52 protein-coding genes, 4 tRNA genes and 2 pseudogenes (2 of these 58 running past the window's edge) are annotated in these 56072 nt (G+C 64.3%); 31 read left to right on the top strand and 27 right to left on the bottom strand.

Features of this window, described 5'->3' with window-relative positions; all coding sequences use genetic code 11:
• Window positions 1-944, bottom strand: partial view of a peptide chain release factor 1 gene (prfA, locus tag ACSQ76_RS09725; protein ID WP_306130278.1) — the 5' portion only. Its footprint begins 106 nt before the window's first position; 944 of the gene's 1050 nt are visible here — the first part of the coding sequence; it begins with the start codon at window positions 942-944; its stop codon lies beyond the left edge, outside the window.
• Window positions 945-1006: 62 nt separating this feature from the next.
• On the opposite strand from prfA, the gene ACSQ76_RS09720 reads away from it, so the two are divergent.
• Window positions 1007-1228, top strand: coding sequence for a hypothetical protein (locus tag ACSQ76_RS09720; RefSeq protein WP_306130277.1), 222 nt, complete (start codon window positions 1007-1009; stop codon window positions 1226-1228).
• Here the strand turns inward: ACSQ76_RS09720 and ACSQ76_RS09715 are convergent.
• The 3 genes from ACSQ76_RS09715 to ACSQ76_RS09705 are packed head-to-tail and all read right to left on the bottom strand — an operon-like array spanning window position 1223 to window position 3794.
• Window positions 1223-1630, bottom strand: coding sequence for a DUF1499 domain-containing protein (locus ACSQ76_RS09715; protein ID WP_437156420.1), 408 nt, complete (start codon window positions 1628-1630; stop codon window positions 1223-1225). The genes ACSQ76_RS09720 and ACSQ76_RS09715 overlap by 6 nt on opposite strands.
• A 14-nt stretch (window positions 1631-1644) precedes the next feature.
• Window positions 1645-2607: an agmatinase gene (gene speB / locus ACSQ76_RS09710; protein WP_437156419.1), complete on the bottom strand. Its 963-nt coding sequence runs from the start codon at window positions 2605-2607 to the stop codon at window positions 1645-1647.
• 17 nt (window positions 2608-2624) lie between these two features.
• Window positions 2625-3794 carry a M20 aminoacylase family protein gene (locus ACSQ76_RS09705; RefSeq protein WP_437156418.1) on the bottom strand — a complete coding sequence of 390 codons (1170 nt, stop codon included), beginning with the start codon at window positions 3792-3794 and terminating at the stop codon, window positions 2625-2627.
• Window positions 3795-3858: 64 nt separating this feature from the next.
• Here ACSQ76_RS09705 and mazG point away from each other — a divergent pair, with 64 nt between their 5' ends.
• Window positions 3859-4671 (top strand): nucleoside triphosphate pyrophosphohydrolase, encoded by an 813-nt coding sequence (gene mazG, locus ACSQ76_RS09700; protein ID WP_437156417.1) that lies wholly within the window; start codon window positions 3859-3861, stop codon window positions 4669-4671.
• Window positions 4672-4673: 2 nt separating this feature from the next.
• Here the strand turns inward: mazG and ACSQ76_RS09695 are convergent, their stop codons facing one another.
• The 4 genes from ACSQ76_RS09695 to ACSQ76_RS09680 form a co-directional block, all read right to left on the bottom strand.
• Complete coding sequence (locus ACSQ76_RS09695) at window positions 4674-5513, bottom strand: DUF2189 domain-containing protein (protein ID WP_437156416.1); 840 nt, start codon at window positions 5511-5513, stop codon at window positions 4674-4676.
• A 71-nt stretch (window positions 5514-5584) separates the two neighbouring features.
• On the bottom strand, window positions 5585-6190 hold the full coding sequence (locus ACSQ76_RS09690; RefSeq protein WP_437156415.1) for an amidase family protein: 606 nt from the start codon (window positions 6188-6190) through the stop codon (window positions 5585-5587).
• Window positions 6172-6948 (bottom strand): amidase family protein, encoded by a 777-nt coding sequence (locus ACSQ76_RS09685; RefSeq protein WP_437156414.1) that lies wholly within the window; start codon window positions 6946-6948, stop codon window positions 6172-6174. Before ACSQ76_RS09685 ends, ACSQ76_RS09690 begins: the two co-directional genes overlap by 19 nt.
• Before the next feature lie 37 nt (window positions 6949-6985).
• Window positions 6986-7840, bottom strand: a complete 855-nt coding sequence (locus tag ACSQ76_RS09680; RefSeq protein ID WP_437156413.1) for a hypothetical protein — start codon at window positions 7838-7840, stop codon at window positions 6986-6988.
• A gap of 75 nt (window positions 7841-7915) precedes the next feature.
• On the opposite strand from ACSQ76_RS09680, the gene ACSQ76_RS09675 reads away from it, so the two are divergent.
• On the top strand, window positions 7916-8251 hold the full coding sequence (locus tag ACSQ76_RS09675) for a DUF3140 domain-containing protein (protein WP_437156412.1): 336 nt from the start codon (window positions 7916-7918) through the stop codon (window positions 8249-8251).
• Between the two features lie 23 nt (window positions 8252-8274).
• On the opposite strand, the gene prfB is transcribed toward ACSQ76_RS09675, so the two are convergent.
• The 3 genes from prfB to ACSQ76_RS09660 all read right to left on the bottom strand — a co-directional run bounded on the left by prfB (window position 8275) and on the right by ACSQ76_RS09660 (window position 13309).
• Window positions 8275-9399 carry a peptide chain release factor 2 gene (prfB, locus tag ACSQ76_RS09670; protein WP_437156411.1) on the bottom strand — a complete coding sequence of 375 codons (1125 nt, stop codon included), beginning with the start codon at window positions 9397-9399 and terminating at the stop codon, window positions 8275-8277.
• Window positions 9400-9486: 87 nt separating this feature from the next.
• Window positions 9487-12009 carry a penicillin-binding protein 1A gene (locus tag ACSQ76_RS09665; RefSeq protein WP_437156410.1) on the bottom strand — a complete coding sequence of 841 codons (2523 nt, stop codon included), beginning with the start codon at window positions 12007-12009 and terminating at the stop codon, window positions 9487-9489.
• A gap of 88 nt (window positions 12010-12097) precedes the next feature.
• Window positions 12098-13309 (bottom strand): N-acetylmuramoyl-L-alanine amidase, encoded by a 1212-nt coding sequence (locus ACSQ76_RS09660; RefSeq protein WP_437156409.1) that lies wholly within the window; start codon window positions 13307-13309, stop codon window positions 12098-12100.
• A gap of 214 nt (window positions 13310-13523) precedes the next feature.
• Between ACSQ76_RS09660 and ACSQ76_RS09655 the strand changes: the two genes are divergently transcribed.
• On the top strand, window positions 13524-14276 hold the full coding sequence (locus ACSQ76_RS09655; protein WP_437156408.1) for a DsbA family protein: 753 nt from the start codon (window positions 13524-13526) through the stop codon (window positions 14274-14276).
• Window positions 14277-14314: 38 nt separating this feature from the next.
• On the opposite strand, the pseudogene ispG reads toward ACSQ76_RS09655, so the two are convergent.
• The 3 genes and pseudogenes from ispG to hemA all read right to left on the bottom strand — a co-directional run bounded on the left by ispG (window position 14315) and on the right by hemA (window position 18184).
• Window positions 14315-15447: pseudogene (gene ispG, locus ACSQ76_RS09650) on the bottom strand (flavodoxin-dependent (E)-4-hydroxy-3-methylbut-2-enyl-diphosphate synthase).
• 97 nt (window positions 15448-15544) lie between these two features.
• Window positions 15545-16822: a helix-turn-helix domain-containing protein gene (locus tag ACSQ76_RS09645; RefSeq protein WP_437156407.1), complete on the bottom strand. Its 1278-nt coding sequence runs from the start codon at window positions 16820-16822 to the stop codon at window positions 15545-15547.
• Between the two features lie 138 nt (window positions 16823-16960).
• Window positions 16961-18184, bottom strand: coding sequence for a 5-aminolevulinate synthase (gene hemA / locus ACSQ76_RS09640; RefSeq protein WP_437156406.1), 1224 nt, complete (start codon window positions 18182-18184; stop codon window positions 16961-16963).
• Window positions 18185-18429: 245 nt separating this feature from the next.
• Between hemA and ACSQ76_RS09635 the strand changes: the two genes are divergently transcribed.
• The gene (locus tag ACSQ76_RS09635) at window positions 18430-19818 is read left to right on the top strand and encodes a dipeptidase (protein ID WP_437156405.1); all 1389 of its coding nucleotides are present in this window, start codon (window positions 18430-18432) and stop codon (window positions 19816-19818) included.
• 3 nt (window positions 19819-19821) lie between these two features.
• On the top strand, window positions 19822-20688 hold the full coding sequence (locus tag ACSQ76_RS09630) for an alpha/beta fold hydrolase (protein ID WP_437156404.1): 867 nt from the start codon (window positions 19822-19824) through the stop codon (window positions 20686-20688).
• Between the two features lie 13 nt (window positions 20689-20701).
• Here ACSQ76_RS09630 and ACSQ76_RS09625 read toward each other — a convergent pair.
• Together ACSQ76_RS09625 and ACSQ76_RS09620 are read right to left on the bottom strand one after the other, a co-directional pair.
• Window positions 20702-20778 (bottom strand) — tRNA-Asp (locus ACSQ76_RS09625).
• Window positions 20779-20804: 26 nt separating this feature from the next.
• Window positions 20805-20881: transfer RNA gene (locus tag ACSQ76_RS09620), tRNA-Asp, on the bottom strand.
• A 301-nt stretch (window positions 20882-21182) separates the two neighbouring features.
• On the opposite strand from ACSQ76_RS09620, the gene ACSQ76_RS09615 reads away from it, so the two are divergent.
• Window positions 21183-21911 (top strand): hypothetical protein, encoded by a 729-nt coding sequence (locus ACSQ76_RS09615; protein ID WP_306130899.1) that lies wholly within the window; start codon window positions 21183-21185, stop codon window positions 21909-21911.
• Here the strand turns inward: ACSQ76_RS09615 and ACSQ76_RS09610 are convergent.
• Together ACSQ76_RS09610 and ACSQ76_RS09605 are read right to left on the bottom strand one after the other, a co-directional pair.
• A complete protein-coding gene (locus ACSQ76_RS09610; protein WP_437156403.1) occupies window positions 21894-22580 on the bottom strand; it encodes a hypothetical protein in 687 nt (228 codons plus the stop codon). The two genes, ACSQ76_RS09615 and ACSQ76_RS09610, sit on opposite strands and share 18 nt — an antisense overlap.
• 164 nt (window positions 22581-22744) lie before the next feature.
• Window positions 22745-22820 (bottom strand) — tRNA-Val (locus ACSQ76_RS09605).
• 216 nt (window positions 22821-23036) lie between these two features.
• Between ACSQ76_RS09605 and ACSQ76_RS09600 the strand changes: the two genes are divergently transcribed.
• On the top strand, window positions 23037-23393 hold the full coding sequence (locus tag ACSQ76_RS09600; protein ID WP_437156402.1) for a hypothetical protein: 357 nt from the start codon (window positions 23037-23039) through the stop codon (window positions 23391-23393).
• Between the two features lie 23 nt (window positions 23394-23416).
• On the opposite strand, the gene ACSQ76_RS09595 is transcribed toward ACSQ76_RS09600, so the two are convergent.
• Window positions 23417-23491: transfer RNA gene (locus ACSQ76_RS09595), tRNA-Val, on the bottom strand.
• A gap of 110 nt (window positions 23492-23601) precedes the next feature.
• Complete coding sequence (locus ACSQ76_RS09590; protein ID WP_437156401.1) at window positions 23602-23967, bottom strand: HU family DNA-binding protein; 366 nt, start codon at window positions 23965-23967, stop codon at window positions 23602-23604.
• A gap of 126 nt (window positions 23968-24093) precedes the next feature.
• On the opposite strand from ACSQ76_RS09590, the gene ACSQ76_RS09585 reads away from it, so the two are divergent.
• The gene (locus ACSQ76_RS09585; RefSeq protein WP_437156400.1) at window positions 24094-24294 is read left to right on the top strand and encodes a hypothetical protein; all 201 of its coding nucleotides are present in this window, start codon (window positions 24094-24096) and stop codon (window positions 24292-24294) included.
• Between the two features lie 166 nt (window positions 24295-24460).
• On the opposite strand, the gene lon is transcribed toward ACSQ76_RS09585, so the two are convergent.
• Both lon and tgt read right to left on the bottom strand, forming a co-directional pair.
• On the bottom strand, window positions 24461-26872 hold the full coding sequence (lon, locus tag ACSQ76_RS09580; protein WP_306130894.1) for an endopeptidase La: 2412 nt from the start codon (window positions 26870-26872) through the stop codon (window positions 24461-24463).
• 649 nt (window positions 26873-27521) lie between these two features.
• Window positions 27522-28652, bottom strand: coding sequence for a tRNA guanosine(34) transglycosylase Tgt (gene tgt, locus ACSQ76_RS09575; RefSeq protein WP_437156399.1), 1131 nt, complete (start codon window positions 28650-28652; stop codon window positions 27522-27524).
• Between the two features lie 150 nt (window positions 28653-28802).
• On the opposite strand from tgt, the gene ACSQ76_RS09570 reads away from it, so the two are divergent.
• From ACSQ76_RS09570 to tpiA, 9 genes are all read left to right on the top strand, one after another.
• Window positions 28803-30479, top strand: coding sequence for a mechanosensitive ion channel family protein (locus tag ACSQ76_RS09570; protein WP_437156398.1), 1677 nt, complete (start codon window positions 28803-28805; stop codon window positions 30477-30479).
• Window positions 30480-30565: 86 nt separating this feature from the next.
• A complete protein-coding gene (locus tag ACSQ76_RS09565) occupies window positions 30566-31456 on the top strand; it encodes an SPFH domain-containing protein (protein ID WP_437156397.1) in 891 nt (296 codons plus the stop codon).
• Complete coding sequence (locus ACSQ76_RS09560) at window positions 31453-31725, top strand: NfeD family protein (RefSeq protein WP_437156396.1); 273 nt, start codon at window positions 31453-31455, stop codon at window positions 31723-31725. The genes ACSQ76_RS09565 and ACSQ76_RS09560 overlap by 4 nt, the downstream gene beginning before the upstream one ends.
• 140 nt (window positions 31726-31865) lie before the next feature.
• The gene (gene rimK / locus ACSQ76_RS09555) at window positions 31866-33272 is read left to right on the top strand and encodes a 30S ribosomal protein S6--L-glutamate ligase (protein WP_437156395.1); all 1407 of its coding nucleotides are present in this window, start codon (window positions 31866-31868) and stop codon (window positions 33270-33272) included.
• Between the two features lie 212 nt (window positions 33273-33484).
• Window positions 33485-33847 carry an SUF system Fe-S cluster assembly protein gene (locus tag ACSQ76_RS09550; protein WP_057794000.1) on the top strand — a complete coding sequence of 121 codons (363 nt, stop codon included), beginning with the start codon at window positions 33485-33487 and terminating at the stop codon, window positions 33845-33847.
• A 71-nt stretch (window positions 33848-33918) separates the two neighbouring features.
• A complete protein-coding gene (locus ACSQ76_RS09545) occupies window positions 33919-34539 on the top strand; it encodes a MarR family transcriptional regulator (RefSeq protein WP_437156394.1) in 621 nt (206 codons plus the stop codon).
• Window positions 34540-34595: 56 nt separating this feature from the next.
• Window positions 34596-35366: a DUF3307 domain-containing protein gene (locus tag ACSQ76_RS09540; RefSeq protein WP_437156393.1), complete on the top strand. Its 771-nt coding sequence runs from the start codon at window positions 34596-34598 to the stop codon at window positions 35364-35366.
• 28 nt (window positions 35367-35394) lie between these two features.
• Window positions 35395-35745, top strand: coding sequence for a HesB/IscA family protein (locus ACSQ76_RS09535; protein ID WP_437156392.1), 351 nt, complete (start codon window positions 35395-35397; stop codon window positions 35743-35745).
• A 59-nt stretch (window positions 35746-35804) separates the two neighbouring features.
• Window positions 35805-36557 carry a triose-phosphate isomerase gene (gene tpiA, locus ACSQ76_RS09530; RefSeq protein WP_437156391.1) on the top strand — a complete coding sequence of 251 codons (753 nt, stop codon included), beginning with the start codon at window positions 35805-35807 and terminating at the stop codon, window positions 36555-36557.
• On the opposite strand, the gene ACSQ76_RS09525 is transcribed toward tpiA, so the two are convergent.
• A complete protein-coding gene (locus tag ACSQ76_RS09525) occupies window positions 36554-37021 on the bottom strand; it encodes an Lrp/AsnC family transcriptional regulator (protein ID WP_306130884.1) in 468 nt (155 codons plus the stop codon). The genes tpiA and ACSQ76_RS09525 overlap by 4 nt on opposite strands.
• 145 nt (window positions 37022-37166) lie before the next feature.
• On the opposite strand from ACSQ76_RS09525, the gene cysG reads away from it, so the two are divergent.
• The 6 genes from cysG to ACSQ76_RS09495 all read left to right on the top strand — a co-directional run bounded on the left by cysG (window position 37167) and on the right by ACSQ76_RS09495 (window position 42608).
• Entirely contained in the window at window positions 37167-38561 is a 1395-nt protein-coding gene (gene cysG, locus ACSQ76_RS09520; protein WP_437156390.1) for a siroheme synthase CysG, read from the top strand.
• Entirely contained in the window at window positions 38561-38863 is a 303-nt protein-coding gene (locus ACSQ76_RS09515; RefSeq protein ID WP_306130882.1) for a DUF2849 domain-containing protein, read from the top strand. The genes cysG and ACSQ76_RS09515 overlap by 1 nt, the downstream gene beginning before the upstream one ends.
• Window positions 38863-40530, top strand: a complete 1668-nt coding sequence (locus ACSQ76_RS09510; protein WP_437156389.1) for a nitrite/sulfite reductase — start codon at window positions 38863-38865, stop codon at window positions 40528-40530. The genes ACSQ76_RS09515 and ACSQ76_RS09510 overlap by 1 nt, the downstream gene beginning before the upstream one ends.
• Entirely contained in the window at window positions 40517-41263 is a 747-nt protein-coding gene (locus ACSQ76_RS09505; protein WP_306130880.1) for a phosphoadenylyl-sulfate reductase, read from the top strand. The genes ACSQ76_RS09510 and ACSQ76_RS09505 overlap by 14 nt, the downstream gene beginning before the upstream one ends.
• The gene (locus tag ACSQ76_RS09500; RefSeq protein ID WP_437156388.1) at window positions 41260-41691 is read left to right on the top strand and encodes a DUF934 domain-containing protein; all 432 of its coding nucleotides are present in this window, start codon (window positions 41260-41262) and stop codon (window positions 41689-41691) included. Before ACSQ76_RS09505 ends, ACSQ76_RS09500 begins: the two co-directional genes overlap by 4 nt.
• A 71-nt stretch (window positions 41692-41762) precedes the next feature.
• Complete coding sequence (locus tag ACSQ76_RS09495; RefSeq protein ID WP_306130878.1) at window positions 41763-42608, top strand: ferredoxin--NADP reductase; 846 nt, start codon at window positions 41763-41765, stop codon at window positions 42606-42608.
• A gap of 78 nt (window positions 42609-42686) precedes the next feature.
• Here ACSQ76_RS09495 and ACSQ76_RS09490 read toward each other — a convergent pair whose 3' ends face one another.
• Window positions 42687-43541: a translation initiation factor 3 gene (locus tag ACSQ76_RS09490; RefSeq protein ID WP_437156387.1), complete on the bottom strand. Its 855-nt coding sequence runs from the start codon at window positions 43539-43541 to the stop codon at window positions 42687-42689.
• 128 nt (window positions 43542-43669) lie between these two features.
• Between ACSQ76_RS09490 and infC the strand changes: the two genes are divergently transcribed.
• The 5 genes from infC to ACSQ76_RS09465 all read left to right on the top strand — a co-directional run bounded on the left by infC (window position 43670) and on the right by ACSQ76_RS09465 (window position 48529).
• Window positions 43670-44290, top strand: a complete 621-nt coding sequence (gene infC, locus ACSQ76_RS09485) for a translation initiation factor IF-3 (protein WP_437156386.1) — start codon at window positions 43670-43672, stop codon at window positions 44288-44290.
• Between the two features lie 202 nt (window positions 44291-44492).
• Window positions 44493-46199, top strand: coding sequence for a peptide ABC transporter substrate-binding protein (locus ACSQ76_RS09480; protein ID WP_437156385.1), 1707 nt, complete (start codon window positions 44493-44495; stop codon window positions 46197-46199).
• 42 nt (window positions 46200-46241) lie between these two features.
• Entirely contained in the window at window positions 46242-47249 is a 1008-nt protein-coding gene (locus tag ACSQ76_RS09475; protein ID WP_437156384.1) for an ABC transporter permease, read from the top strand.
• A complete protein-coding gene (locus ACSQ76_RS09470; protein ID WP_437156383.1) occupies window positions 47242-48150 on the top strand; it encodes an ABC transporter permease in 909 nt (302 codons plus the stop codon). The genes ACSQ76_RS09475 and ACSQ76_RS09470 overlap by 8 nt, the downstream gene beginning before the upstream one ends.
• A gap of 64 nt (window positions 48151-48214) precedes the next feature.
• Complete coding sequence (locus ACSQ76_RS09465) at window positions 48215-48529, top strand: TraR/DksA family transcriptional regulator (RefSeq protein WP_437156382.1); 315 nt, start codon at window positions 48215-48217, stop codon at window positions 48527-48529.
• A 5-nt stretch (window positions 48530-48534) separates the two neighbouring features.
• On the opposite strand, the gene ACSQ76_RS09460 is transcribed toward ACSQ76_RS09465, so the two are convergent.
• The 3 genes and pseudogenes from ACSQ76_RS09460 to ACSQ76_RS09450 form a co-directional block, all read right to left on the bottom strand.
• Entirely contained in the window at window positions 48535-49695 is a 1161-nt protein-coding gene (locus ACSQ76_RS09460; RefSeq protein WP_437156381.1) for a M20 aminoacylase family protein, read from the bottom strand.
• Window positions 49696-49706: 11 nt separating this feature from the next.
• Window positions 49707-51518, bottom strand: coding sequence for an ABC transporter ATP-binding protein (locus tag ACSQ76_RS09455; protein ID WP_437156380.1), 1812 nt, complete (start codon window positions 51516-51518; stop codon window positions 49707-49709).
• A gap of 236 nt (window positions 51519-51754) precedes the next feature.
• Window positions 51755-54230: pseudogene (locus tag ACSQ76_RS09450) on the bottom strand (penicillin acylase family protein).
• Here ACSQ76_RS09450 and ACSQ76_RS09445 point away from each other — a divergent pair.
• Together ACSQ76_RS09445 and ACSQ76_RS09440 are read left to right on the top strand one after the other, a co-directional pair.
• Window positions 54222-55211, top strand: a complete 990-nt coding sequence (locus ACSQ76_RS09445) for an NAD(P)-dependent oxidoreductase (RefSeq protein ID WP_437156379.1) — start codon at window positions 54222-54224, stop codon at window positions 55209-55211. The pseudogene ACSQ76_RS09450 and the gene ACSQ76_RS09445 sit on opposite strands and share 9 nt — an antisense overlap.
• Before the next feature lie 68 nt (window positions 55212-55279).
• On the top strand, window positions 55280-56072 hold the 5' portion of the coding sequence (locus ACSQ76_RS09440) for an MBL fold metallo-hydrolase (RefSeq protein ID WP_437156378.1). The gene runs 92 nt beyond the window's last position; 793 of the gene's 885 nt are visible here — the first part of the coding sequence; it begins with the start codon at window positions 55280-55282; the stop codon falls past the right edge of the window.

Raw genomic sequence — 56072 nt, 5'->3', positions numbered from 1 at the left:
AGGTTAATGCGGTGATCGGTCATGCGCCCCTGCGGGAAATTGTAGGTCCGGATCCGCTCGGACCTGTCGCCCGAGCCCACCTGCGCCGCCCGACTGGCCGAGCGTTCGTCATGCATCTTCTGCCGTTCCATGTCGAACAGCCGCGTCTTCAGTACCTGCATGGCGATCTCGCGGTTGCGGTGCTGCGACTTCTCGGAACTGGTGACGACGATGCCGGTGGGGATGTGCGTGATCCGCACGGCAGAGTCAGTAGTGTTCACGTGCTGGCCGCCCGCGCCGGAGCTGCGCATCGTGTCGATCCGCAGATCGTTCGCGTCGATCTGGATATCCACGTCCTCGGCCTCGGGCAGCACGGCCACCGTCGCGGCAGAGGTATGAATCCGCCCGCCCGATTCCGTCTCGGGCACGCGCTGCACCCGGTGCACGCCGGATTCGAACTTCAGCCGTGCAAAGACGCCCTCGCCCTTGATATTGGCCACGACCTCCTTCACCCCGCCCAGCTCGGTCTCGCTGAACTCGATGATCTCAAGCGTCCAGCCCCGCGCTTCGGCATAGCGCTGGTACATGCGCAATAGGTCGCCCGCAAAGAGCGCCGCCTCCTCGCCCCCCGTGCCTGGCCGGATCTCGATGATGGCAGGCCGTGCATCGGCCTTGTCGCGCGGCAGCAGCGCCAGTTGCAGCCGCTCCTCAAGCGCCGGGCGCTGCGCCTCCAGCGTATCCAGCTCGTCGGCGGCCAGTTCCTTCATCTCGGGGTCGGCCAGCATCGCGCGGGCACTCTCGATCCCGTCCAGCACGGCGTTATAGGCGCGGATTTCCTCGACCACCGGGCGCAGTTCCGCATATTCCCGGCCAAGCTTGGCGATGTCGCCCGTCCCGGCCGACATCTGCGCCTCGATATACTCGAACCGCTGCGTGATCTCGCGAAGTTTGTCCAATGGCACCATTTGCGCGGTGTTGCCTATTCCTCGCGCTTGGTCAAGTCGCCAAGCCGTGCTAAAATCACTCCATGAAACGGATCTGCATCCTTCTCTTCGCCCTCGCACCTGTGCTGGCCTCGGCGCAGGGAAAAACCGTCGAATGCTACTGCACCGACAAATCCGGGACACGGGTCGAAATGGGCGAGACGATCTGCATGCAGGTCGACGGGCGCAGCTTCATGGCGCAATGCCAGATGTCGCTGAACGTGCCGATGTGGCGCAAGGTGTCCGACGGCTGCCTCAGCTCATAGCTGCGACAGCCACCCGTCCAGCCGCTTGGCATTGACGCCCAAGTCCGCCTTGCCGAACCGCGCCCTGCCGTAAAGAACGATCCGCCCGTCCCGCCGCGCGACCGTCGTGTAGTCGGGAAACCCCCACAGCGCCGAGCGGGTGACATAGGTGATCATCCCCTCGTCGACCGAGCCCGCCAGCACCTCCGTGCGCGGCGTGTCGCGGATGATCGCGTCCAGCCGGGTCAGCGTCTCGCCCGCGTCCGGCACCACCCGCACGGCGCTGCTCCGACCGTCGCCCGGCTCAGGCCCGTCCGGCAGCACATGCCAGTCCTCCGCGTTAGACGGCGCAAGCCGCACGTAGACAGCAAACGCGATCAGCGCCAGCACCACAACGACAACGATCCGCGTCAGGATATACATGTCCGTTACCTTTCCTATCGCCGTGTCCAACCCCACAGGCACAGCATCTCCATCACCACATGCGCGCCGGCAATGGCCGTGGCCCCGGTGGTGTCGAAGGGCGGCGACACTTCCACCATGTCCCCGCCCACAAGGTTGATCCCCGCGATATCGCGCAGGATCGCGGCAGCCTGCCAGCTGGCCAGCCCGCCCCAGACCGGCGTGCCCGTCCCCGGCGCAAAGGCCGGGTCGAGACAATCTATATCGAAGGTCATGTAGGTCGGCGCGTCGCCCAGAACCTCGCGGATACGCGCGGCCACGGCGGCGGGTCCCATCTCGTGCACCTCGCGCGCGGTCAGGGTCGGCACGCCCAGGTTATCCTCGTTGACCGTGCGGATCCCAACCTGGATCGAGCGTGCCGGGTCCACCAGCCCTTCCTTGACTGCCTTGTAGAACATGGTGCCGTGGTCGATCCGCTCCATGTCGTCATCCGCCCAGGTGTCGGAATGCGCATCGAAATGCAGCAGCGACAGCGCCCCGTATGTCTCGGCATAGGCGCGCAGGATCGGGAAAGAGATATAGTGATCGCCCCCGATCGCGATGCTGGCCGCGCCGCCCTTCAGGATGCCGCGGATATGTTCGGTCAGCGCGGCGGGAAACTCCGACACCTTGGCATAATCGAACGCCATGTCGCCGTAATCCACGATTCCCAGCGCCTCCAGCGGGCTATAGCCGTCCCAATAGATGGGCGGATCGAAAGGCTGCAGGCTCGACGCCTCGCGCACCGCCCGCGGGCCGAGGCGCGTGCCCGTGCGATTGGTCACCGCCTGGTCGAACGGGATGCCGGTGATGGCCACGTCCACGCCCTCCAGGTCCTTGCTGTATTTGCGCCGCAGGAAGGATGGCGCGCCGCCAAAGGCATTCTCGAACGACAGCCCGCGCAGGTCGTCCCGGGTGAACGCCTGGTCCACCTGTTTCTTCGCATCCTCAAGCGCCATCCTTGCGCCCTCCCTCGTTATCCGTTCAGCGGCTGCGCCCGCTCCACCAGCCGGGCAAAAAACGACGCGCCGACCGGCGCCACCGCGTCGTTGAAATCGAAACCTGGATGATGCAGCGCCGGCCCCTCGCCCTGTCCCAGGAATAGATAGGCTCCCGGCCGCGCGTTCAGCATGAACGCGAAATCCTCGGCCCCCATCTCGCGCTGCCGGTCGGTCTGCACCATGTCGGCACCCGACACCTCGCCCGCCACTTCGGCGGCAAACGCCGTCTGGTCGGCATGGTTCACCGTCGCCGGATACCCCACCTCGATCCGCAGGGCCGCCTCGACCCCATAAGAGGCCGCCTGCCCCGCGATGATCTCTTGCAACCGCGTATGCACCATCCGCTGCACGTCCGGGGCAAAGGTCCGGATCGTGCCGTTCACATAGGCCGTCTCGGGCACGATATTCTCGGCGCTGCCGGTGTGGATCTGCGTCACCGAAACGACCAGATCCTGCAGCGCGTGATGGTTGCGGCTGACGATCGTCTGGATCGCCTGCACCATCCCCGCCGCCGCCACGACCGGATCGCGCGTGTGATGCGGAAAGGCGCCGTGCCCGCCCTGCCCGGTGATGTCGATATGGAACGTGTCCACCGCCGCCATGATCGGCCCCGGCGTGGTTGCGAACCGCCCTTCGGCATCGCCCGGCATGGTGTGCAGCGCATAGACCTGTTCGATCCCGAACCGCTCCATGATGCCGTCCTCGACCATGATGCGCCCGCCGCCCGGCCCCGCCTCCTCGCTGGGCTGAAAGATCAGCGCGACACGGCCTTTGAAGTTGCGCGTCTCGGCCAGGTACCGCGCCGCGCCCAGCAGCATCGTCGTATGCCCGTCATGTCCGCAGGCATGCATCGCCCCCTGCGTCTGCGAGGCGTAGGGCACGCCGGTCGTCTCCTCGATGGGCAACGCATCCATGTCCGCGCGCAGCCCGATGGTCGGCCCCGGCCCATGCCCCTCGATCACCGCGACGACGCCACTTTGCGCAATGCCGGTCTCGATCTCGCTGATCCCGAACTCCCGCAACCGCTCCACCACGAAAGCCGCGGTCTGATGACAGTCGAACCCAAGCTCTGGCCGCTGGTGCAAATGCCTGCGCCACACGGTCATGTCCTCGGCAAATCCCGCGATCCGGTTGATGATGGCCAAGCGTCTGGACTCCCGTTTGCTCTGCGGTCAGGGTCCACTCAACGCCAGAACGAAGGAGGGTGCAATGCCCGATGACCTGATCCACGACCCAAAGGGCGGGATGCCCCGGCTGCGCGCGATCATGCGCGCACTCCGCGATCCCGAAACGGGTTGCCCGTGGGACATCGAACAGGATTTCGGCACCATCGCGCCCTACACCATCGAGGAAGCCTTTGAGGTCGCCGACGCCATCGAGCGCGGCCAGTGGTCCGAACTGCGCGACGAGCTTGGGGACCTGCTGTTGCAGGCCGTGTTCCACGCCCAGATTGCCGACGACAAGGGATTGTTCGACTTCGACGACGTGGCAAACGGCATCGCCGACAAGATGGTCGCCCGCCACCCGCATGTCTTTGGCGACGAGAGCCGCGACAAGTCCGCTGAGCAACAGACCCACGACTGGGAAACCGTCAAGGCGGCCGAGCGCGCCGCCAAGGCCCAGACCGGCGTTCTGGATGGCGTCGCGGTCGGCCTTCCCGCCCTCATGCGCGCGGTCAAGCTTCAGAAACGCGCGGCGCGGGTGGGCTTCGACTGGCCCGATGCCTCGCACGTGCTCGACAAGATCACCGAGGAAGCCCACGAGCTGCAAGAGGCCGCCGAAACGCTCGGCCCGGACGAGGTCGAGGAGGAATTCGGCGATCTGCTGTTTGTCATGGCCAACCTCGCCCGGCACATGCAGGTCGACCCCGAACAGGCCCTGCGCCGCGCCAACGCCAAGTTCACCCGCCGGTTCGAGCGGATCGAGGCGTTGCTGGCCGACAGGGGCAAGACACCGCACCAGTCCGACCTGTCAGAAATGGACGCGCTCTGGAACCAGGCCAAGACCGAGGAAAAAGCCTGAGGTCAGGTCGCGGTCGCACCGTCCCGATCCTTGCCGAAATCGGCATCCGCGGTTTCCGCTCCGGCGGCCACGATCTGCCGGTAAAGATGCCACGTCCCGTGCCCCAAGAGCGGCAGTACCACGAACAGCCCCAGAAACGCCGGCACCAGCGCGGCAAAGGTCAGGGTCGCGACCAGTGCGGCCCATCCCAGCATCGGGCCGGGGTGGCCTGCCACCGTCTGGATACTGGTGATCATCGCGGTCACGAAATCGATCTCCCGGTCCAGCAGCAGCGGCAGGGCAATCACCGTCATGGAATAGAGCAGCAGCGCAAAGCAGGCCCCCACCGCGCCCCCGACGGCCAGCATCGTCAGCCCCTCGCGCGTGAGATAGATGTCATAGGACGTGGACACGTTGGTCATGGTCGAAAAGCCAAGGAAAAGGGCAAAGATCATGTGCGCCAGGAAGAACCAGAACAGGAAAACCACGATCACGACCGCGCAGATCGACGGCAGTTGCCGGTGTCTTTGGTCAAAGATCACCCCCAAGACCGCCGAGGCGTTCAGCGGATCGGCCTCTTCCAGCCGGCGGCTGACCTCGTAAAGCCCGACCGCGGCGAAGGGACCGATCAAGGGAAAACCGACCGCCGCGAAGACCAGCCAGTAGGTCTGTCCCGTCGCCCAGGTGACCCAGATCATGAACCACCCGACCACGACATAGACACCCGCGAACAGTACCGCGAAGCCCGGCGCGCGCCGCATGTCCTGCCAACCCCGGCCAAGTGCCGTGCTCAGCATGTCCCAGGTGACATCTCCCAACGGCGGAACGCCGAGGGGTTGCGCCGGCCTCTCGCTTTCTGCCATCGCGTCCTCCCTTGGCTGATTAGCTTACCGCCCCGACGGACCCCGACAAAGCCCTATCTTGCCCCGCCCCGTCACAGCGCCGGCGGGCGCGCCCCGGGCCAACGGGTTTCGCGGTGATACGCCTCGGCCAGGTTCAGCAGCATCGCGTCATCGCCATGCCGCCCGATCAGCTGCAAGCCCATCGGCAGCCCCTGCGCCCCGAAACCCGCAGGGACGGCCACGGCGGGCAGGCCCAGAAGGCTGGCGGGAATCACCACCTCCATCCACCGGTGATAGGTGTCCATCGACGTACCGGCGATGCTCTTCGGCCAGTCCAGGGTCTTGTCGAAGGGCCAGACCTGCGCGGTGGGAAGCGCCAGCACGTCGAAGTTCCCGAAAAACGCATCAGCCGCCCGCAGCCAGTCCGAGCGCACGCAGCTGGCGGCGTGGACGTCAAGCGCCGACAGGGCCCGGCCCCGCTCGACCTCCCAGATCGCCTCGGGCTTTAGATGGCCGCGCAGGACGTCATCCTCGTACATCTCCGACAGGTCCGCGGCGATGCTCCAACTGCGCAACGCGGTCCAGGCGTACCAGAGCGCATCGCGGCTGAACGGCGCTCCGGGGCGATCCACGGCGCACCCGATCCGGCCAAATACGTCCAGCGCCGCCTCGCACACGCTCAGTATGCCATCTTCCATCGCCAAGGCCGCATCCCAGTCGGCCAGCCACGCCACACGCAGTCCGGCGGCGTCGCCATCCAACGCACCGACAGGTGCGAATGCCGGCCCCGGCAGCCCCCCGTCCGCGGCGGGCTCATCACGTCGAGCAACAGCGCCAGATCGACAGGACACCGGGCCATCGGGCCATTCGTGGACAACCGGTGCAGGAATACGTCACCGTCCGCCCCGCCCGGCACCCTGCCCCAGCTCGGGCGCATCCCGTAGACGTTGTTCCACCCCACCGGGTTGCGCAGGCTGCCCATCATGTCCGAGCCGTCGGCAATCGACAGCATCCCGGCCGCCAGCGCGACGGCGGCCCCGCCCGACGAGCCACCGCAACTGCGCGACAGATCATACGGGTTCGCGGTGACCCCGTGGACGGGGTTGTAGGTATGACTGCCCAAGCCGAATTCGGGCGTGTTGGTCTTGCCGATGACGATCGCCCCGGCTTGGCGCAGCGCCGCCACATGCGGGCTGTCCGCAGCCGCGATACGGCCCGCAAAGGCCGGCGAGCCTTGGCTGGTCGGCAGACCCTTCGCGTCGGCAAGGTCCTTGATCGCGATCGGCACTCCGTGCAGCGGGCCCGCGGGCTCCGACCTGTCCGCTTCCCGCGCCTCGGCCAGAAGCTCTTGCGCGCCGCGCATAGACACCACCGCATTCAGCGCACCGTTGACCGCCGCGATCCTGTCCAGCGTAGCCTCCATCAGCGCTTCGCAGCTCAGGCGCCCGTCGCGCATGAGACGCGCCTGTTCGGCGGCACCCACTGAGACCGCGTCACTCGACATGGGAGCAGATCGGCGGTCGAGGTGTACCGCGCTGCGTGGCCGTGACCCCCTCGATCCAGCCCGCCCCGATGGAAAGCAGCAGGACCTCCATCATCGTCCACTGGTTCACCGATTCCCCCTCGGTGGCATTCGACAGGACCTGCGCAACTTCTATCGTGACCGGATTGGCGTTCGGTGCGCAGGTCACCCGTTTCGCGTTCTCTCGCACGATCGTATCGAAATGCTCCAGCATCAGGGTCTGGCTACGCCGGATCGCCTCGATCTGGGGAACCTCCGCGCAGGCGCCGGTCAGCGCCTGAAACCCGGACGGTGTGCGCAGCGGATCATCGGAAAAGAACGTCACGCGCCCGCTGCGTACGCCCTGCGCGATCATCTCGAGATAGGCGACGGCCGCCGCATCGGGGCTCAACCCCTCCAGCGCGACCAGATCGTTCTGAATGCCTTCGCTGGCGATGAAGCACCCGTGTTCCCCGACCTCCGCGTTCGCGTCGACGCCACTGACATGACGCTGAACAAGAGGGCTTTCGATGTCGTAGGTGCTTTCGATTTCCGGCGGAAGGATGGTGCAGATCTCCGCCCCAAGAACGATCCAATCGCCCTGCCGCTCGGCCTCACGTGCCTCCAGCGCGGCTTCGGCATAGGCGCTCAGTTCATCAAGCCGGTTCTGCGGCGCACCGTCAGCGGCCATGACGTCCTTCGGGCCAACCACGCAGCCATGGTTCGCCAGAAGCTCACCGGGCGCGTCTTCCTGCGCGCGCAAGCCACTTGCGGCCAGCGTCACCACGAAGCCCGTTGCGATGCCCCTCGCCAGCGCGCGCGCGGTCCGGTCCGGAACATCCCGCATTGCGCCTCCTTTCCGGCATGAAACCATTTCACGACCGGACGGTTATGACTGAAACCACATCGAGGAGACAACCCCTTGACCACATCGAAATCCCGCGAAGAGGTCTGGGACGAATGGCGCGACCTCGTCAACATGGCTCCCAAGGAGCTCGAGGATTGGCTGGAAACGGAAGAATCCCGCGAAGTCGGAGACAGCGACTCCGGTGAAAGCACCGGCCACCAGTCCGGTCGCCGCATCAATACCATCCTGCATACCAACAAGGATGATCTCTCGGATGCGGACTGGTCGCACATGGCCAAGGTGACCGGCTACATCAAGCGCCACCTGGCACAGGGCGGTCCCGACAGTGACGTCGAAAGCTCGAAATGGCGCTACTCGCTGATGAACTGGGGCCACGACCCGCTGAAGTGACACCTCGCGCCGCAGGGCAGGATCTAATCTTCCTGCGCCTCGGCCCGCGACTTGCCCGACACGTCCAGCGCTAGGGTGGCGGCCATGAACGGATCAAGATCACCGTCGAGAACACCCTTGGTGTCGCTGGTCTCATGTCCGGTCCGCAGGTCCTTGACCATCTGGTAAGGTTGCAGGACGTAGGATCGGATCTGGTTGCCCCACCCCGCGTCGCCCTTGGCCTCGTGCGCGGCGTTGATATCGGCGTTCCGCTTGTCCAGCTCCAGTTGGTACAGCCGCGATTTCAGCGCCTTCATGGCGATATCGCGGTTCTGGTGCTGCGACTTCTCCGAGCTGGTCACGACGATCCCCGTGGGATGGTGCGTGATCCGCACCGCCGAGTCTGTCTTGTTCACGTGCTGCCCACCCGCGCCGGAACTGCGGTATGTGTCGATGCGGATGTCGTTCGGGTTCACCTCAATCTCGATATTGTCGTCGACCACCGGGTAGACCCAGACCGAGCTGAAAGACGTGTGCCGCTTGGCCGCCGAATCGTAGGGCGAGATGCGCACCAGCCGGTGTACGCCCGATTCCGACTTCAGCCAGCCATAGGCGTTGTGCCCGCTGATCTTGTAGGCCGCCGACTTGATCCCGGCCTCGTCGCCCGGCGTCTCGGATTGCAGTTCGACGCTATAGCCATGCTGCTCGGCCCACCGCACATACATCCGCGCCAGCATGTTGGCCCAGTCACAGCTTTCGGTACCGCCCGCGCCGGCGTTGATCTCCAGAAAGGTGTCGTTGCTGTCGGCCTCGCCGTTCAAGAGCGCCTCCAGCTCCTTCGCGGCAGCCTTCTTGCCCAGCCGCCTGAGGCTCTCCTCGGCCTCTGCCACGACATCCTTGTCGTCCTCCATTTCGCCCAGCTCGATCAGGCCGGTGTTGTCCTCCAACTCCGCCTTGATGGAATCGTGCGTCTCGATGGCGTCCACCAGCGCCTGGCGCTCGCGCATCAGCGCCTGCGCCTTGGCCGGGTCGTCCCACAGGTTGGGGTCCTCGACGCGGGCGTTGAACTCCTCCAGCCGGTGCTGCGCGGTCTCCCACCCCATCCGCTGGCGCAAAAGCTCCAGCGAGGTTTCGATCTCTGAAACAAGTGTCTGTATCTCGGCGCGCATTTTGGCGATGTCCTTGGGTCTGCTCAGGGCTTGGTGATATCAAGGCCCTTCGCCGCGGACAAGATCACGCGCGCGCTGGCCGGCCCGTCAGTACAGGCCGCCCGAGCTCATGTTGCCGAAGCTGGATTTCTGCCCGACCTGCGCCTTGTCCCCGGTCGAGGTCGTGACCTCGCGCACCTGTTCGGTCTCGCCGGCCTGGAACAGGTCGAAATCCCCGCCCATCGCATAGCCGCCGTCGAACATGATACCAAAGAGCGGGTCTTCGCCCTCGCGGAAACATTCCGAAACCACGTTGGACCCCGATGCCCCGTCGGGCAGGCGCGACCCGGAGTAACGGTCGATATTGATGAAATCGCAGCCCTCGGGCACCTTGAAATCCGTGCCACCGTATTTCTCGATCGCCTTTTCCATGAACGCCTGGAAGACCGGGCCGCACATGGACGAGCCATAGGCGCCCCGGCCCATGCCGCGCGGCTGGTCGTAGCCGATGTAGCACCCCGCCGCGATGGTCGATGAGAAACCCACGAACCAGACGTCGCGCGCATCGTTGGTTGTGCCGGTCTTGCCCGCGATCGGCACCGGCAGGTTGATCGCTCCACGCGCCGTACCACGGTCGACCACACCCTGCATCATCGACGTCAGCTGATAGGCCGTGACCGGGTCCATCACCCGTTCGCGGTTCGATACGATCCGCGGGCTGCGCGACCGCGGAATACCGGGATCGTTGCAATCGGTGCAGTCGCGCGCATCGTGGCGATAGACGGTCCGGCCATACCGGTCCTGCACCCGGTCCACCAGCGTCGGCTGCACCCGCTCGCCGCCATTGGCGAACATCGAATAGGCCGCCACCATCTTATACAGCGTGGTCTCCTCGGACCCCAACGCGTTTGCCAGGAACGGCTTCATGTCGTCGTACACACCGAATTTCTCGGCATAGCTTGCCACCGTCTCCATACCGACCTCTTCGGCCAGCCGGATCGTCATCAGGTTCCGCGACTGCTCGATGCCGGTCCGCAGCGGCGTGGGCCCGTAGAACTTGTTCGACGAGTTCTTCGGCCGCCACAGACCCTGCGGCGTGTTGATCTCGATCGGCGCGTCCACGACGATCGTCGCTGGTGTATACCCGCTGTCCAGCGCCGCGGCGTAAACGAACGGCTTGAAGCTCGAGCCCGGCTGCCGCTTGGCCTGCGTGGCGCGGTTGAACACCGAATGCTGATAGGAAAACCCGCCCTGCATCGCCAGCACGCGGCCGGTATTCACGTCCATCGCCACAAAGCCGCCCTGCACTTGCGGAACCTGCCGCAGCGTCCAGCGGATGAAGCTGCCGTCGCTGTCGGCCGTCATGCGGCGCACATGCACCACCTCGCCGCGCTCGAACGTCTCCTGAAAGTTGCCGGGCAGCCACGCGATATCGTCGCGCGGAACCACGTGCGGCTCGGCCTCGGTTTCCTCGACGCCTTCGATGCCCAGACGCATCTGCTGGTCCCCGATCTCCAGGATCACGGCGGGGTACCATGTGCCGTCCAGCTTGATATCGCGGGCCACCTTCGTATCGGCCAGCGCGGCACGCCAGGCCTCTTCGCTTTCCAGTGCCTCTTCCGGCAGGGTCTTGCCCGTGCCGCGCCACCGTCCCGTGCCACGATCATAGGCTTCCAGCTGTTCGCGCAGGGCTTCGGCCGCGATACCCTGCAATTCGCGGTCGATCGTGGCCCGCACGGCCAGCCCGCCCGAAAAGAATTCGCCCTCGCCGAAATTCTGGCTCAACTGCCGGCGGATCTCGTCGGTGAAATAGTCGCGGGGCGGCAATTGCGCCGAAAACGGCTCGAAATCGCCGTTCTGCACCGATCTCAGCGGCTGCTCCACCTCGCTCTCGTAGCGCGCCTCGTCGATGTAGCCGTTCTCGTACATTTCCTTGAGCACGAAATTGCGACGGGTCAGCAGCCGCTCGCTTTCGCGCACCGGATGATAATCGGAAGGTGCCTTCGGCATGGAGGCAAGAAACGCCGCCTCGTGGGGCGCCAATTCGCGCAGGGGCTTGTTGAAATAGGTCTGCGCCGCCGCGGTCACGCCATAGGAGTTCTGGCCCAGGAAGATCTCGTTCATGTAAAGCTCGAGGATATCTTCCTTGCTCAGCGTCTCCTCGATGCGCGTGGCAAGGATGATCTCCTTGATCTTGCGCTCGATCCGCCGGTCGCCGGACAGCAGGAAGTTCTTCATCACCTGCTGGGTGATGGTCGACGCGCCGCGCACGTTGCGCCCACGCGACCGCACCGCCTCGACGACCGCCGCCGCGATGCCGCGCGCGTCATAGCCCGCGTGGCTGTAGAAATTCTTGTCCTCGGCCGAGATGAACGCCTGCTTCACCAGGTCGGGAATGTCCTCGGCCGGGGTGAACAGCCGCCGCTCGCGGCTGAACTCGTCGATGATGCGCCCCTCGCCCGAATAGATCCGGCTGATCGTCGGGGGCGTGTAGTTCGCCAGGCTCTCGTGGCTCGGAAGGTCCTTGCCATAGATGTGAAACACCGCACCGATAGACAGCGCGATCACCACGACGACAAGCGTCACGAGGCTGAAGATGGTGCCAAGGAAGGTGGTGATGGGTCTCAGCAATGGAAAGGTCCTTTTACAGTCGCCCTCATATATGCGTGGCCGCAAAGCACGTCAAAACACATTCCCGCGCGGGGCGGCCGTAGGCGTCTCATTGCCGCACCAGTTCGGCATTGGCCGCATCGGCCAGCCGCCAGGCGACGACCGCATCGCTGACCGCCTGCGCCATCCGGTCCCGCCAGGCCTTGTCGGCGATGTTCGCGCGGTCGCGGTCGGAACTGAGAAAGCCCACCTCCAGCAGCACCGATGGGATATCCGGCGACTTCAGCACCGAGAATCCGGCCATCCGCATGGGCCGCGAATTCAGCGGCAGGCCGTTTTCCCGAATCCCCAGCTGGATCGCCTTGGCAAGTTGGCTTGCGCGGGGGTGCGTTTCCAGCCGCGCCAGGTCCATCAGCACGTCGGCAACCACGTCATCCGAGCCGGTCAGGTCGATCCCGGCCAGCAGGTCGGCCCGGTCATGCCGCTCGGCCAGCGCCTCGGATGCCTTGTCGGAGGCGCTGTCGGACAGGGTATAGACGGTCGCCCCATGCGCCCGCCCCTCGCTCAGCGCATCGGCGTGCAGCGACAAAAACAGGTCCGCATCGACCTGGTGCGCGATGGCCACTCGCCGCTCAAGCGAGACGAAAATGTCATCCTCGCGCGTCAGAACCACCCGGATATCGGCGTCGCGCAAAAGGACATCCTTCATCTCCCGCGCCAGCGCCAGCATCAGATCCTTCTCGGCCAGCCCGTCCTTCTCGGCGCCTGGGTCGATCCCGCCATGGCCCGGGTCGATCACCACGGTAAAGGGTTTGTCCGCATCCTTCTCCGGCCGCTCCAGACCAGAGGCCTTGCGCAGGTCCCACCCCGGCAGGTCCGGCGCGCCCGAGGCCGCCGCAAACGCCTCTGCCGAAACGCCCTCCATCTCGATCACCAGCCGTGCGGTGCCGGTTTCCGCGTTCAGCGCCATATCCGCACCCTCGATGGCATAGGGCCCCGCAAGCGCCACGACCATGCGCGACCAGCCGGGCTGAAACGAGCCCACGCGCACCTCCTGCGCCCGTTCCGCCATGTCCAGAAGCGCGCCGTCTACGCCGCGCCAGTCCACTTCGCGGAAATCCACCACCAGCCGCTCTGGCGCATCCAGCGTGAACACCCGCCACGGCACGCCCTGGCTCAGCGCAAGTTCCAGCACCAGCCCCTGACGCGTATCCGCCAGGCGCGATCCCTCCATGTCGACACGCGCCAGCCCGCCAAAGGACTGCGCGGTCGCCCCCATCGCCCAAAGGCACATCATCAAAGCCAGAAATACCCGGATCATACTGCTCTGCCGCTTTCATCGGTCTTGTTGAACGCCACCTTACACCAGCCACGGCGATTCCCACAGCCCGGTTTTTGCCGCTCTTACGGTACGTCCGGAACCCCAAGGGCCTCCGCGCCCGTTCATCACGATCCGGGGATCGGGCCTCTATCGCCTTGACGTCGCCTCCGCGAAACCCGACACATGCCACGTCTTACGTACAGGAGAGCCCCGGATGATCCGCCCCCTTGTCTCAGCAACCGCCCTGACCCTGGCGTGCGCCCTGCCCCTCAACGCGCTCGACCTCGACGCGATGTCCGACGCGGAACGCGCCGCCTTTCGCGAAGAGGTTCGCGCCTATCTTCTGGAAAACCCCGAAGTGATCATGGAGGCCGTCTCGGTCCTGGAACAGCGCGAGGCCGAGGCGCAGGCGCAGAACGACCAGGATCTTGTCGCGGCCAATTCCGAGGCGCTCTTCAACGACGAAACCTCGTGGGTCGGCGGCAATCCCGAGGGCGATATCACTTTGGTCGAGTTCATCGACTACCGCTGCGGCTACTGCAAACGCGCCCACCCCGAGGTGACGAACCTGCTGGAAGAGGACGGCAACATCCGCTTCATTCTCAAGGAGTTTCCGATCCTTGGCGAACAATCGGTGACGGCCTCGCGCTTTGCCATCGCCACGCGGCAGGTCGCCGGGGACGAGGCCTATCACTCCGTCAGCGAGGCACTCATCGCCTATTCCGGTGACATCACCGAACCGGCGCTGCGCCGGATCGCCGAACCCCTGGACCTCCCGGTCGACGAGATCATCGCTAAAATGGGCAGTGCGGATGTGTCCGCAGTGATCGAGGAAAACCACGCCCTTGGCCGTGCCCTTCAGATTTCCGGCACGCCGTCCTTCGTGATGGAGAACCAGATGCTGCGCGGCTATGTCCCGCAGGAAGAAATGGAACTGATCGCCGAGGATATCCGCAACGGCGGGTAACCGCGCGAAGTCCCCCGCGCAAGCCGCTGAAACAAAGCTTATTCCGCGGCTTGCGTGTCTTTCGCCTCGGCGGCTTCCAGTTCGGCGGCCTTCTTCTCGACCTCCTCGACGATATGCTTGATCATCTGGTCGTTGGACATCTTGTGGCTCGCCTTGCCAGCCAGATAGACCATGCCGCTGCCCGCGCCGCCGCCGGTGAAACCGACGTCGGTCATAAGCGCCTCGCCCGGCCCGTTGACCACGCATCCGATGATGCTCAGGCTCATCGGCGTCTTGATGTGCTCCAACCGCTCTTCCAGCGTTTCCACCGTCTTGATCACGTCAAATCCCTGCCGCGCGCAGCTGGGGCATGAAATGATATTGACCCCGCGATGCCGCAGGCCCAGCGACTTCAGGATCTCGTAGCCGACCTTGACCTCCTCGACCGGATCGGCGGACAGGCTGACGCGGATCGTGTCGCCGATGCCCATCCACAGAAGGTTGCCAAGACCGATGGCGCTCTTGATCGTGCCCGAGGTCAGCCCCCCGCCTCTGTAATGCCAAGGTGGATGGGCGCGTCCGTCGCCTCCGCCAAGGCCTGATAGGCGGCGGCGGCCATGAAGACGTCCGACGCTTTGCAGCTGATCTTGAACTCGTGAAAGTCGTTGTCTTCCAGAACCTTGATATGGTCCAGCCCGGATTCCACCATCGCCTCGGGCGTCGGTTCCCCGTATTTCTCCAGCAGGTGCTTTTCCAGCGAGCCGGCGTTCACGCCGATACGCATCGAACAGCCGTGGTCCCGCGCCGCGCGAATGACCTCGCGCACGCGGTCCTGACTGCCGATATTGCCGGGGTTGATGCGCAGGCAGGCCGCGCCCGCCTCCGCCGCCTCGATACCGCGGCGATAGTGGAAATGAATGTCCGCCACGATCGGCACCGGGCTTTCGCGCACGATTTCCTTCAACGCGCGGGCCGAATCCTCGTCCGGCACGGACACGCGCACGATATCGGCCCCCGCATCCGCGGCGGCCTGCACCTGCGCGATCGTGCCGGGGATGTCCGTTGTCGCCGTGTTGGTCATCGTCTGCACGCTGATCGGCGCGTCGCCCCCGACGGGGACGTCGCCCACCATGATCCGGCGGCTTGTTCGACGGTAGATGTTGCGCCAGGGACGAATATGGTTCAGTGACATCCGTTCGCTTTCAGCCAGTGTCGCGGGTCACCCCGAACGTAGGGAGACACAAGGTCGATGACAATGCGGTCGTGGTGATTTGCCGAAACGACCCCGGTCAATCCTGGATCGGTATCTCGGCGCCAGCCTCAAGCTCGGCGACATAACGCGACAGGTCCTGGTCCGCCTCGAGATTCGCCACCGGAAGGGCATCGGCCAGCATCTGCGAATCCAGCGGCAGGCCCGATGTCACCTGGCCGCGCTGTCCCGCGGGGCCGTGATGCACACCGTTCACCGCGAAATAGATCGCGCCGCTTTCGCCGATCCGGATCGTCGGCGCCCCTTCCATCACGGGCACGTCCCAGGTGTCGCCGGCATTCATGATCGTCTCGTAGATCACGCTGCCGTCCGGCGCCTGCACGCGCACCCATGCCGGGCGCACCGCGACCATTTTCACGCCGGCAGGTTGCTCGGCCAGAACCTGCGGGCTCTGACGCGGCTGCTGGCTCTGCGCCGGCTCGGTTTCAGCGACCTGGGTCGCGCCCGCCGTTGCCGAGGCATAGTCGGGCGACGTGCGGTCCGCCTCCGGCAGATCGCCACTGAACGCCCCCATTTCCGCCGGGTTCAAGGTCGAGATCGGCGCATCCCGCGCAATCATGACCGGAACCTCCAGCGCCTCGGGACGGTACAGCCGGTCCAACCGCTCGTCCCGCGGTGCGTTGAAGACCGAGGCGGTCGTCGCGGGATCGTTCTCCCGCGTGGCGCCGTCGGCGCCCGATGCCGGCACGGCCCCCTCGAGAGGATCGAGGTCGCTCAGCACGGCAGGCGTGTTCTCGACCGGTGCGAACTGCACACGCTGCACTTCTTTCAGAACGCTCCATCCGCCATAGCCAAGCCCGCCGATCAGCAAGCACAGCACCATGACGGATCCGATAGCGCCCGGTTCGATCCGCGCCAGGAACGACTCCGTCGCCGGCACGAAAGGCGTCTTCGGAAGGGCTATGGGGTCTTCCTTGCGCGGCTGACGGCGCAGCGGGCCGGCATCCGCGCGGCGAATGCTGCTGGCCTCGGCCGACATGCCGTGGGCGATGGAAAAACCGCTTTCGGCGCAGAACCCCGCAAAGGCGCGGTCCGGGTCCATGTTCAGGTAACGGGCATAGGACCGCACGTAGCCGGGAATGAAACCGGGCGTGTCGAACGCATCCGGATCACAATTCTCGATGGCGGCGATGTAGGACGCCTTGATGCGCAGCTCGCGTTCGACATCCAGAAGGGATTTGCCGATGGTGGCGCGTTCCCCGCGCATCAGGTCACCAAGGCGCAACTCAAACGCGTCAAAGCCGCGCGGCTCGACCTCATGCTCTTCCGTAGTCCGCTTGGATCGGAACCCTATCATCAGGTCCTGCCCTCTAACTTCGTGCCTGCGCTTTCCCTGCGCGCGATCCCCGCTTGTGCGGGCTGTCCGATCTGCGCGCTGCCCTTTTTCTTTACGCTGTTTTACCACAGCGCAAGAAACAATGCACCTTCGGTTAGGTCAGGCAGTCAATTCGGCACGATTCAGCGCGCAATGGCTCCAAAGTTCATCCATTGCGTTAACGAGGTGATCCATCTCGCGCGGCCCATGCACCGGCGATGGCGTGAACCGCAAACGCTCGGTGCCGCGCGGCACGGTCGGGAAGTTGATCGGCTGCACGTAAATGCCATACCCGTCCAGCAGCATGTCCGACAGTTGCTTGGTATGGACAGGGTCACCGACGATGACCGGCACGATATGCGTGCCATGGTCGATGATCGGCAGGCCCAGCCCCTTCAGCCGCAGTTTCAGGATACCGGCCTGGGTCTGGTGCTGCTCGCGCAGCGCCTGGTCGCGCTTGAGATGCGCCACGGATGCCGCGGCGCCCGCGGCAACCGCCGGCGGAAGCGAGGTCGTGAAGATGAAGCCCGGCGCATAAGACCTTATGGCGTCACACATTTTGTCGCTGGCGGCAATATAGCCCCCCATCACGCCAAAGGCCTTGGCCAGGGTGCCGTTGACGATGTCGATCCGGTGCAGCAGACGGTCCCTTTCGGCCACGCCGCCGCCACGCGGACCGTACATGCCCACTGCATGCACCTCGTCCAGGTAGGTCAGCGCGCCGAACTCGTCGGCAATGTCGCAGATCGCCTCGATCGGCCCGAAATCCCCGTCCATCGAATAGATCGACTCGAAGGCGATCAGCTTCGGCGCCGCCGGGTCGTCCGCCGTCATCATCTCGCGCAGGTGGTCCAGATCGTTGTGCCGAAAGATCCGCTTGGCCCCACCATTGCGGCGGATGCCCTCGATCATCGAGGCGTGGTTCAGCGAATCCGAATAGATGATCAGCCCCGGAAACAGCTTGGGCAGCGTCGACAGCGTCGCGTCGTTCGCGATATATGCCGACGTAAACAGCAGGGCTGCCTCTTTTCCGTGCAGATCTGCAAGCTCCTCTTCCAGTCGCTTGTGATAGATCGTCGTACCCGAGATGTTGCGTGTGCCGCCCGATCCCGCGCCGGTGGCGTCCAGCGCCTCGTGCATCGCTTCCAGCACGACGGGATGCTGACCCATCCCCAGGTAATCATTGCCGCACCAGACGGTGATCGGCTGCTCCGTCCCGTCGGGCCGTTTCCAGATCGCGTGCGGGTACTGGCCATTCGTCCGCTCGATGTCGATGAAGGTACGATAGCGACCTTCCTCGTGAAGTCGGTTCAAAGCAGCATCGAGCTGGGCAGTATAATCCACGCGGATTCCCTCCTGGCAGTCTGACGAGGCACGGCACGGAGGCATCCAGCTTCGCCCTTGGTGCGCCGGATATAGTTTTAAGGCTTCCCGCGCAACAGGTTACAAATTGCCACGCCCCCGCGCCCGTGGCAACCGCGCCACGCCCCTCCTTTGGTCGCAACCGCGCCCGCCCGCCCGATCCCGCTGGACAGTGCGGCGGGCGATGCTAGGGTCCGCGCAACACATTCCCATACCGGAGTTCGCGCATGTCCCTCGACGCCATTCTCACCCGCATCGACGCCCAGCTTCCCGATGCGATGGACCGCCTGATGGAGCTTCTGCGCATCCCCTCCATTTCCACCGACCCGGCGTTCAAGCAGCCCACCGAAGATGCCGCCGACTGGCTGGTCTCCGACCTGCAAAGCCTTGGCGTCAAGGCCGAGAAGCGCCCGACCACCGGCCATCCCATGGTCGTCGGCCATGTCGACGGGCCCAAGGACGGCACCGGCCCGCATCTTCTTTTCTACGGTCACTATGACGTTCAGCCCGTCGATCCGCTCGATCTGTGGAAGACCGATCCCTTCGAGCCGGAACTACAGGACACGCCTGCAGGCAAGGTGATCCGCGGCCGCGGCGCCTCGGACGACAAGGGCCAGCTGATGACCTTCGTCGAGGCCTGCCGCGCCTACAGGCACGTCACCGGCGAGATGCCCTGCCGCATCACCTTCTTCTTCGAGGGCGAAGAGGAATCGGGCTCGCCCTCCCTCATCCCCTTCATGAAGGAAAACGTCGAAGAGCTTCAGGCCGACCTTGCGCTGATCTGCGACACCTCCATGGTGGCCCCCGGCGTGCCTTCCATCGCCTCGCAACTGCGCGGCATGATGAAAGACGAATTCACCATCCACGGCCCCCGCATCGACCTGCACTCGGGACACTACGGCGGCCCGGCCCTCAACCCGCTGCGGGAAATCTCGCGCCTCATTGCCTCCTTCCACGACGACACCGGCCGCGTCGCCATCGACGGCTTCTATGACGGCGTGCGAGAGGTCCCGGCAGAGCTGCTGCGCCAATGGGAAGGCTGCGGCTTCGATGAGAAAGAATACCTTTCCTCTGTCGGCTTCACCCGTCCCCATGGCGAAGAGGGCTACAGCGCCCTCGTCCAGCAATGGGCACGGCCCACGCTGGAAATCAACGGCCTCTGGGGCGGCTACCAGGGCGCGGGCACCAAGACGGTCATCCCCGCCGAGGCGCATTGCAAGCTGACCTGCCGGCTGGTCGACGACATGGACCCCGACGCGCTGCGGATGAAGATCCGCAAACATGTCGAGGATCGCCTGTCGCCCGACGCACGCGTCACCTGGAACGACGATCTCGACGGCTCTCCGGCGGCGGTGATGAACACCTCCCGCCCCGAATTCGAGGCCGCCCGCCAGGCGCTCTCCGATGAATGGAACCGCGAGGCGGTGTTCGTCGGCATGGGCGGCTCGATCCCCATCGCGGGTTTCTTCAAGGAAATCCTGTCGCTCGATTCCATGCTGATCGGTTTCGCCCAGGAAGACGACGCCATCCATTCGCCCAACGAGAAATACAACGTCGAGAGCTTTCACAAGGGTATCCGCAGTTGGGCACGCGTGCTCGACCGGCTCGCCCGCTAGGCCGTGCCCATTCCGGGCTTTCGCCACGCGACCGCTCAGGTCAACGGCATCCACATCGCCTACAGCACCGGCGGCTCCGGCCCGCCGCTGCTGCTCCTGCACGGCTTTCCCCAGACCCACGCGCTCTGGGCCCGCGTGGCCCCGGCGCTGGCCGAGACCCACACCGTCATCTGCCCCGATCTGCGCGGCTATGGCGACAGCGCGAAACCGCAGGATGTCTCCGCCTGCAGCTTCCGGGAAATGGCGCGCGATCAGACGGCGCTGATGTCCGGCCTCGGACATACGCAGTTCGCGGTGGCCGGGCACGACCGTGGCGGTCGCGTGGCGCACCGGCTTAGCCTCGACGCACCCGACGCCGTGACCTCCCTGTGCCTGATGGACATCGTCCCCACCCACACGCTCTTGACGGAACTGCGGATGGACGTGGCGCAGGCCTATTACCACTGGTTCTTCCTCGCCCAGCCCGGCGCCCTCATAGAGGACATGATCGCCGCCGATCCCGACGCCTATTTCCACTCCTGCCTCACCGGCTGGGGCGCCGCCGACCTGTCGGACTTCGATCCCGATCAGCTGGCCGCCTATCGCGACAGCTGGCGCCGGCGCGACACGATCCGGGGCATGTGCAACGATTACCGCGCCGCCATCGCCCATGACGTGCACCACGATGCAGACGACCTGGAATCGCGCATCGCCTGCCCCACCCTGATTCTCTACGGTCGCGATGGCGCGATGGCCCGCGCCTACGACGTCCCCGCGACCTGGGCCCCGAAATGCATCGACATGCGGGCCGATACCGTTCCGGGCGGACATTTCTTCATCGACACCAGCCCGGACGCGACCATTTCGCGGCTTCGGCAATTCTTCTGCTGAGTTCTGGGGGAACTGGCGCGGTTGACGGGGCTCGAACCCGCGACCCCCGGCGTGACAGGCCGGTACTCTAACCAACTGAGCTACAACCGCGCAAAGGTCGTACTATTCTGCAGCAGTGGCGCGGTTGACGGGGCTCGAACCCGCGACCCCCGGCGTGACAGGCCGGTACTCTAACCAACTGAGCTACAACCGCCCGCTGCAGGCCCGGAGGCATGCCCCGAGCGTGAGGTGCTGTTTAGGCGGCGTGGCCCGCCCCGTCAAGCGCTCACCGCGTCAAAAGGTCAGGTTTTTCAAACGCACTGCCAGCAACGGTTTCGCCGCGTTTCGTGACGTTGCGTCAGGCGCGGGAAACAGTGTTTTTCTTCGAAATCACATGCGCAAACGCCAGCGGTTCGGGCTAAATACTTTACTGGTGAACTGTCAATCGCTATTTGACGTGAGTGCAATCGACCTCTTATAAGTGACCGACGATCCGTAAAACAGGATTTTGCCCCGTGCTTGATTTCCATGACCGCCTGAAAACGTACATCAAGGGTTCGTCTTACGATTACAAAGGCCTGTCGCTCGAGATCGGTCAGGGCGAACGCTACATCTCCAACCTGCTGTCCTCGAAAAGTGACCCGGGCTACTCCAGCGTCGTGAAAATCTGCTCCGCCCTGGGGATCACGCCGAACCAGATCGCGGGTCTCAACGACCAGATCACCCTGGCCGGGGGCGAGGTCGACAATCGGATCGTCACCGCCCAGGCCGAGAGGATCCTGACCTCCGTCACCCGTGAAGCGCACCGCAAGCTGTCGCAACGCGGCGCCCGTCCGCTGCTGGATGACGTCTTGACCTGGTGGCACCAGCAAGCCGGCGTGCTGACGAATTTCGACACGCTCAGCGAACATGTCGATCTCTACCTGGCCCCGGACGAGCACTCCCGTCTGCCCGAGCCTTACAAGATCGGACATCAGAGCCTCGCCGCCGAAAGCTTTGGCATCCAGACGGCAGAGCACCTGCGCTATCTCTTCACCACATTCGACGACAAGCTCTGCGAAAGCGTCCGCCTCGCCCATGTCGAGACCACCAAGGGCGATCCGAAGCTGACGATCGAAGAGATCGACGTCATGCTGCCCGGTCACAGCTTCCCGCTGCGCTTCACCTACAAGCGGCTGCTTCTGCCAGTGCGCGACGCGCAGAACAACAATTACGTGCTCAACTACTCACAAGCTCTCGAGTGAGCCGGCGTAATACGCCATCATGTGCGCCAGATGGTCCGACGACAGCGCCACCAGCCATTCGTTGTCCCCGCGTCCGGGCGGCGCCGGATCGGCCCATTTCGCCACTCCCGGCACCTGTACCGTAAACCCGTATGTCGTGGCGAACCCGGCCATGACGTCGCGGTCGCGCATCATCGCATAGGTCCAGTCCACCGGCCATTTGCTGGCGATACAGCAATGCAGCAGCAACATCAGGTGGCGCAGTCGCTGCCGCGACCCGCGCTGACCCGGGGCCACGAACAGCTCTCCGATATAGGCCATGCGCCCGTGAAACCCCGGCGGAAGAGCTGTGGTGAACTTGACCAGCGTGTCGCCTGACGGGTGCGGGTAATGCCGGCGCATCGTGCGGCGCATGTAGTCTCCCATGTTCTCGCGGCCGACGTTGTCGTACCGCGTCGCAACCGCGGCAACGAACGTTTCGCCCTCCCAAAGCACCAGCCAGAAGCCCGACGTTTCGGAAAAGTCGTTGTAATGCGCGGACAGCTTCGCGGTGACGCTGGTTTTACCGTGCGCACGGACCAGCTGTTCCACCTCTTCAAAGTCCGTCACCGTCTCGATCCGGTACCCATGCCGGCTCAACCCGTCGATACACGCGCCACCTACCTTGATCAGATCAAGTGAATTCAGCATCTGGCTTTGGATCCCCTGCGCCGACCGTCATCCCCGCGCCAGGTCGGACCTGGCCGCACAACATGGTTAACAGCCGATTATGCAGGTTGGAATGACTCCGATCCTTAAAAACGGCATGTTTCCACTACCGAAACAGTCACGGCACCGCAGGCGGACGGGCAGAATGGTGGGCGGTGAGGGACTCGAACCCCCGGCATCTTCGGTGTAAACGAAGCGCTCTACCAACTGAGCTAACCGCCCCTCGCCGCGTTCCTCTAGCAACAGCTTCGGCGCCTTGCAAGACAGATTGCTCTGCCAATTGCCCTGAGGATCGGGTCCGCGGAACGGAACCACTCGTGCGAAAGCTGTTTTACGGCAACAACGATCTTCAATTGCCTCGAATGCGCAGGAAAAGATTTCCGGACTGCCCACGAAAATGGCTACCTTGCGCTCCAGACCGGCAAGAACCTCTTGAGCATGGCACCGATCCTTTTGACCGCCGCAGTGCCCGCGGCCCTGTTTCTTTCCTTGGCACTGCTTCCCTACGGGCGCCCGGCCCTGTTGGCTGGCCTGGTCGCGGCTGGCGTGCTCTTGTGCCTTTGGCTGGGCCACTATCTCGATCTACTGGGGTTCGCGGGACGTGGCGAGGATCGGATGCAAATCCGGGTGTTCCTGATGCTCTTGGCGCTCAGCCTCGCTTGGTTCCTTGCCACATCGCTTCAGGTCATGCGCCGCAGCTTCCCCCGCCACTGGCCAGGCTGGAGCTGGCCCGCAGTCGTCATCGCGACGCTGCTGGTGATCAGCTTCGGCATCTGGCGGATGTCGTCACTCTGACACGGCCGGCAAAAGGCGGGAAATGGTGGGCGATAGAAGATTCGAACTTCTGACATCTTCGATGTGAACGAAGCGCTCTACCACTGAGCTAATCGCCCGCCGGAGCCGCTGTTTAGCGTCCCTTTCGCCCCTGTGCAATAGCAAAGCGGCAACGGAAACCGGATTGCAGTCCTGCCGCTTCCGATGCCCCCGAAGACCGGCGAAAGCGTCAGCTTTCCCCGGACGTTGCCTCGGATTTGCTCTGACGGATCTTGGCAACCGTGACGCGGGCGTTGCCCACGTCTTTCTGCCGGTTGATCTTCACCTTGCCCAAAGGCTTGATGTTCAGCCCGCGCCCTTCCAGGAATGCGTCGCCCAACACGTCCAGCATGGCGTCGACCACCGGTTTGACCTTGTTCTTGTTGAGACCGGCGCGGTCTGCAACGAGTTGAAGGAACTCCGGTTTCTTTATTTCCGTGGACAGGATATCCGCACCGGCGGTTTCGGTGACGATTTCCAGGTCCGGCTTGGGCGTTGTCTCCGTATCCTTGTTGGACGTCCCTGTTTTCGAACTGGTGGAGCTGCGCGATGCCATTCTGGGCCTCTTTCCATGAAATTTTGCCACAAGGTACCTGAAATCAGGGCGATTGCTACCGAAGAGTTGACCTTTGGTCAGGTTCGACGCATAAACTTTCGCGATATGAAATAAAGGGATTTCAAAGTGACTAAAATCCTTCTCGCAGCCGCCTTCGCATCGCTTGTTTTCATCGAACCCGCCGTCGCCGGAAACCTGTCGGACCCCGTTCTCGATCAGCAGATCGTCATGGACGCCGCGGTCGAGGATTCCACGGCCAAGGTCGACATATTGATGATAACACTGCTCTACGTCTTCTTCATCGCCGCCGCGGGCGGCGCGTTCTAGGGCCAACCTACACAGGCATCTGCAAATCCTCAGCGTTCGCAGCGCGGAGGGCCATGTTGACCTCGGTCTTCCACCAGCGGCAACGCTGATCGCCTGAAGTTCGTGCTGTGGAATCAGAAAGGCGCCCGACACTGCGGGCGCCTTTCTTGTTTCTGCGTGGCGAGGATCAGTGCGTTACCGCCCCTGCCCCGTCATCACCGGACTTTCGCGCGGCTTCCGCTGCCGCCGCCTCCTCGGCGGCTTCATCCCATTCCACGGGTTCCGGCGCTTCGACCAGGGCGAGCCTGAGCACGTCGCTGACATGTTCGACGGGCACGATCTCCAGACCTTCCTTCACGTTGTCCGGAATCTCGGCCAGGTCCTTCTCGTTTTCCTGCGGGATCAGAACTGTCTTGATCCCACCGCGCAGGGCCGCCAGCAGCTTCTCCTTCAGTCCGCCGATGGCCAGCGCGTTACCACGCAGCGTGACCTCGCCGGTCATGGCGATATCCTTGCGCACCGGGATGCCGGTCAGCACCGACACGATCGACGTCACCATGGCAAGACCCGCACTGGGGCCGTCCTTGGGCGTGGCCCCCTCGGGCACGTGCACGTGAATGTCCCACTTCTCGAACCGCGGCGGTTTGACCCCGATCTGAGGGCTGATCGACCGGACATAGGAAGATGCCGCATCGATCGATTCCTTCATCACGTCGCCCAGCTTGCCGGTGGTCTTCATCCGGCCCTTGCCCGGCAGGCGCAGCGCCTCGATGTTCAGAAGCTCGCCACCCACCGACGTATAGGCCAGCCCGGTGACGACACCCACCTGGTCCTTCTCCTCGGCAAGGCCATAGCGGAACTTCTTCACGCCCAGGAACTCGTCGATATTCTCCGATGTCACGTCGACGCGCTCGGCCTCTTTCTTGATGATCTTGGTCAGCGCCTTGCGGCAGACCTTGCTGATCTCGCGTTCTAGGTTCCGCACGCCCGCCTCGCGGGTGTAATGCCGGATGATCGCCGTCAGCGCAGAGTCGTCCAGGCTGAACTCCTTCTGCTTCAGACCGTGGTTCTTGATCTGCTTGGCCAGAAGGTGCTGCTTGGCGATCTCGCGCTTTTCATCCTCGGTGTAGCCGGCCAGCGGAATGATCTCCATCCGGTCCAGAAGCGGCCCCGGCATGTTGTAGGAGTTCGCCGTGGTCAGGAACATCACGTTGGACAGGTCGTACTCGACCTCCATGTAATGGTCCACAAAGGTGCCGTTCTGCTCGGGGTCCAGAACCTCCAGCATGGCCGACGCCGGGTCGCCCCGGAAATCCTGGCCCATCTTGTCGATCTCGTCGAGCAGGATCAGCGGGTTCGTCGTCTTCGCCTTCTTCAGCGACTGGATGATCTTGCCCGGCATCGAGCCGATGTATGTCCGGCGGTGACCGCGGATCTCGGATTCGTCGCGCACGCCACCCAGGCTGATGCGGATGAACTCGCGGCCCGTCGCCTTGGCAACCGATTTACCCAAGGACGTCTTGCCCACACCCGGCGGGCCGACAAGGCACATGATCGGGCCCTTCAGCTTTTTCGAGCGCTGTTGCACCGCAAGGTACTCGACGATCCGCTCCTTGACCTTCTCCAAGCCATAGTGGTCGGTATCGAGGATGTCCTGCGCCCGGCCCAGATCCTTCTTCACGCGGGATTTGGTGCCCCACGGGATCGACAGCATCCAGTCCAGATAGTTGCGCACCACCGTGGCCTCGGCGCTCATCGGGCTCATGTTCTTGAGCTTTTTCAGTTCGCCCTCGGCCTTTTCGCGCGCTTCCTTTGACAGCTTGGTGTTCTCGATGCGCTCTTCCAACTCGGCAATCTCGCCTTCGCCGTCCTCGCCATCGCCCAGCTCCTTCTGAATGGCCTTCATCTGCTCATTCAGGTAATACTCGCGCTGCGTCCGCTCCATCTGGGACTTCACGCGCGTCTTGATCTTCTTCTCGACCTGCAGAACGCTCATCTCGCCCTGCATCAGGCCATAGACCTTCTCAAGCCGCTCGCTGACGCTCAGCGTCTCCAACAGCTCCTGCTTCTGCCCCACTTCGATGCCCAGATGCCCCGACACCAGGTCGGCCAGCTTGGCTGCATCCTCGGCCTCGGTCACGGCGGCCAGGGCCTCTTCGGGGATGTTCTTCTTGACCTTCGCATAGCGCGCGAACTCGTCGGACACCGTGCGCAGCAGCGCCTCGATCGTCGCGGCGTCGCCCGGCATCTCGGCCAGGTACTCGGCCCGCGCCTCGAAGAAATTCTCGTTTTCCAGGTACTCGGTGATCTTTACCCGCGCCACGCCTTCGACCAGCACTTTCACCGTGCCGTCGGGCAGTTTCAGCAGCTGCAGCACATTGGCCAGCACGCCGGAATTGTAGATCCCGTTCGCAGCGGGGTCGTCCTCGCCCGGGTCGATCTGGCTCGACAGCAGGATCTGCTTGTCGTCCTGCATCACCTCTTCCAGGGCGCGCACGGATTTGTCGCGGCCCACGAACAGCGGAACGATCATATGGGGGAACACGACGATATCGCGCAGCGGCAGGACCGGGTAAGAGGCGTTGAGAGGTTCTTGCATGCTCGTTTTCCTGTATTGGCAAGAAGGCTCCGGTCCCGACATCGCGGCAACCACCGGCCTTCTCCGTTTCGATAAGGTTAATCTGGGCACTCACGGTCCAGTTTCAACCTCGGCCCCCTGCGGGCTGAGCCCAGCATGCCCCGCACCCCGGACAGGCACAAGCACCAAATATACGCATTGTTAACCGACGCGCCCCGACCACTGGGGGGCGGCGACCCGCTTGAACCGTTCAGCCAAGCAGGCTGGCAGCCAGAAGTGCGACAGAGGCCCAGCTCAAGGTGAAAATCGTAAAAGTCATGTGATCGCGTCCCATCCTGCACATTTTCGTGATGGAGATAGGTCGCGCCACGTCCTGCTTGGGTTCAGAAAAAAACCGAACGGGGATGGGCACGCCGCGCGTCATGCGGCCGGCAAGGATCACGTCATGCCGTCGGACGTCGCATATGTCAGGCCAAAAGGGCAGCAGCGAACAAAGCGACGGTCATCCAGCTAAAGGCAAAGGCAGCATAAGCCATTGAAAAACCAAAATAAGTACTTTCTACCTTTATAGTATAAGCGAGTATCCGCCGATTCCCCTAAAGGTATTTTACCCCTGGCTGGAAACGATCTGGCGCTCCGATCACGACAATCGCCAAGCGCGGCCTTTCCCTCACAGCGGTGCGATATCGCCCTCGGCGCGCATCGCGTCGAACTCGGCCTCCCATTTGCCGAAACGGCCCTCGGCAATCGCCCCGCGCATGCCGTCCATGATCTCCTGGTAATAATGCAGGTTGTGCCATGTCAGCAGCATCGAGCTGATGATCTCCTGGCTGCGGAACACATGATGCAGATAGGCGCGTGAATAGTTCCGGCACGCCGGACAGGTGCAGGCCTCGTCCAACGGGCGCGGATCGTCCTGATGGCGCGCGTTCTTGATGTTCAGAACGCCGCGCCGGGTGAACACCTGCCCCGTCCGCCCCGACCGCGACGGCAGCACGCAATCCATCATGTCCACGCCGCGCTTCACCGCGCCGACGATGTCGTCCGGCTTGCCCACGCCCATCAAATAGCGCGGCTTGTCATCGGGCAGGTACCCGGTGGCATAATCCAGCACCCCGAACATCGCCGCCTGCCCCTCGCCCACGGCCAGGCCACCCACCGCGTAACCGTCGAACCCGATATCCACCAGAGCCGTCGCGCTTTCCTCGCGCAGCTCCTGCGTCACGCCGCCCTGCATGATCCCGAACAGCGCATGCCCGGGCCGGTCGCCAAAGGCGTCCTTCGACCGCGCCGCCCACCGCATCGACAGGCGCATCGCGCGGGCCACCTCCTCGTCGCTCGCCGGCAGCGCCGGGCATTCGTCGAAACACATCACGATGTCGCTGCCCAGAAGCCGCTGGATCTCCATCGACCGCTCCGGCGTCAGCTCGTGTTTCGACCCGTCGATATGGCTCTTGAACGTGACCCCCGCCTCGGTCAGCTTGCGCAGCCCCGCCAGGCTCATCACCTGGAAGCCGCCGCTGTCGGTCAGGATCGGGCGGTCCCAGTTCATGAACCGGTGCAAGCCACCCAGGGCGTCGATCCGCTCCGCCGTGGGGCGCAGCATCAGGTGATAGGTATTGCCAAGCAGGATGTCCGCACCCGTCTCGTGCACCGACTCCGGCATCATCGCCTTGACCGTGGCGGCGGTGCCCACCGGCATGAAGGCCGGCGTGCGCACCTCGCCGCGCGGCGTTCTGATCACCCCCGTCCGCGCCTGCCCGTCCACCGCGCCCAGCTCGAATGCAAAGCCCTGCGTCATCTCACCCCGTCCTTTCGTGCTGCGCCCTCCATAACGCCTCTGGCGAAAGCTTCAATCCACCCCGCGCACGCGCCCGGCCTTGACCCGGGATAAGTTTTTGAACCAAAACCCGCCGGGCCGGGTTAAGCTGCCAATAAAACGACGGGACACGTGACCAGCCAAATGCCAGCCATCGCCGCCCCGCTGCGCGCTCTTTTCGCCGCGCTGCTGTTCGTCACGTGCCTTGCCCTGCCGGGCGCGGCGCAGGAAGAGCCCTATTTCGAGGTCGATTTCCTCAACCCGGGCCTGCCGGACATGCCCGCGGCGATCGACCGCGACACGCCACGCGCCACGATGGAAAGCCTGCTCGAACTTCTCGACAACGACCAGTACGGCGCGGCGGCCCATCTTCTGGACCTGACCGACTTTCCCGTCGAACAGCAGGCCAATCGCGGCGCGGAACTCGCGCGCGAACTCAAGACCGTCATCGACCGGCAGATCCTGATCCCGTGGTCCGACCTCTCGGACCGGCCCGATGGCTGGCTCGAAGGCCCGCAGGAAGACCCCGGCACGGGCCGCACCCGCCGGTCGATTCTGCTCAGCACGCTGGAGCTCGAGCAGCGCCCCGTGCCGCTGCGGATCAACCGGGTAAGGTCCACCAACGGCGAAGTGGCCTGGGTCATTTCCCGCCAGAGCGTGCGCGACATCCCCGGCCTCTACGACCGGTTCAAGCCGACCGAGTTGGAACTGGCCATGCCGCCCTGGGCGCGCGAACGCGGCCCTTTCGGCATGTATGTCTGGGAATGGCTGATGCTGCCGCTGATCAGCGTTCTGGCGCTTGCCCTGGGCTATCTCGCCTATCGCATCGTCGGCTGGCTGGGCCGGTTCTCCAGCCGCCGCATCGTGCAATCCATCGTCCGCGCCTTCCGCCTGCCGGCCACGATCATGGTGATCTCCGCCGTCATCGGTTTCGCCACCAATCGCCTGCTGGTGGTCACCGGCCCGATCAGCGTCATCGTCAGTCCCCTCGTCCTCTTGGGATACGTGGTCGCCATCGCCCTGGCCGCCGTGCGGGTCGCCGACGAGATCTTCGACCGCGTCAGCCTCAACAGCCCCGAGGAACTGGCCATCCCCGGCAACGCGCATTACCGCTCGATGGCCACGATGCTGTCGGGCTTCCGCAAGTTCGTCATCATCCTCGCCGTCATCGTCGGCGCGGTCACCCTGCTCAGCTCTGTCCAGGTGTTCAATTCCGTGGGCTACACCCTGCTCGCCGGGGCCGGCGCCATCACCATCGTGCTGGGCTTTGCCGCCCGCGAGGTGCTGGGCAACCTCCTGGCCGCCGTGCAGATCGCGCTCAACCGCTCGGCCCGGATCGGCGACCAGATCATCTTCGAGGATCGCTTCTGCACCGTCGAGCGCATCCACTTCACCTATGTCCAGCTGGCGATCTGGACCGGCAACCGCTTCATCGTGCCGGTCAGCCACTTCGTCAAACACCCGTTCGAGAACCTCTCTGCCGGCGACCGCGAGATGACCCGGCCGATCCGCCTGACTTTTGCCCAGACCGCCGATGTCGCGGCCCTGCGCCAGGCATTCTTCGAGATCATGGACGAGATCGACGATGGCACGCTGGGCTCCAAGGACGACGCCGGCGTCTGGGTCGAGGATCAGGACATGTTCGGCAAGAAGATCCTCTTCGGTCTGCCAACACCCGATCAGTCCACCTTCTGGCACCTTGAGACCACCTGCCGCGAACGCCTGCTCGCCCGCGCCGCAGAGCTCGAGGCCGAAACCGGCAAACCCTTCCTGCCGCAAGGCCCGGCGCAGGATTATCCGGACGGCTGATCGCGGGACCCGAAGACCACCACAAAGACTTGCATTGGCCTGTCACCCGGCCCTAAAACTTCATGACCTGACCGGAGAGACGCCAGATGACCCAAGACCAGATTGTCGAGCTTCTCTCGTCGAACTTGTCCTATATCCTGCTCGCCCTGCTGCTGTTCCTGGTGATCTTCAAGGGCGTCAAGATCGTACCGCAATCCGAACAGCACGTTGTCGAGCGCTTCGGCCGCCTGCGCTCGGTGCTGGGGCCGGGGATCAACTTCATCGTGCCCTTCCTCGACAAGATCCGGCACCGCGTCTCGATCCTCGAACGCCAGCTGCCCAATGCCAGCCAGGATGCCATCACCCGCGACAACGTGCTGGTCGAGGTGGAAACCTCCGTCTTCTACCGCATCACCAACCCCGAAAAGACCGTCTACCGCATCCGCGACGTGGACGCCGCCATCGCCACCACGGTCGCCGGGATCGTGCGCGCCGAGATCGGCAAGATGGATCTCGACGACGTGCAGGCCAACCGCTCGCAACTGATCGACACGATCAAGCAGCATGTCGAGGATGCCGTCGACAACTGGGGGATCGAGGTCACCCGCGCCGAGATCCTTGACGTCAATCTCGACCAAGCCACGCGCGAGGCGATGCTGCAACAGCTCAACGCCGAACGCGCCCGCCGCGCCCAGGTAACCGAGGCCGAAGGGCGCAAGCGGGCCGTCGAACTGGCCGCCGACGCCGATCTCTACGCCGCCGAGAAAACCGCCGAGGCCCGCCGCATCCAGGCCGACGCCGAGGCCTATGCCACCAGCGTCGTGGCCCGCGCCATCGCCGATAACGGGCTCGAGGCCGCGCAATACCAGGTCGCCCTGAAACAGGTCGAGGCGCTCAACGCCCTGGGACACGGGCCGTCGTCGCAGACCGTGATCGTGCCCGCCCACGCGGTCGAGGCGTTCGCCAACGCCTTCACCATGCTGAAGGGCAAGTCATGATCGACCTGCTGTCGCAGTGGTGGGTCTGGCTCTGTGCCGCGCTGGCCATTGCCATCCTCGAATTGCTGATGCCGGGCCATATCTTCCTCGGCATCGCGGTCGGGGCGGCGGCGATGGCGCTTCTGGTGGCCTTGCTCGGGCCGTTCGGGGCGCCGACACTCGTCGCCCTCTTCGCGGGTGTCTCGCTGGTGGCTTGGCTGGTGCTGCGCCGCCTGTTCCGCGCGCGCGACGTCCAGACCCGCTATTTCGACGAGGATATCAACAAGTAGCGCCCCCCGCTCCTCGGAACGGCCGGGCGCCACGCGGGCCCCTTCCCGGCGTCATCATACCGTAACCTTGTGCCGACATGCATTCCGTGCTGAAACTTGCAGTTCCACCGACGACCCTTCCATAACCCAAAGGCCGCTCCATGACAGATTCCGCCGACACCCCCGAGATCCTGAACTTCGGCTGGGAAGAGTGGATTTCCCTGCCCGGTCTGGGGGTTCCGGCGTTACGGGCCAAGGTCGACACCGGGGCGCGCACCTCCGCCCTGCATGCCTTCGACATCGAAACCTTCGGCCCCTCCACGAAACCCAAGGTCCGTTTCACCGTCCACCCGATCCCGGGGCGCGACGATCTCGTGATCCCCTGCTCCGCCCCCATCGTCGACCGGCGCGAGGTGGCGTCGTCGAACGGCGAGAAGGAACTGCGCTACGTCATCGAAAGCAAGCTCGAGGTCGCGGGCCAGTCCTGGCCGATCGAGATCACGCTCACCAACCGCTCCACCATGAACAGCCGGATGCTCCTGGGCCGCACGGCGCTCAAGGACCACATCTCGATCGTCGCGACCGACCGTTTCCTTCAACCCGAACTCAACTACGAGGTCTATCACACCAAGAAGATGCGCGAGGCCCAACCCAACCGCTCCCTGCGCATCGCGGTGCTCTCGCGCGAGGACAACTATTCGACCCGCCGCCTCGTCGAGGAAGGCGAGAAGCGCGGCCATTCCGTCGAGGTCATCAACACCACCCGCTGCTACATGGCGATCAACACCCTGGCGCCCGAGGTGCACTACGACGGCAAGCGCCTGCCCCGCTACGACGCCGTGATCCCGCGCATCGGCGCCTCGATCACCTCCTACGGCGCCGCCGTCGTGCGCCAGTTCGAGACCATCGGCACCTATTGCGTGAACCCCTCGGCCGGCATCTCGTCCAGCCGCGACAAGCTTTACGCGCATCAGCTCATGGCCCGCGCCAAGGTCGGGATGCCCAACACCGCCTTCGCCGCCTCGCCGCAGGACACCGGCAACCTCATCGGCCTCGTGGGCACCGCGCCCCTGATCGTCAAGCTGCTGGAATCGACCCAAGGCAAGGGCGTCGTGCTGGCCGAAACCAAGAAGGCGGCCGAGAGCGTGATCGACGCCTTCCGCGGCCTCAAGGCCAACTTCCTCGTGCAGGATTTCGTCAAGGAGGCGGCGGGCGAGGATATCCGCTGTCTCGTGATCGGCGGCAAGGTCGTGGCCTCGATGAAACGCACCGGGGCCGAGGGTGATTTCCGCTCCAACCTGCACCGCGGCGGTTCGGCCAAGTCCGTGCGCATCACCAAGACCGAGCGCGAGACCGCCCTGCGCGCCGCCCGCGCCTTCGGCCTGGGGCTGGCCGGCGTCGACCTTCTGCGGGCCGAGGCCGGGCCCAAGGTGCTCGAAGTCAACTCCTCGCCCGGCATGGAAGGCATCGAAACCTCGACCGGCAAGAACATCGTCGGGATGCTCTACGACGATATCGAGGCCCGCGTGCGCCCCGAACCCGTGCGGCGGCGGCGGACCAGCAAGTGACCCCGGATGACGCCACGTCACCCGGCGCGCGTTAACCCTTTCGCACCGCCCGGTGCCGCGCCGCGGCGGTGCACGCCCGGTGCACGTGGGGTGCACGCATGTCACCCCCGCCCAAACCGACCGATTTCGGGGCGTTAATCCACCGCACCCCCTCTGGACGCGGCGCTCTCATATCCTTATATATTCAGTCGGATAACCGCACAGGATGTGACATGACCCAGCAGCCAGAACCCCTCGAAGGCGCGCCGCTGATCGCGCCCTCCAGCACGGATCACCCGCTCTACGACCAGATCGTCGAAGCGTGCCGCTCGGTCTATGACCCTGAAATCCCTGTGAATATCTATGACCTCGGGCTGATCTACACGATCGACATCACCCCCCAGAACGAGGTCAGCGTCATCATGACCCTCACCGCACCCGGCTGCCCCGTCGCCGGCGAGATGCCCGGCTGGGTGGCCGAGGCGATCGAGCCGTTAGCTGGTGTTAAACAGGTTGATGTTGATCTGACCTGGGAGCCACCCTGGGGCATGGACATGATGAGCGACGAGGCCCGTCTCGAACTCGGCTTCATGTAGCAAGCAAAAAGACTTGCTTTCGGTTAAAGAAACCTGATACGCTTGCTCCGACTGTCACAAGGGGACATCCGGTGCAATTTGCTGTTCTGACCGGCGATATCGTCAGTTCCAGCGACCTGACGGCGTCACAGCTCGACGCGGCGCTGGACGCCATAAATACTGCCGTCAGCGCCATTGCCAGCTGGCGTAAAGGGCTTGTCACAGGCCACGCCCGCCGCGGTGGCGACAGTTGGCAATGCGCCATCGGCGCCCCTGTTCTGGACCTGCGCGCCGCGCTTTTCATCCGCGCGGCCCTGCGCCGCGAAGGCAAGGCGCTGTCAACGCGGATCGCCATTGCCCGCGGCCCCGGAACCCTGCCCGAGAATGCCGATCCCAACGGGGCCCATGGCCCCGCCTTTACCGCCTCGGGTCGCCTGCTGGCCGATATCTCGAACCACGCGCAGATGGCGCACGCCTCGGGCGGTCTGCTGGCCGCGACGACCCGGCTGGCCGATCATATCAGCCAGGACTGGACCGTCGCCCAGGCCCGCGCGATGCACGCCGCCCTGCCACCCGGCACCGGCCCGCGCGCCGAAATCGCCGAACAGCTCGGCATCACCCGCCAGGCGGTCAACCAGGCGCTCTGGGCTGCCGGTTTCCCCGCCATATCCGACGCGCTCGAGCTCACTGAAAGGGATGAAGATGCAGCTTGATCCACTTTCTCGCGCCCAGAGCAAGCCAATCCGCCTGCCCTGAACCGGAGCCCGCCATGCTCGAGACCTTCACCGCCCTCCTGTTTGCCCACGTGCTGGCGGATTTCGTCCTTCAGACGGACTGGATCCACCGCAACAAGCGCAAAGCCGGCGTCATGCTCCTGCATGGGGCGGTGGTTCTCGTGACCGCTCAGGCGGCGCTGGGCCAGGTGGCGACGCCGGAGTTGGTTGCCCTTGCCGTGGTCCATCTCGCCATCGACTGTCTCAAGACCTATACACGCGCCACCGGCCTGACCGCCTTCCTCGTCGATCAGGCGGCACATCTCGCCACGCTCGCGGCCCTTGCGATCTGGGCCCCAAGCCTGTGGTCGGAGGGCATTTACGCCGCGCAACTCTCGCCCCCGGCGCAGGTCGCCTTGCTGCACGCCATGGCATTGCTAGCCGGCCTGATCATCACGCTGCGCGCGGGCGATTTCGCCGTCCAGCACCTGATGGACAGTCACCCGGCCGTCGCCCCGCCGGGCACTGGCGACACCGAACCTGGCCCGCGCGACACCGGCCTGCCCGGGGCCGGCAAGACCATCGGTCACCTCGAACGCCTGCTGATCTTCGTCCTCATCCTCGGCGGCCAGTTCGCGGCGATCGGATTTCTCGTCGCCGCCAAGTCAATCCTGCGCTTCGGCACGGTCTCCAACGACCGGCGTGCGACCGAATACGTCATCATCGGCACGCTGGCCTCCTTCGGCTGGGCCATTGGCGCCACGCTGTGTACGCAGGCGTTGATCGGCGCGCTTCCGGCTCTTGAGATCGGCGCCGCGAAGCCCTAGATTTATCGCAGGACAAAGGAAAAGGCACATGTTCGGAATTCCAGGCAAACAGGCGGTCACGATGACCCCGAAGGCGGCGACCATGATTGCCCGCCTGATGGAGAAAGACGGCCATCAGGGTCTGCGCATCGGCGTCAAGAAAGGCGGCTGTGCGGGCATGGAATACACCATGGATTACGTGACCGAGGTCGACCCCAACGACGAGGTCGTCGAACAGGAAGGGGCGCGCGTCATGATCGCCCCCATGGCCCAGATGTTCCTTTTCGGGACCGAGATCGACTACCAGACCTCGCTTCTTGAATCGGGATTCGTCTTCAACAATCCGAACGTCACCGAGGCCTGCGGCTGCGGCGAGTCGATCAAGTTCGAAAACATGTAGCCGTTGCCCCGCCGGGCCCGAGCCGCTACCAATCCGGTCAATTAACCCGGAGGTAACGGATGGCGCGCAAACTGGCGGCAGGTAATTGGAAAATGAACGGCACACGCTGTGCCCTGGATGAACTTTCTGCGCTTGCAAAGGCGCATCCCGATCCGTCCGTCGATATTCTGATATGCCCGCCTGCCACGCTGATCCGGACAGCGGCGTCGCTGGTGGATGGCGGTCCGCTACTGATCGGGGGTCAGGATTGCCACTCGCAGGTTTCTGGCGCCCATACCGGCGACATCTCCGCCGACATGCTGGCGGACGCCGGGGCAACCCACGTCATCCTCGGCCATTCAGAGCGGCGCGAGGACCATGGCGAGAGCAGCGACGACGTCAACGCCAAGGCGAGGGCCGCGCATGCCTCGGGCCTCGTCGCCATCGTCTGCGTGGGCGAGTCGCTGGCGCAGCGCGAGGCGTCGAACACGCTCGATATCATCGGCGGGCAACTGGCCAGCTCCCTGCCCGACGGCTGCACCGCCGCCAACACGGTCATCGCCTATGAACCCATCTGGGCCATCGGCACCGGCAAGGTCCCCTCTACCGCGCAAATCGACGAAGTACACGATTTCATCCGCGCCCGCATGATCCGCCGCTTCGGTCAGGCCGAGGGCGCCGCCATCCCCTTGCTCTATGGCGGATCAGTGAAGCCCGACAATGCCGCCGAGATCTTTGCCACCGACAACGTGGATGGCGCCCTCGTCGGCGGCGCAAGCCTGAAGGCCGCCGATTTTTCCCCCATCATCAAGGCTCTGGAAGGCACTGTTTAGGCGTGCAGCGGCAGCATCGTCGTCGACTTGATCTCTTCCATCGACAACAGCGCCGTCACGTTATGCACCTTCACCTCTGAAATCAGCGCCTGGTAAAAGATGTCATAGGCGCGCGCGTTGCTGACCACGACCTTCAGGATGTAGTCGATATCGCCCGCCAGCCGGTGCGCCTCCATCACCTCCGGCCGTGTTCTCAGCGCATTCAGAAACCTGTCCTGCCACTCCTTGTCATGCTCTGACGTGCGGATCAGGACAAAGAAACAGGCCTCCAGCCCCAGGGCTTCGGGATCCAGCAGAAAGGTCTGCTGCCGGATCACGCCGCCCTCGCGCATTTTCCGAATCCGGTTCCACACCGGCGTCTTCGAACTGCCCACGGACTTGGCGATATCGTCCAGCGACTGCCCCCCATCCTTTTGCAGTTCCAAAAGGATTTTCCGATCCAGATCATCGAGACGAACGGGCATTCCACATTTTTCCTTTTCCCGGAACATTCCGCATCGGGTGCTTTCGAATTGGAACGCGTGTCCTTATTCGCGCCATCAGGTGGCGCAATACCGGGAATATTTTCTATATATTTGGGTAAGTCAATCGCAGCCGGAGGCGTGCCCCGTGAAACATTTTCCCATCTTCGTCGCGCTCGAAGGGCGCCGCGTGGTACTTTCGGGCGGTGGTGACGCAGCGCTCGCCAAGCTGCGCCTTCTGCTGAAGACCGAAGCGCAGATCACGGTCTTCGCGCCCGCTCCCGCGCAAGAGATCGAAGACTGGCACACCGCCGGCAAGCTTCGCCTCGTGCGCCGCGCGATGGAACCCGGCGATACCACCTGCGCCGTGCTGTTCTACGCCGCGGACGAGGACGAGGCCGAGGATGCCCGCACCTCCGCCATCGCCCGCGCCGATGGCGCGCTGGTGAACATCGTCGACAACCTGCAGGACAGTGCCTTCATCACGCCGGCAATCGTCGATCGCGACCCGGTGACCGTCGCCATCGGCACCGAGGGGGCGGCCCCCGTTCTGGCCCGCGCGATCAAGGCCGATCTGGAAGAGCGCCTGCCCGCCACGCTGGGCACCCTGGCGCGCATCGGCAAGGCCTTCCGCAAGGCGGTCGAGGTTCTGCCCATGGGCCGCAAGCGCCGCGATTTCTGGTCGGAATACTATTTCGACGCCGGCCCCCGCGCGATGGACGAAGGCGGCGAAGAGGCGGTCACCAATGCCCTGCCCGCCCTGCTGGATGCCCATGTGAAGGCCGAGGAGCGCCAGGGCCACGTGGCCTTTGTCGGCGCCGGCCCCGGTGACCCGGAGCTGCTGACCCTCAAGGCCCGCAAGGCGCTCGACGCCGCCGACGTGGTCATTCACGACCGGCTGGTCACGCCCGAAATTCTCGAACTCGCCCGCCGCGAGGCCACGCTGATCGACGCCGGCAAGACCGGCTTCGGCCCTTCGATGTCGCAAGAAGACATCAACGCGCTGATCGTCGAACACGCCGCCGCCGGCGCGCAGGTGGTGCGCTTGAAAGGTGGCGATCCGACCGTCTTCGGGCGGCTTGACGAGGAAATTGACGCCGTGGAGGCTGCCGGGATCGGCTGGCACATCGTGCCTGGGATCACTGCCGCCTCCGCCGGTGTCGCCTCGATCGGTCAAAGCCTGACCAAACGCCAGCGCAACGCTGCCGTCCGTTTTGTCACCGGCCACGACATGAAAGGCTACGCCGAGCAGGACTGGGCTGCCCTCGCTCAACCCAATGAGGTGGCCGCGATCTACATGGGCAAGAAATCCAGCCGGTTCATCCAGGGCCGCCTGCTGATGCACGGCGCCGACCGCGCCACCCCCGTCAGCATCGTCGAAAACGCCTCTCTTCCCGAACAGCGCATCGTCGCCACCACCGTGGCCCGCATGGCGCAGGACCTGGAAGTGGCAGATCTGGCCGGCCCCGCTCTCACCTTCATCGGTCTGGCACCCCGTGCCGCCGAAGCAAACCTTCCCCTTTCGACGCAGGAGTTCGCCTGATGCCCAGAGAATTCACCCCAAAGGTCGTCACCGCCAACGCGCTGCTGGAAGGAGACGTCGTCTATCAGACCGCCGATGACCGCTGGTCGCGGCATCTTTCCGAGGCTGAACTGATCAGCGACGAAGCACTCGCCAAGCTGCGGCTGGCGCAGGCCGAGGGGCAGCCCGAACTGGTCGTCGGGGCCTACCTGGCCGATGCCAAACCCTCTGACGGCGGCCCGCAGCCGACGCATTTCCGCGAGGAATTCCGCCGCACCGGTCCGTCCAACTATCACCATGGCAAACAAGCCGAGGTAAACTGATGTATTCCTATTCCGAATTCGACGCGGCCTTCGTAGCCGAGCGCAACCGCCAGTTCCGCGCCCAGGTCGAGCGCCGCATCGCCGGCAACCTGACCGAGGACGAGTTCAAGCCGCTGCGCCTGATGAATGGCCTCTATCTGCAACTGCACGCCTACATGCTGCGCGTGGCCATCCCCTATGGTACGATCAACTCGCGCCAGATGCGCCAACTCGCCCATATCGCCGAGACATGGGACAAGGGGTACGGCCATTTCACCACGCGCCAGAACATCCAGTTCAACTGGCCGGAACTGCGTGACGTGCCGGAAATCCTCGACGCCCTGGCCGAGGTCGAGATGCACGCGATCCAGACCTCCGGCAACACCATTCGCAACGTGACCGCCGACCATTTCGCCGGCGCCGCCGAGGACGAGATCGCCGATCCGCGCCCGGTGGCGGAACTCTTGCGGCAGTGGTCAACCGACCACCCCGAATTCCAGTTCCTGCCGCGAAAGTTCAAGATCGCCGTGACCGGCAGCCCGAACGACCGCGCCGTGATCAAGGCGCACGATATCGGCATCCAGATCGTCGAGCGCGATGGCGAGATCGGCTACCGCGTCCTCGTCGGTGGCGGCCTTGGCCGGACGCCGATGATCGGCAAGGTGCTGTCCGATTTCGTCAGCCAGGAAGACCTGCTGCCCTTCATCGAGGCCACGGTCAGCGTCTGGAACCTGCTGGGCCGGCGCGACAACAAGTACAAGTCGCGCATCAAGATCACCGTGCACGAGCACGGCATTGACGACATCCGCGCCCGCGTGGAAGAGCGGTTCGAGGTCATCCGCCCCTCTTTTTCCGGCATCGACGTCGCGCTGTTCGAGGAGATCAAGGCTGCCTTCGCCCCGCCCGCCTTTCGGCAGGACGGCACCGAGATTTACGAGACCACCTACAAGACCGACCCGATCTTCCGGTCTTGGGCGGACACGAACCTTGTCGCTCACAAGGCGCCGGGATATTCAATCGTCCAGATCAGCCTCAAGGCCCATGGCGCAACGCCCGGAGACGCCACCGCGGACCAGATGCGGGTAATGGCCGACCTTGCCGAATTCTACGGCCACGACGAGCTGCGCATCAGCCACGAGCAGAACGTGATCCTTCCGCATGTGCACAAGTCCCACCTGCCCGCGCTGCACGCCATTCTGAAAAAGCACGGTCTGGCCACGGCAAATATCGGCCTGATCTCGGATATCATCGCCTGCCCCGGCATGGATTACTGCGCGCTGGCCACGGCGCGGTCCATCCCGATCGCCCAGCAGATCGCGAGCCGCTTCGACGAGCTGAAGCTGGAGCACGATATTGGCGAGCTGAAGATCAAGATCTCGGGCTGCATCAACGCCTGCGGCCACCACCACGTCGGCCATATCGGCATCCTCGGGCTCGACCGTGCGGGCGTTGAGAACTACCAGATCACGCTGGGCGGCGACCACACCCAGGACGCGGCCCTCGGAGAACGCACCGGCCCCGGTTTTTCGGCGGACGAGATCATCCCGGCGGTCGAGCGGATCGTCGAGGCTTACCTGGATCAGCGGCAGGATCGGGACGAGACGTTCCTGCAATTCTACCGCCGCGCCGGCATGGCGCCGTTCAAGACTGCCCTCTATGAGCAGGACAAGGCCTATGCTGCAGAGTAAGATCGACACCAGCCTGCCGACCCGCGTCTCGGGCCTGAACGAGTGGTATCGTCTGAACTCCGCGACCGCCGTCCTGCGTCATGCGTTGGCCAGCCCCGAGGCCGGGAAACTGGCACTTGTATCCAGCTTCGGCGCGGAATCGGTGGTGCTCTTGCACATGATCTCGGTGCTGAAACGCGATACACCGGTGATCTTTCTCAACACCGAGATGCTCTTTGCCGAAACGCTGGTTTATCAGCAGGAACTGGCCGAGCGCCTTGGCCTGAAGGATTTGCGCATCATTCGCCCCGACGCGGACTCGGTGTCCGAGCACGACCCGGACGGAGACCTGCACCAATCCGACACCGACGCCTGCTGCACCCTGCGCAAGACCGTGCCGCTGCAACGCGCGCTGCAAGGCTTTGACGGCTGGATCACCGGGCGCAAACGCTATCACGGCGGCGACCGGGCCGCGCTCGACTTCTTCGAGACCGAAGAGGCCACGGGCCGGATGAAGGTCAATCCGCTGGCGCATTGGACGCGTCAGGACGTGCAGACCTACATGGAAGAAAATCGCCTGCCCCGGCATCCGCTGGTGGCCCAGGGCTATCCCTCCATCGGATGCGCACCCTGCACCAGCCGGGTGTCCGCCGGTGAGGACGCGCGGGCGGGCCGCTGGCGCGGAACGGACAAGTCCGAATGCGGCATTCATTTCGTCAACGGAAAACCCGTCAGAACAGGAGAAACGGCATGAGCGTTATCGTGACCGATCAAGGCTTTACAAGCGACGACTGGGACGGCCCCATCGCCGCACTGAATGATGCGCATCCGGGTTGTGCCATCGACCTTGCGTCCAGCAACGATCCCAACGAACTGGCTGGGCGGATCGCGGACATCCCGATGATCCGTGTCGACTTTCCCAGCTTTTCCGACGGGCGCGGTTTTACCATCGCGCGGCAGTTGCGTCTGATGGGCTTCAAGGGACGCCTGCGGGCCCGGGGCCATGTGATTGCCGATCAATACGCAATGGCGCGCCGGTCAGGCTTTGACGAGGTGGAAATCTCTGACGATCTGGCTGAACGTCAGCCCGAGGACCAATGGCTGTTTCGTGCAAACTGGCAGTCGCATGACTACCAGTCGCGCCTGCGCGGGGCCGGACGCGGCAGAATTCCCGCCGAATGACCCCTGTCATCTGACCTGAAACAAAGTATACGAGGAGACGCCCGGGCCTAAACCCAGGGCGATGATTGCTGATGAACGAGACCGTGACCGTGACCGAAGCGAAACCCGTCAAAGTCCCTACCCTGCCTGACGCCCAGACCGTGACGGCGGTCAAGCACTGGACCGACCGGCTGTTTTCCTTCCGCACCACCCGCCCCGCCAGCCTGCGCTTCCGCTCGGGCGAGTTCGTGATGATCGGGCTGCTGCAGAAAGACGAAAAGACCGGCAAGGAAAAGCCACTGCTGCGGGCCTATTCCATTGCCTCGCCGTCATGGGACGACGAACTGGAATTCTACTCGATCAAGGTGCAGGACGGCCCATTGACCAGCCGGTTGCAGCATATCCAGCCGGGCGACGAGATCATCCTGCGGCCCAAGCCCGTGGGCACGCTGGTGCATGATGCCCTGCTGCCCGGCAAGCGGCTGTGGCTCTTTGCAACGGGCACCGGCTTTGCGCCCTTCGCGTCGCTGCTGCGCGACCCGCAGACTTATACCGATTACGACGAGGTCATCATCACCCATACCTGCCGCGAGGTGGGTGAACTGACCTATGGCAAGGAGTTGATCGACGGTATCCGCACCGACGAGATGCTGGAGGAGCTGATCGGCGAGAACTTCCACGAAAAGCTGCGCTATTACCCCACCACCACGCGCGAGGAGAGTCCCAAGATGGGCCGCATCACCGATTTGATGCGCAAGGGCGAGGTGTTCGCGGACCTTGGCGTGGAGCCGCTGAGCCCGGAAAGCGACCGCGCAATGGTCTGTGGCAACATGGCCTTCAACCTCGAGATCAAGGACATGCTGGAGGAATACGGCCTGCGCGAGGGCGCCAATTCCGATCCTAAGGAATACGTGGTCGAGAAAGCGTTCCTGGACTGAAGCACGCGTTCAGCCGGCAAAGCAAAAAACCCGCGCTGGTCGCAGCGCGGGTTTTCGCTTTTCAGAACGTGGATACATTCAGAGGTTCAGCGCGTCGCGCACCGCGTCCAGTGCACTTTCCAGCATATCCGGATTGTCCCGCGCCGCATCGAGGCTGGATTTCAACCCTGTCTTCTGATCCGCATCGAGATCGGAATTGTCTATGTAGGTGGTTACCTGGTCATAGTCGAAGCCTTCGAGCGTCAACAGCTCTTCGATCGGCGTGTCGGCGGCCTCGGTGGCAACCTCGTCAGTCCCGCCTGCAGTGTCTTCGGTCGCCTCCGCGGTCTCGTCCACGACCTCCTCGGCGGCATCCTCCGTCGCGGCGGCGGCATCGCTGACGGTGTCCGCCGCGCCCTCGGCCGCTTCGTCGGTCGCATCAGCCGCATCGCTTTCGGTGCCGGCAGCGGCATCCGCCGCTTCAGAGGCGGCTTCTGTCGTGTCCTCCGCCACGTTCTCGGCTGTCTCGGCCACGGCGTCCGCCGCATCGGCGGCCGCTTCAGCCGCCGCTTCCGCGGCTTCGCTGGCCGTGTCGGCGGCGTTATCGGCAGTGTCCTCGGCGAAGTTCGCCGCGTCATCGGCGGCCTCGACGGCGTCTTGTGCGGCCTCGTCGGCGGCTTCCGACGTGGCATCCAGGGCATCCTCCGCGGCCTCAGCGGCATCATCGGCAGCTTCTGCGGCCTCGTCGGCGGCCGCGTCCACGGCTTCACCGGTGTCCTCGACAGCGTTCTCGGCCTCCTCGCCGGCGGTCTCACCGGCGCTGTCCAGTTCCTCGGGCGAAGACACGGTGCCGGACACCTCGTCGACGACCTCCTGCGGTGACTTGCCGGTGAACAGCATGTAACCGCCGGCAAGGATGGCAAGGGCGACGATCAGCCACAAAATGGTTCTCATTGGTATTCCCTTCAACTGGCAGGTATCTAAAGACCGTGACAGCCTGCCTTACAGTTGCTTCGAGTTGAAGCCTAAATTCGGCGCGTGCAAGGGGAAATTACCGCCGATGCAGTCTTCGCGCGCCTATTTTGCCGCTTGAAACGCCCCCTGCGCGCGGTTACCTTGCGACCTCAAACTCGTCGAACGATCGAAGGACAAAAACCATAGCCCGCAGACCACACAACGCGCCTCCGACGCGCGACACCGGCCCCCGCATCAACGATAAAATCCGCGTTCCGGAAATCCGCCTGATCGGGGCGGATGGCGAAAACGTCGGCGTCGTGACGCCAGAACGCGCGATGGGCATGGCGGAAGAGGCCGGTCTGGACCTCGTGGAAATTTCGCCGAACGCCAACCCGCCGGTCTGCAAGATCATGGACTATGGCAAGTACAAGTACGAACAGCAGAAGCGGGAATCCGAAGCGCGCAAGAAACAGAAGGTCATTGAGGTGAAGGAGGTGAAGTTCCGCCCCAACACCGACACGCATGACTATGACGTGAAGATGCGCAACGTCTTCCGCTTTCTCGAAAACGGCGACAAGGTGAAGATCACCCTGCGGTTCCGCGGCCGCGAAATGGCGCACCAGGATCTGGGCCGCGACCTGTTGCAGCGGGTGGCCGAGGACATCAAGGACATCGGCAAGGTCGAGAACATGCCCAAGATGGAAGGCCGCCAGATGATCATGATCATCGCACCGGGCGCCAAGTAGGACGTCAGAATTCAGGCAGCGAGGCTCTGCGGCTCGTGCGGTCAGGCCTATCGGGCCTGACCACTTGCTTTTCTGCCAAGCAGGTGGTCAGATACCGCCGATTTCACACTCCCGGAACCCGCCACTCAGAGCAACAGGGGTTCATGACAGGCCCGTCACCGGCCTTGTGGGAGGTGAGACCGGCTGAACAGGGGGATTGGGGATGAAGTGTGGACAGTTGATGGCCGCGGGGATGCTGGCCTGTACCGTCGCACAGGCCGCAGCCGATGAAAGGGCGAGCGACGGTCAGGTCAACCTGATCTTCTGGCAGGCACCCTCGATCCTGAACCCCTACCTGTCCGGCGGTATCAAGGATGTCGAATCGGCCAGCCTCGTGCTGGAACCCCTGGCGCGCTACGATGAGACCGGCGAGATGGTCCCGTGGCTGGTGGACGAGATCCCGACCGTCGAAAATGGTGGCATCGGCGAAGATTTCAGGTCGATCACGTGGCGGCTCTCGGACGATCTGACATGGTCCGATGGCACGCCGGTGACTGCGACCGACGTGGCCTTCACCTGGACTTATTGCACGGCGGAAGGTGGCGGTTGCGCGCATGTCGACAAGTTCGCCGGGATCACCGATATCGAAACACCGGACGAGCGCACGGTGACCATCCGGTTCGAGGAAGCCAAGCCATTTCCATATGACGCCTTTGTCGGCGCGACGTCCCCCATCCTTCAGGCGAACCAGTTTGCGGACTGCCTTGGCGAGCGGGCGCCCACCTGCACCGAGGCGAATTTCCATCCCATCGGTACCGGCCCATTCGTGGTGGATGAATTTCGCACCGGCGATACCGTCAGGATGTCGGCCAATCCCCATTACCGCGACCCGGCCAAGCCGGCCTTTGCAAGCCTGATGATCAAGGGCGGCGGCACGGCAGAGAATGCGGGTCGGGCCGTGCTAGAAACCGCGGATTACGACTATGCCTGGAATTTGCAGCTGCCCCCCGAGGTACTGGACGGTATGCAAGCTGCCGGCAAGGGCGAAGTTGTCTCGGCGTTTGGAACGCTCGTGGAGCGTATCGTGATCAACCTGACCGACCCTTCCTCCGGCTTGGGGGATGCGCGGTCGACCCTCGCGCATCCGCATCCCATCCTGACCGACGTTTCTGTGCGGCAGGCGCTCAGCATGGCGATCGACAGGGAGATCCTGGTCGAGATCGGCTATGGCGAGGCCGGACGGGTCACATGCAACATCCTGCCTGCCCCCGAGCTTTATGCCTCGGACGCGAACGAGGCGTGCAAGGTGCAGGATATCGAAGGCGCGAAGGCGCTTCTGGACAGCGCCGGATGGACGGACAGCGACGGCGACGGGGTGCGCGACAAGGATGGGATTGCCTTGCGCCTTCTGTTTCAGACCTCGACCAATGCCGTGCGCCAGACCTTCCAGGCCGCGATCAAGAGTTGGTGGTCGGAACTGGGCGTCGAGACCGAGCTGCGCAATGTCGACGGCAATGTCTTTTTCGGCAGCGATCCGAACAGCCCGGACACCTATCAGAAATTCTATGCCGACATTCAGATGTACGCCCAGATGTTCGATGGCACCGACCCCGAGGCCTATATGGCCAGTTGGACCTGCGACCGGATCCCGACGCCGGAGAACCAGTGGCAGGGAACCAACATACCGCGGTTCTGCAACGAGGCCTACGATGCCCTGGCCTCGGAGATGAGTGAAACAGGCGGGCTCGAAGACCGGGCAGAGCTGGCGCGCGCCATGAACGACATGCTGGTGCAGGACTTCGTGATCCAGCCACTTGTCCATCGCGGCCGCGTCTCGGCGCATGTGAATTCGCTTGGTGGCGTCATTCTGAATGCCTGGGACAGCGAGTTGTGGAACGCGGCGGACTGGTACCGGATCCCGGTTGATTGATCCGGCAACCGCGATGAGCGTGCCGGAAAAGGACGGGGTGGGATGCTGACATTCGCGTTGCGCCGCCTGCTTTTGTCAGTTCCGATGCTGATCGTCATCGCGCTGGTCATTTTCCTGTTGCTGGATCTCGCTCCGGGCGATCCGATGGGCAACCTGCCGCAGACGATCTCGCCCGAGGTTAGAGCCCAGATGCGCGAGGCCCTGGGCTTGGGAGAACCGCTGCACGTGCGGTTCTGGAAATGGATGGTGCAGCTTTTCTGGGTCGAGCCGCAGGTGCTGATCGACCATGTCTTTGGCACGTCCCTCGCCGTCGACAAGCCGCGGGTACTGAGCTGGCAAAGCCGGGCGCCGGTGATGTTCGAGATCGCACAGGCCCTGCCCCAGACCCTGTGGGTGGTGGGCACGGCCTATGTCGTAGGTATCCTTATGGCGCTTCCGCTGGGTATCTTCGCTGCCTACAGGCAATACTCGGTTTTCGACAACGCCAGCACCTTCGTCACGATGGTGGGATACTCCCTGCCACCCTTCCTGACCGGCCCGCTGATCATCTTTGTCTTCTCGGTACAGCTCGATCTGTTTCCGTTCATTTACGAGACGAGCCACCGTGTCACCGACTGGGAGAGTTTCACGTACCAGGTCAGGCAGATGGTCCTGCCAGTGCTGGTGCTGTCGGTGCAGACCACGGCCCAGATCAGCCGCTACATGCGTTCGACGATGCTGGACAACCTGAGCCAGGATTACGTGCGCACGGCGCGGGCCAAAGGGATGAGCGAATGGGTCGTCGTGATGGTGCATGTGCTGCGCAACTCGATGATCCCGGTGGTGACGGTCATCGCGCTGGGGGCCCCGGCCATCTTTGGCGGAGCGATCATCACCGAGCAGGTCTTTGCAATCAACGGGATCGGGGCACAGTTGATCGGGGCGATCAAGGCTAACGACCTGCCGCTCGTTCACACGCTCACGTTTCTGTTCGCCGTGCTGATCGTGCTGGCCAACCTGCTGGCCGACCTGCTTTACGGCCTGCTTGACCCGAGGATACGCTATGGCTGATCCACTTCGCGTCTCACACGGGCTATGGCGTGACATCCTGCGCCAGTTCATGCACCACAAGGGCGCCGTATTTGGCGCCGGCCTTTTCGCTGCCATCGTGATCGGCGTGCTTGCAGGTCCGCTGCTTTGGGATGTCGCGCCCGACGCGCCCGATTTCTCGGCGCGCAATGCCGGCCCGAGTGCCGCGCATCCCTTCGGCACCGATCAACTGGGCCGAGACCTGCTGGCGCAGGTGCTGGCGGGCGGTCGTATTTCGCTGTCGGTGGGATTGGCGGCGATGGTGCTGTCGGTTGGGCTTGGCACCTTGGTCGGCGTGGCGGCGGGAGTCTTTCGACGGCTCGACGGGCCGTTGATGCGGCTGACGGACCTCTTTCTGTCGCTTCCGCTGTTACCTCTGCTGCTGGTCATCGTGATGCTGTTCCGCGAAGCGCTCAGTGCCTCGGTCGGCACGAACACCGGCATCTTTCTTCTGGTCGTCATTGCCATCGGCGTCACGAGCTGGATGCCGGTCGCGCGGATCGTACGCGCCGACGTGCTGAGCGTACGGGAGCGCGAGTTCGTGCTGGCCGCGCGCGCATCCGGCACCACACAAATGCGGATTATCACGCGCCATATCCTTCCGAACATCCTGTCGCCCATCGTCGTTTCGGCGACGCTGGGCATCGCCAACGCCATCATCACCGAAAGCGCGCTCAGTTTTCTCGGCCTCGGCTTTCCATCCGACTTCCCCACCTGGGGCCGGCTGCTGAGCGACGGGGTAGTTTATCTCTCCGAGTTTCCGTGGCGGGTGTTCTGGCCCGGCCTGATGATCTCGCTCACGGTGCTGAGTGTGAATTTCATGGGCGACGGGCTACGCGACGCGCTCGATCCCAGGCTGCGTGGACGTGCCGCGCCGCTTTGATCCCGATCAAGGTGTGCCATTTTTCGGCCTGATACCCTGACACGCGAGACAACAGGAGGCCGCCATGAACTTTGCCCGTCAAAAAGACGCCCTGGTTGAACGCCGCGGCGAGCTGACCGCGCATCTGAGCGCGGTAGAACATGCGTTGGATGAGGCCCCGCCCAAGGATTGGGAGGATCGCGCGTCGGAGCGGCAGGGCGACGAGGTTCTCGAAATGCTCGGCCTCAAGGAAATGGCCGAGTTGCGCCGCATCGACGCCGCCCTGGCGCGAATCGAGGCCGGCACCTACGGGACCTGCCAACGCTGCGGCGAAAGCATCGCGGAAGCCCGGCTGGAGTTCCTGCCGGACACGCCGTGTTGCACCGCCTGCGCGTCCTAGGCGCGTCAGGCGGGCATGCGCTGTTCCACGATCCCGGCCCACCAACTGCACCCCGCCGGAATGACGTCGTCGTTGAAGTTGTATTCCGGGTGGTGCACCGGCGCCGAAGGGCCGTTGCCCACCAGGATATAGGCGCCCGGTCGTTCCTCGAGCATGAAGGCAAAATCCTCGCCCCCCATGACCAGAGGCGCCGTATCGCATTGCCCTGACACCGATTTTGCCACCTCGGCGGCAAATTCCGTCTGTTCGTCATGGTTCGCCATTACGGGGTAGTTGTACTCGTAATCCAGCGAGATCTGCGCGCCGAAGGCCGCGCCGAGATGATCGCAGATGCCTTTCATCCGGGTCGCCGCCAGCTCGCGCATCTCGTTACTGAGCGTGCGCACGGTGCCCATAAGCGTCACCCGCGAGGGGATGACGTTGAATGTGTGCGAGGAGGTTTCCATCGAGGTGACCGAGACGACGATCTGCTGGATCGGGTCGGCATTGCGGCTGACGATGGTTTGCAGGGCCGTTACAAGGTGGCCGGTGACCACCGTGGGATCGATTGTCTCATGCGGCTTGGCGGCGTGGCCGCCCTTGCCCTCGACCACGATGTCGAACTTGTCGGTGGCGGCAAAGAACGGGCCCGGGCGGATGGCGAACTGGCCCGGCTCGACCCCCGGCCAGTTGTGCATGCCATAGACTTCCTGGATGCCGAACCGCTCCATCAACCCGTCATCGCACATCTCCTTGCCGCCGCCGCCGCCCTCTTCGGCGGGCTGGAAGATGATCACGGCGGTGCCGTTGAAATTGCGCGTCTCCGCCAGATACTTGGCGGCACCCAGAAGCATGGCGGTGTGCCCGTCATGGCCGCAGGCGTGCATGGCGCCGCGGGTCTTGGACGCATAGTCCAGCCCCGTGGCCTCGTGAATGGGCAGCGCATCCATGTCGGCGCGCAGGCCGATGGTGCGGCCCGACGTGGCCTCGCGCCCCTTGATGACCGCGACAACGCCGGTGCGGCCCAGGCCGGTGGCCACCTCGTCGCAGCCGAAGCTTTGCAGTTTTTCGGCAACCAACGCGCTGGTGCGGTGGGTTTCAAAGAGGATTTCCGGGTTTTCGTGGATGTCCCGGCGCCACTCGGTGATCTCATCCTGCATTTCTGCAAAGCGGTTCTTGATGGGCATGGTCGGTCCTTTCAGTATCCACAATCCGAGGTCAGAACGACATGGTCCGGGGCCACAGTGCGATAGAGCGACGGGCCAGGGTCGTGATCCTTGGGGTGTACAGGGGACGGGATCGGTTTGAAACTCAAATCACTTACCTGTCGCCGGTGGGCCGGGTCGGCGACGGGAACCGCGCTGAGCAAGGCGCGGGTGTAAGGGTGCCGAGGGTCTTCCAGCACCGCGGCGCGGGGGCCGCGTTCGACAATGCGCCCGGCGAACATGACCGCGACGTGATGGCTGACCCGTTCCACCACCGCCATGTCATGGCTGATGAAGAGATAGGACAGCCCCAGTTCGGCCTGCAATTCCATCAGCAGGTCCAGAACCTGCGCCTGAACGCTGACATCGAGCGCCGAGACAGCTTCGTCGGCGACGATTAATTTCGGGTTAAGCGCAAGCGCGCGGGCGATGGCGACGCGCTGGCGCTGGCCACCCGACAGCTCGTGCGGGTAACGGTCAAGATAGCTGCGCGGCAGGCCGACACGATCAAAAAGCGCGGTCACGCGGTCGGTGCGTTGCGCCTTGGTCTGGGTCGTGAAATTGCGTAGGGGTTCGGCCACCTGCTCGGCCAGGCGCAGAACGGGGTTGAGGCTGCCGTACGGGTCCTGAAAGATCATCTGCATCTGCGCCCGGGCGCGGCGCAGCTGCCCGGCGGGCAGCGCGGTGATATCCTGGCCATCCAGCGTGATCCGGCCGCTATCAGGCTCCTCCAGCCGCAAGAGCGAGCGGCCCACGGTGGACTTGCCGCAGCCGGATTCGCCAACGAGGGCCAGGGTTTGACCCGCCTGGATCGAGAAGGACACATCCTCGACCGCGTGGACATGGGCGACGGCGCGGCGCAACAGGCCGCCGGTGACGGGAAAGCGGGTGGTGAGATGCTCGACCCGCATGAGTTCGGCGCCCTGCCCCGGAACGTGTCTCAACGGTTTTTCGGGGTCGAGCGTGAACGGCTCGGGCCCGGGTTTTCCACGCATGTCGCCCAAGCGAGGCACGGCGGCGAGAAGCCGTTGCGTATAGGGATGCGAGGGTGCGGAAAAGATTTGCGAAACGGGGCCTTCCTCGACCTTTTCGCCCTCTTTCAGGACCACGACACGATCGGCCACCTGGGCCACCACGCCCATGTCGTGGGTGATGAACAGAACGGCGGTGCCAAAGTCATGACGCAGGCGATCGATGAGGGCGAGGATCTCGGCCTGGGTGGTGACGTCGAGCGCGGTGGTGGGCTCGTCGGCGATAAGCAGGCGCGGCTCGCAGGCGAGGGCCATGGCGATCATCACCCGCTGACGCATGCCGCCGGAAAGTTCGTGGGGGTATTGCGTGAGACGGCGAGCCGGTTCGGAAAGACGGACTTCCTGCAGCAATTCCAGGGCCCTGGCCCGCGCGGCGGCGCGCGAGAGGCGGCGGTGTTTGCGCAGGCCTTCGGTCAGTTGGAAACCGATGGTGAAGACCGGGTTGAGAGCGGTGGCGGGTTCCTGGAAGATCATGCCGATGCGGGCGCCGCGCAGGTCACGCATTTGATTTTGCGTGAGTTTTCCAAGGTCGACCGGCCCTTGGCCCGCGTCGAAAAGCATTTGCCCGCCGGTGATCTGTCCGCCGTCAAAGCCCACGAGGCGCATCAGGGCCAGCGAGGTGACGGATTTGCCGGAGCCGGATTCACCAACGATTGCAAGGGTTTCGCCGGGCGCGATTTCAAACGAGACATCCCGTACGGCGTCGATCACGCCCGCGTCGGTGCGGAACGAGACGCGCAGGTTTTCGATCCGGGCCAGGGGCATGTCGCGCATGAAATCGAGTTAACCCGCCGCATTCGGCGAGGTCAAATGGGAAAGGTTAACGGCGAATCGACGACCGAAACCACGTCGGTATCGCGTCGGTATTTGCAGCCGTATCGCGACGGTGTTCCTGTCAGGCGTCCCGAATGAACGGACCGGACGGTCGTGGCCAGAATTCGTTAAAATTCTGGAGCCGGAAAATGCGCATTTTCCGGGCCATTTTCTGCGCAGAAAATGCCGCCCCCACCTCAGGGCGCGGCGGGGGTCAGGCGGGTGATTCCGACCGACGCGGCGCGGGCGAGATCGGCATCGAGCGACATCGGGATGTATTCGCCCCGACGCCAGAGCTGGGCCATGTCGTCGTAGTGCCGGCTGAGGAAGTGGCCGGACTGCCCGGTCGCGGTGATGAACACGCTGCTGTCGGGGTCGGCGAAATCGTAGACCCCGCGATAACCCGCGCCGTGCACGTTCTGGAACGGGTCGGGGCCCTGCCCGCGCGTGCGGCCGCGCAGAAGCGTGTTGTCGCCACCCGAGGTGGATTGGCGGATGTTGACGAAATAGCGCAGCAGCGGCACCTCGCCCAGGACCTGGTGATCGTGGGTGGCCTGGTGCGCGTCGCCCCAGCGCAAGCTTTCGAGCGCGCTGCCATAGCGCTCGTCGATCCAGATGAGGGCCGCGTCGAGAGAGATGCGGGCGAGGTCCGAGCAGGTTTCCTGAACCGTGGACTGGCGGATGTCGCACCAAGCGGACGCGCCGTCGATGTCACGGTACACGCGCTCGATGAACACCGGGTCGGGATGGGTGAACTCGTCGGCCAGCGGGCCGAGGTCGTCAACGATCAGGCGGCGTTGCAGTTCGCGCAGCCACGCGGCGTAGATGAGCGGCTCGGGCAAGTGCTCGTTCATCTCCCCGTTCCATTCGGACAGCAGGTTCAGCGCGCGCTGGCGCTGGCGTTCCGGCGTGCCGTCGGGCGCGGCTTCGCCGGTGAACCACAGGTCCTTGCCGATGAGCGGCAGAAGCGAGCGGGCGGTAAAGCTGACGGTGTCGAGTTGTGCTTCGATGAAGCTGTCGCGGGTATGCACCTCGCGGTTCTGCATCAGGCGGCGCCAGCGAAAGACGCGCTGCGTGTCGCCCCACTTGTAGCTGACGTGGTTGGGGAACGGGCGGTCCACGGTCTTGTTGTTGGTGTTGCCCAGGATGCCGCCCGCCGAGGCCTTGAACTCGGGGTTGGCGGAGTAGGCCAGCGTCCCCTGCCAGCGGTTCTTTTCCTCCCACCCGCGCGAGGGGTAGCGGCCGCGGGTTTCATGCTCGGCGTCACGGCGGGGCATGGCGCCGATGGTCTTCATCGCGATGGTGGTCTGATCGACCAGCGTGAGGTTCTGTGAGGGGGCGATGTAGCCCTCGCCCGCCGCAATCGCCTCGTCCACCGAGGCGGCGCGCATCAGGGTCATGGCCGAGGACAGTGTTGTGTCGCTGTCGGAAAGCGCCGTCCAGCCGAGCGACGCGACATGGCCCGGGGCGCGTCACGTCGGCCAGGTTGTAATGCGAGCCGGGCAGCACGGGGCCGTTTTCCGTCCAACGCAGGGTCAGAGTGATGGGAGCCTGGTCCGCGATGCGGATGATGGTGCTTTCTGTGCGGAAGGGCTTGTAGCCCTCGGGCGTTAGGTATTCCTGCGGGTTGTCGGGGTTCAGGCGTTCGATGAAGAGGTCCTGATCGTCGAGGTATGACGACGTGACGCCCCAGCCCAGATCGGCGCTCCGGCCGGCCATGACGATGGGCACGCCGGGGATGGTCGCACCTATGACGCCGCCCGTCTGCAATTCCAGCCGGGCGAGATACCAGATGGCGGGGGCGGTGAGGCCAAGGTGGGGATCGTTGGCAAGAAGCGTGCCGCCCGAAGCCGAGCGCTTGGGCGCGGCGGCCCAGGCGTTGGAGGCGCCGGCGAAAGCGCGCTTCTTGAAGGGTGAAAGCGGGTGTTCCGGGATGCCGGGGCCTGTGGAGCGAGCGAACCGGGTGCCTTCGGGAAAGAGGCTGGCGTATTCAGGCAGCGCGGCGATGCCGGTGCCGGGTGCAAGCGGCATGATGTCGTCCAAGCGGTCGGGATCGTCCAGTTCGAGGGCGGCGTGAGCGTAGAGCACTTCCTCTTCCAGATGCGCGGACAGCTGCACCGCCATGAGCTTGACGATGGCGATGGAATCGGCGGGGGTCCATGGCGCCACGGGGTTGTTGAACACGAACATCTCGGGCGCGCCGCGACCCAGGGCGGAGGAGTTGATTTCCTTCAGACGCGCGTTGACCCCGGCGGAATAGGCGCGCAGGGCGGCGAGCGTCTGGGTGTCCTGCGCCTCGACCGACCGCTGGGCCAGCGAGTAGAGGCCGAAGCGGCGCAGGATCTTGTCGATCTCGACGGTGCGGGGGCCGAACACCTCGGACAGGCGCCCCTGCACGGTGCGGCGCAACATTACCATCTGCCACAGCCGGTCCTGCGCGTGGGCATATCCGAGGCCATAGAACGTGTCGGGGTCGTTGGTGCCGAAAATATGCGGCACGTTGGCGTTGTCGCGCACGATCTCGACCGGCTCCAGGATGCCGATGACCTCGAGCTCCTTTGAATAGTCCGGCAGCGAGCGCGACAGCAGGAAATAGACGCCCAGCAGCGCGATCAGGCCGAGCAGGATCATCCCGCCCGCGATCCGCACCAGCCATTTGAACACTTGCGCCATGCCCCACCCACGTTAGGTTGCCATTCCGGTGGGGATAGTCACAAATCCCGGCTTAGACAATGGGGCCGCCGATCACAAAAGCGGTCCGACGGCACGAGGGAGAACACGATGACGAAGCTGGCATTTCTGGGACTGGGCGTGATGGGGTATCCGATGGCGGGGCACCTGGCATCGGCGGGCCATGAGGTTTGCGTTTACAACCGGACGGCGGCCAAGGCCGAGGCCTGGGTGAAGGAGCATGGCGGCCGCCACGCGCCCACCCCGCGCGAGGCCGCGGAGGGGGCGGAGTGCGTGATGTCCTGCGTGGGCAATGACGACGATCTGCGGTCGGTCTGCCTGGGCGATGATGGCGCGTTTGCCGGCATGGCGAAAGGCGCGACCTTTGTCGACCACACGACGGTGTCGGCGCAGGTGACCGAAGAGCTTTACGCGGCTGCCAAAGAGGGCGGGATCGGCTATGTCGACGCGCCGATTTCGGGCGGTCAGGCGGGGGCCGAGAACGGACAACTGTCGATCATGTGCGGCGGTGACGAAGATGTGTATGCCAAGGCCGAGCCGGTTATGGAAACCTATGCCAAGCTCTGCCGCCGGATCGGCGAGAGCGGCGCGGGCCAGATGACGAAGATGTGCAACCAGATCGCCATTGCCGGGCTGGTGCAGGGCCTGTCCGAGGCGCTGCATTTCGCCGAGAAGGCGGGGCTGGACGGGCGCGCGGTGGTCGAGGTGATCAGTCAGGGGGCCGCGGGCAGCTGGCAGATGGCGAACCGCTACGAGACGATGCTGGACGACCAGTTCGAGCATGGCTTTGCCGTGGACTGGATGCGCAAGGATCTGGGCATCTGCCTGAAGACCGGGGACGAGAACGGCGCGTCCCTGCCGGTGACGGCGCTGGTGGACCAGTATTACAAGGATGTGCAAAAGATGGGCGGCGGACGGTGGGACACGTCGAGCCTGATCAAGCGGCTGCGCAAGCTGGGGTGAGTTGCGAGGCGGGGCCGGCGAGATTGCAGCTGCTGCCGGGAGGCACAGAGAGGTAGAGGAGGCGTGAGATGACCGACTATCCGGTGAACATGGGCGTGACGCCGCAGGTGCAGGGCTTTTTCGACGAAGCCACCAACACGATCAGCTATATCGTGAAGGACCCCGCCAGCGACGCCTGCGCGGTCATCGACAGCGTGATGGACATAGATTACGCTGCGGGTCGGATCACCTATGACCATGCCGACGCATTGATCCGGCAGATCGAGGACCAGGGCCTGCGGCTGGAGTGGATCATAGAGACGCATGTCCACGCAGACCACCTGTCCGCCGCGCCCTATATCCAGGAAAAGCTGGGCGGCAGGATCGGGATCGGGTCGAAGATCATGGTCGTGCAGGACACGTTCGGCAAGGTGTTCAACGAAGGCACCGAGTTTCAGCGCGACGGGTCGCAGTTCGATGCGCTGTTCGAGGATGGCGACACCTATCGCGTGGGCGAGATGGCGTGTTTCGCCATGTACACGCCGGGCCATACGCCGGCCTGCATGGTGCATGTGATGGGCGACGCGGCTTTCGTCGGCGATACGCTTTTCATGCCCGACGGCGGCTCGGCCCGGGCGGATTTTCCGGGCGGCGACGCCGGGCAGCTGTATGACAGTATCCAGAAGGTGCTGGCCCTGCCCGACGCGATGCGTTTGTTCATGTGTCATGATTACGGCCCCAACGGGCGCGACATCGCGTGGGAGACCAGCGTGGGCGACGAGAAGGCGCACAACATCCACGTGGGGGGCGGCAAGACGCGGGATGAATTCGTCAAGTTCCGCACCGAGCGGGACGCGACGCTGGCCATGCCCAGGCTGATCA

The organism is Roseovarius sp. B08, from assembly GCF_051417955.1.
Classification (GTDB): domain Bacteria; phylum Pseudomonadota; class Alphaproteobacteria; order Rhodobacterales; family Rhodobacteraceae; genus Roseovarius.
This window is presented reverse-complemented; position numbering and strand designations above follow the sequence as displayed.

Excerpts from the sequence above, each read along its gene's own strand:
- ACSQ76_RS09720 (WP_306130277.1), top strand. The coding sequence starts at position 1,007 with ATGAAACGGATCTGCATCCTTCTCTTCGCCCTCGCACCTGTGCTGGCC.
- ACSQ76_RS09715 (WP_437156420.1), bottom strand. The coding sequence starts at position 1,630 with ATGTATATCCTGACGCGGATCGTTGTCGTTGTGGTGCTGGCGCTGATC.
- speB (WP_437156419.1), bottom strand. The coding sequence starts at position 2,607 with ATGGCGCTTGAGGATGCGAAGAAACAGGTGGACCAGGCGTTCACCCGG.
- mazG (WP_437156417.1), top strand. The coding sequence starts at position 3,859 with ATGCCCGATGACCTGATCCACGACCCAAAGGGCGGGATGCCCCGGCTG.
- ACSQ76_RS09695 (WP_437156416.1), bottom strand. The coding sequence starts at position 5,513 with ATGGCAGAAAGCGAGAGGCCGGCGCAACCCCTCGGCGTTCCGCCGTTG.
- ACSQ76_RS09690 (WP_437156415.1), bottom strand. The coding sequence starts at position 6,190 with ATGGAAGATGGCATACTGAGCGTGTGCGAGGCGGCGCTGGACGTATTT.
- ACSQ76_RS09685 (WP_437156414.1), bottom strand. The coding sequence starts at position 6,948 with ATGCGCGACGGGCGCCTGAGCTGCGAAGCGCTGATGGAGGCTACGCTG.
- ACSQ76_RS09680 (WP_437156413.1), bottom strand. The coding sequence starts at position 7,840 with ATGCGGGATGTTCCGGACCGGACCGCGCGCGCGCTGGCGAGGGGCATC.
- prfB (WP_437156411.1), bottom strand. The coding sequence starts at position 9,399 with ATGCGCGCCGAGATACAGACACTTGTTTCAGAGATCGAAACCTCGCTG.
- ACSQ76_RS09660 (WP_437156409.1), bottom strand. The coding sequence starts at position 13,309 with ATGATCCGGGTATTTCTGGCTTTGATGATGTGCCTTTGGGCGATGGGG.
- ACSQ76_RS09655 (WP_437156408.1), top strand. The coding sequence starts at position 13,524 with ATGATCCGCCCCCTTGTCTCAGCAACCGCCCTGACCCTGGCGTGCGCC.
- ACSQ76_RS09645 (WP_437156407.1), bottom strand. The coding sequence starts at position 16,822 with ATGATAGGGTTCCGATCCAAGCGGACTACGGAAGAGCATGAGGTCGAG.
- ACSQ76_RS09635 (WP_437156405.1), top strand. The coding sequence starts at position 18,430 with ATGTCCCTCGACGCCATTCTCACCCGCATCGACGCCCAGCTTCCCGAT.
- ACSQ76_RS09610 (WP_437156403.1), bottom strand. The coding sequence starts at position 22,580 with ATGCTGAATTCACTTGATCTGATCAAGGTAGGTGGCGCGTGTATCGAC.
- ACSQ76_RS09600 (WP_437156402.1), top strand. The coding sequence starts at position 23,037 with ATGGCACCGATCCTTTTGACCGCCGCAGTGCCCGCGGCCCTGTTTCTT.
- ACSQ76_RS09590 (WP_437156401.1), bottom strand. The coding sequence starts at position 23,967 with ATGGCATCGCGCAGCTCCACCAGTTCGAAAACAGGGACGTCCAACAAG.
- lon (WP_306130894.1), bottom strand. The coding sequence starts at position 26,872 with ATGCAAGAACCTCTCAACGCCTCTTACCCGGTCCTGCCGCTGCGCGAT.
- tgt (WP_437156399.1), bottom strand. The coding sequence starts at position 28,652 with ATGACGCAGGGCTTTGCATTCGAGCTGGGCGCGGTGGACGGGCAGGCG.
- ACSQ76_RS09565 (WP_437156397.1), top strand. The coding sequence starts at position 30,566 with ATGACCCAAGACCAGATTGTCGAGCTTCTCTCGTCGAACTTGTCCTAT.
- ACSQ76_RS09560 (WP_437156396.1), top strand. The coding sequence starts at position 31,453 with ATGATCGACCTGCTGTCGCAGTGGTGGGTCTGGCTCTGTGCCGCGCTG.
- rimK (WP_437156395.1), top strand. The coding sequence starts at position 31,866 with ATGACAGATTCCGCCGACACCCCCGAGATCCTGAACTTCGGCTGGGAA.
- ACSQ76_RS09550 (WP_057794000.1), top strand. The coding sequence starts at position 33,485 with ATGACCCAGCAGCCAGAACCCCTCGAAGGCGCGCCGCTGATCGCGCCC.
- ACSQ76_RS09540 (WP_437156393.1), top strand. The coding sequence starts at position 34,596 with ATGCTCGAGACCTTCACCGCCCTCCTGTTTGCCCACGTGCTGGCGGAT.
- ACSQ76_RS09535 (WP_437156392.1), top strand. The coding sequence starts at position 35,395 with ATGTTCGGAATTCCAGGCAAACAGGCGGTCACGATGACCCCGAAGGCG.
- tpiA (WP_437156391.1), top strand. The coding sequence starts at position 35,805 with ATGGCGCGCAAACTGGCGGCAGGTAATTGGAAAATGAACGGCACACGC.
- ACSQ76_RS09525 (WP_306130884.1), bottom strand. The coding sequence starts at position 37,021 with ATGCCCGTTCGTCTCGATGATCTGGATCGGAAAATCCTTTTGGAACTG.
- ACSQ76_RS09515 (WP_306130882.1), top strand. The coding sequence starts at position 38,561 with ATGCCCAGAGAATTCACCCCAAAGGTCGTCACCGCCAACGCGCTGCTG.
- ACSQ76_RS09510 (WP_437156389.1), top strand. The coding sequence starts at position 38,863 with ATGTATTCCTATTCCGAATTCGACGCGGCCTTCGTAGCCGAGCGCAAC.
- ACSQ76_RS09505 (WP_306130880.1), top strand. The coding sequence starts at position 40,517 with ATGCTGCAGAGTAAGATCGACACCAGCCTGCCGACCCGCGTCTCGGGC.
- ACSQ76_RS09500 (WP_437156388.1), top strand. The coding sequence starts at position 41,260 with ATGAGCGTTATCGTGACCGATCAAGGCTTTACAAGCGACGACTGGGAC.
- ACSQ76_RS09495 (WP_306130878.1), top strand. The coding sequence starts at position 41,763 with ATGAACGAGACCGTGACCGTGACCGAAGCGAAACCCGTCAAAGTCCCT.
- ACSQ76_RS09490 (WP_437156387.1), bottom strand. The coding sequence starts at position 43,541 with ATGAGAACCATTTTGTGGCTGATCGTCGCCCTTGCCATCCTTGCCGGC.
- ACSQ76_RS09480 (WP_437156385.1), top strand. The coding sequence starts at position 44,493 with ATGAAGTGTGGACAGTTGATGGCCGCGGGGATGCTGGCCTGTACCGTC.
- ACSQ76_RS09475 (WP_437156384.1), top strand. The coding sequence starts at position 46,242 with ATGCTGACATTCGCGTTGCGCCGCCTGCTTTTGTCAGTTCCGATGCTG.
- ACSQ76_RS09470 (WP_437156383.1), top strand. The coding sequence starts at position 47,242 with ATGGCTGATCCACTTCGCGTCTCACACGGGCTATGGCGTGACATCCTG.
- ACSQ76_RS09465 (WP_437156382.1), top strand. The coding sequence starts at position 48,215 with ATGAACTTTGCCCGTCAAAAAGACGCCCTGGTTGAACGCCGCGGCGAG.
- ACSQ76_RS09460 (WP_437156381.1), bottom strand. The coding sequence starts at position 49,695 with ATGCCCATCAAGAACCGCTTTGCAGAAATGCAGGATGAGATCACCGAG.
- ACSQ76_RS09455 (WP_437156380.1), bottom strand. The coding sequence starts at position 51,518 with ATGCGCGACATGCCCCTGGCCCGGATCGAAAACCTGCGCGTCTCGTTC.